A 55,784-nucleotide genomic window follows, 5' to 3' on the forward strand; every position below is an offset into this window, starting at 1 on the left:
GGCGCGGCGGTGGAGAAATACCGGCTGACGCCGCTTGCGCGCATTGTCACCATGCAGTCGGCGGGCGTGCCGCCCCGCGTGATGGGCATCGGCCCCGTTCCCGCCAGCCGCAAGGCGCTGGCTAAGGCCGGGCTGACCATCGGCGATATCGACGTGATCGAGCTGAACGAAGCCTTCGCCAGCCAGTCGCTCGCCACCCTGCGCGAGCTGGGCCTGCCCGACGACGCGGCCCATGTGAACCCCAATGGCGGCGCCATCGCCATGGGCCATCCGCTCGGCATGTCCGGCGCACGGCTGGTGATGACCGCCGCTTACGAACTTCAGAAAACCGGCAGCCGCTACGCGCTCTGCACCATGTGCGTGGGCGTGGGGCAAGGCGTCGCCACCATTCTCGAAAGGGTCTGACCATGTATGCACAGATGGTGAAATCGACCGGCCAGGGCGTGAAACCGCGTGAGGACATGAGCCCCGAAGAGCGCCATTTCCAGGACCGGGTGGATGCAAACGAGAAGATCGAGCCGAAAGACTGGATGCCCGACGGCTACCGCAAGACGCTGATCCGCCAGATCGCCCAGCACGCCCATTCCGAGGTGGTCGGCCAATTGCCCGAGGGCAACTGGATCACCCGCGCGCCAACGCTGGAACGCAAGGCGATCCTGCTGGCGAAGGTGCAGGACGAGGCGGGCCACGGGCTCTATCTCTACTGCGCCGCCGAGACGCTGGGCATCAGCCGCGACGAGCTGACCGAAAAGCTGCTTGATGGCTCGATGAAATATAGTTCAATATTCAACTATCCCACATTGACCTGGGCCGATATCGGCGCGGTGGGCTGGCTGGTGGACGGCGCCGCGATCATGAATCAGGTGCCGCTGCAGCGCACCTCCTACGGCCCCTACAGCCGCGCGATGATCCGCATCTGCAAGGAAGAGAGCTTTCACCAGCGCCAGGGCTTCGACATCATGATGAAGATGGCGCAGGGCACCGAAGCCCAGCGCCGCATGGCGCAGGATGCGCTCAACCGCTTCTGGTATCCCTCGCTGATGATGTTCGGCCCGTCCGACAAGGACAGCGTGCATTCGGCGCAGTCGATGGCGTGGAAGATCAAGATCAACACCAATGACGAGTTGCGCCAGAAATTCGTCGATCAGACCGTGCCGCAGGCCCATTACCTCGGCCTCACCGTGCCCGATGACGATCTGCGCTTCAACGACGAGACCGGGCACTGGGATTTTTCCGAGCCCGACTGGTCGGAATTCTATGAGGTGCTCAAGGGCAACGGCCCCTGCAACGAAGAGCGCATGGCCGCGCGGCGCAAGGCCTGGGACGATGGCGCCTGGGTGCGCGAAGGGCTGATGGCCCATGCCGGGAAACGCAGCCACCGCACCGCGGCCGAATAGGGAAAGAGCGAAATGTCGAAAGAATGGCCCCTGTGGGAAATCTTCATCCGTGGCCAGCACGGGATGAGCCACCGTCATGTCGGCAGCCTGCACGCGCCCGATGCCGAAATGGCGATCAGGAATGCGCGTGATGTCTATACCCGCCGCAACGAGGGGGTGAGCATCTGGGTGGTCAAGGCCGCCGATATCGCCGCCTCGTCGCCCTCCGACAAGGGCCCGCTTTACGAGCCGTCGGAAAGCAAGGTCTACCGCCACCCCACCTTCTTCGACATCCCCGACGATGTGGGGGCGATGTGATGGATCAGGCGCTGTTCGAATTCTGCCTGCGGATGGGGGATAACACCCTCGTTCTCGGCCACCGCGTTTCCGAATGGTGCGGCCATGCGCCGGTGCTGGAGGAAGACATCGCGCTGGCCAATACCGCGCTCGACCTGATCGGCCAGACCCAGCTCTGGCTCGGCCTTGCCGGCGAGGTCGAGGGTGCGGGCCGCGACGCCGATGCGCTCGCCTTCCGCCGCGATGCCTGGGATTTCCGTTCCGTCCTGCTGGTGGAGCAGCCCAACGGCGATTTCGGCCAGACGATCCTGCGGCAATACCTGTTCGATCAATATCAGGCGCTGATGCTGGCCGAACTGGTGGCGAGCAGCGATGCGCGGGTTTCGGCCATCGCCCAGAAGGCGGCAAAGGAGGTCGCCTATCATCTCGACCGCTCGCGCGACACGGTCGTCGGCCTTGGCGACGGCACCGACGAAAGCCACACGCGGATGCAGGCGGCGCTCGACCGGCTCTATCCCTTCGTCGGCGAGCTTTTCGGCGAGGACGATCTGGATCGTGAGGTGGCGGCGCGCGGCATCGCCCCCCTGCCCGCCTCTTTGCGCGCGGCTTACGATGCGGCACTGGCCGCGACGATGGACGAGGCCACCCTCGCCCTGCCCGACAGCCGCTGGAGCCAGTCCGGCGGACGCGACGGCACGCGCCATTCGGAGCATCTGGGCCATCTGCTGACCGAGATGCAATGGCTCCAGCGCGCCTATCCGGACGCGAGATGGTAGCGCAGCCCTCAACCGACGAGATCTGGGCCGTGCTCGCCCGGGTGCCCGATCCGGAGATCCCGGCGATCAGCCTCACCGATCTCGGGATCATCCGCGATATCGCCTGGGAGGGTGAGACGCTGGCCGTTACGGTCACCCCCACCTATTCCGGCTGCCCGGCCACCTCGCTGATCAATTTCGAGATCGAAACCGCGCTGCGCGAAGCGGGGATCGAGCGGATCGACCTGCGCCGCCAGCTTGCCCCGCCCTGGACGACCGACTGGCTCTCGCAGGAAGGCCGCGCCAAGCTGGAAGCCTATGGCATCGCCCCGCCGACAGCGGCTAGGGGGCCGGAGAAATGCCCGCGCTGCGGCAGCACCCATGTGGAACGGATCAGCCAGTTCGGCTCGACGCCCTGCAAAGCGCAATGGCGCTGCAAGGAGTGCCGCGAGCCCTTCGACTACTTCAAGTGCATCTGAGGGAAACCCATGCAATTCCATGAACTTACCGTCACAGACGTACAGAACACCAGCCGTGACGCCACCGTCGTCACCCTCGCGCCGAAGCCCGGCGAGGAAGCCGCCTTCCGGTTCATGCCGGGCCAGCACCTGACCTTCCGGCGCGATTTCGACGGCGAGGAGTTGCGCCGCTCCTACTCGCTCTGCGTGTCGCCCGGCGACGGCATGCTGAAGGTCGGGATCAAGCGCGTCGACGGCGGGGCGTTTTCCAACTGGGTGAACGACACGCTCAGGCCCGGCGACGTGATCGAGGCGATGCCGCCCTCGGGCGTCTTCCACCTGCCCGAAGCCCGCAGCGCGCGCAATTACCTCGGCTTCGCGGGCGGTTCCGGCATCACGCCGGTGCTCTCGATCCTCAAGACCGTGCTCGAAGAGGAGCCGGGCAGCAATTTCACGCTAGTCTATGCCAACCGCGCGGTGAACACGATCATGTTCCGCGAAGAGCTGGAAGACCTGAAGAACCGCTATATGGGCCGGCTCACCGTGATCCACGTGCTGGAAAACGACACCCAGGAGATCGACCTGTTCACCGGCCGTGTCGACGCGACGAAATGCGCCCAGTTGTTCAGCCACTGGATCGACCTCACCGCCATCGACGCCACCTATATCTGCGGCCCCGAACCGATGATGAAATCCATCGAACAGGCGCTGCTGGCACAGGATTTTCCGGCGGATGCGATCCATTACGAGCTGTTCCTCTCCGCCCAGCCCGGCCGCCTCGCCCGGAAGGTGGCGGCGGCGAAACAGGCGGGCGGCGATACCGAAGCGATCATCACCATCGACGGCGCCACCCGCAACGTGCAGATGAACCGCGATACTTCGGTGCTCGAAGCGGCGCTGGCCAACGATCTGCCCGCGCCCTATTCCTGCACCGCCGGCGTCTGCTCCACCTGCATGGCGAAGGTGACGGAGGGCGAGGTGGAGATGCGCGCCAACCATGCGCTGGAAGATCACGAGGTGGCGGCGGGCTATGTGCTCACCTGCCAGTGCTACCCGCTCTCCGACAAGGTGGTGGTGAACTACGACGTGCACGGCTGACCGCCACCCGGCACAAGACGCGAACAGGGAGACAGACATGGTGCAACAGGTGGCCAGCTTTGCGGCCGGCGAGTGGATCGCCCCGGGGTCGGGCGCCCGCCCGATCTATTCGGCGATTAGCGGAAAAGTGATAGCTGAAGCCGGTGGCGGGGCGTTGGACTTTGCCCAAATGTTGGATTTCGGTAAGTCAACCGGCGGCCCGGCCCTGCGCGCGATGGGCTTTCACGAGCGCGCGGCGATGCTGAAGGCGCTGGCGCTTTACCTGCAGGAGCGCCGCGAGGCCCTCTATGACATCTCCTACGATACCGGCGCCACCCTTGGCGACCACAAATTCGATATCGACGGCGGCATCGGCACGCTCTTCGTCTTCTCCTCGAAGGGGCGGCGCGAAATGCCCGACGGCCAGATCTACCTCGACGGCGGGCTTGAGCGCTTCGGCAGGGCGGGCAGCTTCATGGGCCAGCACGTCGCCGTGCCGCTGCAGGGCATCGCCGTGCATATCAACGCCTTCAACTTCCCGCTCTGGGGAATGCTCGAAAAGCTCGCCCCCACCCTGCTGGCAGGCGTGCCCGCCATCGTCAAACCGGCCACGGCGACCAGCTACGTGACCGAGCTTGCGGTGCGGATGATCCTCGAAAGCGGCATCCTGCCCGACGGCGCGCTGCAATTCATCGCCGGCGGCACCGGCGATCTGCTCGACCGGCTCGGCGGTCAGGATGTGGTGAGCTTCACCGGCTCGGCGGAGACCGGCAATTCCCTGCGCGCACGGCCCAACCTCCTGGAAAACGCGGTGCGCTTCGTGGCCGAGCAGGACAGCCTGAACGCCTCGATCCTCGGCCCGGATGTCGCGCCCGGCTCTCCGGCCTTCGACATCTTCATCAAGGAAGCCCACCGCGAGATGACGGTGAAGGCCGGGCAGAAATGCACCGCCATTCGCCGGATCTTCGCCCCCGAGGCGCATCTGCCCGCCGTGATCGAGGCGCTGTCGGCCCGGCTCGCCGCCACCCCGGTCGGCGATCCACGCGACAAGGCCACCCGCATGGGCGCGCTCGTCTCCGCCGGGCAGAAGGCCGATGTGCTCGCCAAAGCCGCGATCATCGGTGAAGAGGCCGAGCGGGTGTTTGGCGATCCCGACGATTTCGCGCTGGCCGGGAATGTCAGCCGCGATGCCTTCCTGCCGCCGATGCTGTTCCATTGCGCCGATCCGGACGCGGCCAGCAAGGTGCACGCCACCGAAGCCTTCGGCCCGGTCTCGACGGTGATGCCCTACCGCGATCTCGATCATGCCATCGCGCTGGCCAACCGGGGCGGGGGCAGCCTCGTGGCCTCGATCGTCACCGAGTCCGGCGAGGTGGCCCGCCATGCGGTGCTGAACGCGGGCCCCTCGCATGGGCGGCTCTACTTCAACAACCCCGCCAGCGCGCCCGAGGCCACCGGCCACGGCGCGCCGATGCCGCATATGATCCACGGCGGCCCCGGCCGCGCGGGCGGCGGCGAGGAGCTGGGCGGCGTGCGCGGCGTGCTGCACTACATGCAGCGCGTTGCGGTGCAAGGCTCGCCCGACCTGCTCACCGCCATCGGCAAGCGCTGGGTGCCCGGCGCGGCGGAAGTCACCGGCCCCGCCCATCCCTTCACCCGCCATTATGACGATCTGGCGATCGGCGAGACGCTCCACACCGCCTCGCGTGAGATCACGCTGGACGACATCGAGCATTTCGCCCGGTTCACCGGCGACACCTTCTATGCCCATATGGACGAGGCCGCCGCAGCGGCCAACCCGTTCTTTCCAGGCCGGGTGGCGCATGGCTATCTGCTGCTTTCCTTCGCCGCCGGGCTGTTCGTCCAGCCCGATCCCGGCCCGGTGCTCGCCAATACCGGGCTCGACAACCTGCGCTTCATGAAGCCGGTGGTGCCGGGCGAGCACCTGTCGGTGCGGCTCACGGTGAAGGAAAAGACCCGCCGCACCGACAGCTACGGCGAGGTGCGCTGGCATGTGACGCTCTACAACCAGGACGACGAGGTGGTGGCGGAATACGAGCTCCTCACCATGAACGCCTACCGGTGAGCACCGCGCGCGTCATATCCGCGCTCACCCGCGATGGCGAGCCGCGCACATGGTCGCTCATCGTCACGGCCTTCGGCGATCTTGCCCGCAGCGATGGCGCCGAACTGTCCGGCCCGGTGCTCAGCGCCATCACCGGGCGGATCGGCGTCAGGCCCGAAGCGATGCGGGTGGCGCTGCACCGGTTGCGCAAGGATGGCTGGATCGCCTCGCGCCGGGCCGGGCGCGTGTCCTATTACCGCCTCACCCCGGCGGGCCGCGCCGAGGCGCAGGCCGCCAGCCCGCGCATCTATGCCACCGGAGCACCCGCGCCCGAAACCTGGCATATCCTCGTGGCCGGCCCCACCGAAATGGCCGAGCGGCTGGCGCTGGAGAGCCGGCTGGCGGCGGAGGGCTACGTGGCGCTGGCGCCGGGGGCCTGGCTGGGGCCGGGAGAGGGCGCCGACCGCGAGGGGCTCCTGCGCCTCGCGGGGCCGGATCTGAGCGTGCCCGGCTGGCTGCGCGCGGCAAACATGCCGCCCGAGCTTGCCGCGGCCTATGCCAGCTTCGCCGCCCATCTGGACGAGGCCGAAACCGCGCTGGCCGAAACCGACCCGGCCGCGCTTTCCGACCTCGACCGCGCCGCGCTGCGGGTGCTGATCGTGCATGGCTGGCGCCGGCTGGTGCTGCGCCACCCCGCCCTGCCCGACGCGCTCTTTCCCGCCGACTGGCGCGGGGCGGAATTGCGCCGCCGCGTCGCCGCCCTGCTCGATGCCATCGGCCACCCGGCGCTGGACCGGATCGAACCCGCTCCGGTGCTGTCGGGCAAATAAGGCACCGCGCCCGCACGGGTCACCGGCATTGCACAACATCTTCCCAGATTCGCAGAAATGCCGCCACAAATCGGGCTCATTGCACCGGCAATGTTAACCATGAAATCGCCCTTGGGGGGGCACCCACGACAAGACCTGATCACGATAGCTGGTGGCCTGATATTATGATGAAGACAACGCTTAAATCCTTCCTGCGCAACGAGAGTGGCGCGATCTCGCTTGACTGGACCGTTCTGGTCGCCGCCCTTGTCGGTGTGAGCCTTGTGGTTGCCGCCGAAGCCTGGCGCGGGCTCGACAAGGTGACCGCCGGTTACGACGATTTCGACCAGCCGACGGGCCTGATGACGGTACTCGTGAACATAGATGCCGGCGGCGGCCCCGGCACACCCGCCGCCGCCAATCCCTCGCCCGAGACCGGCGGCACCGAGACCGGCGGATCCGAGACGGGCGAATCCGGTGACGAGGGCTCGTCGGGCGGTTCGGGCAACCCTGGCAATGACAAGGACGTGGGCAATGCCGGCGAAAACCCCAACGGCAAAGGCGGCTGGGGCAGCGGCAACCGCGGGCGCTCGCGCTGAGCGAGCCACCGCGCATCGCAGTTGTTCCCACTGTAAAGAAACAGACCGGCGGCCAGCCTGGCTGGCCGGGTCCGGTCGCACACTCAATCCCATTCTCGTCGATGGTGGAGTAAGATATCTTACGGAAACGGAGGCGGACCGTTTGAACAGAGCGCTTTTCTTCAGCCCTTTCCTGTTTGCGTGCATTGCCGCCCCGGCGCAGGCCCAGACCATTCCCCGCTACAACGCCGAAGGCTATTGCCAACAGGTTGCAGATATCAGCGGCGGGTCCGCGATGATCTTCAACGGCTGTATGGACATGGAACAACAGGCGTACAACGCACTGAAGCCCGTATGGGCGCAACTGCCCGGCAATGCGCGGAATTACTGCGATGAGGTCGCGCGGGTTAGCGGCGGATCCTACACTATCCTGCAAGGCTGCATCGAAATGGAAACCGAAGCGGCAAGCTCACCCCGATCCTTCGACTACTGATGATGGCCATGAACACAGTTCCCATAATCCTCGCCGCCGCATTCGGCGCTGTCATGTCCGCCCCCGCGCAAGCCGATTTCATCGACACAGACTGGTCGGTTGCCGGTTTCACGGGCGAGGCATGGTTCATCAACCCGCAGAGCGTGATTGGCAAATCGCAGGAGTTCTATCGCGGTTTCGCGCAAGGCGTATTCTACACCTGCGACTATGCCGGTCAGTCTTCCACCTATACCCGGTATGACAATGACGCCTTCTTCGCCAATCCCGAGTTCGAATTGTTCTTACCGCTGCGCGAGGACATGACGCAGGGCAGCGAAACCCTGTTTGTGCACCGGATCACCTGCGAGGGCGACGACGACCCCGCCAAGCGGCGCGTGATGTATCCCTTCGTCACGAACGAGGCGCGAAAATCCGCGTGGTATCTTTTCGAAGGCGGGGTGTTCTCGTTCTACACCCCGTGATCTGAAAGGGCCGGGCATGGTGTTGCCCAAGCAATCGCAGGGATGATCCCTGCAAGCGCGGCGCCGCAGATGGGGTGTCGCCTCCTTGGAGTGCCGTTGATCGCGGTGTTCAACCCGTTACCTCCTCGGCACGAGCCACCCGATCCTGCGCCTCTCGCCGGGTCGGCAAGACGTTGAACCGCCGCCTTCCATCGTGAAAAACCTCGGCATGCCGCCAGGTTTTGTGCTTTCTGATAGAGGCCATGCGGACTCGAATGCGGAAATCGGGCGTAGTGCCGTGCAACTCTATGCACTGGATTGTCACGCATGAACGCCGCTGAAACGCGAAAGACCCGTGGAAAACGAAAAAACGCGCCTCTGAGAGACGCGCTCTTTTGCATGGCTGGTGCGGTCGAGAAGACTCGAACTTCCACGGGAGTTACCCCACAGCGACCTCAACGCTGCGCGTCTACCAATTCCGCCACGACCGCACTGTCCAGGCTTGGTGGGGCGCTACATAACGTCTGCCTTGGGCGATGCCAAGAGGGAATCTGCCGTGTTTTGACAAAGCCGCGCGGCCATGCAAATTGGCGCCATGACCGATGCCGCGCTGCCCCGCCCCGAATGGCGAATTTCGCCGGGTTACACCGATTACGACGAAGCCGTGGCCACGATGGAGGCCCGGGCCGAGGCCATTGCGCGCGGCGAGGCGGGCGAGCTGATCTGGCTGGTCGAGCACCCGCCCCTCTATACCGCCGGCACGTCGGCCAAGCCCGCCGATCTGGTCGATCCCGACCGGTTCCCGGTCTATGCCAGCAAGCGCGGCGGGCAATACACCTATCACGGCCCGGGCCAGCGGGTGGTTTACACCATGCTCGATGTCGGCAAGCGCGGGCGCGATGTGCGCGCCTTCGTCAAGCAGCTTGAGGACTGGGTGATCGCCGCGCTGGCCGAGTTCAACATCAGCGGCGAGATTCGCGAGGGCCGCGTGGGTGTCTGGGTCGCCCGGCCCGAAAAGCCGGCCGGGCCGGACGGGCAGCCGCGCGAAGACAAGATCGCCGCCATCGGCATCCGGCTCCGGCGCTGGGTGAGCTTTCACGGTCTGTCGATCAACGTCGATCCCGACCTTGGCCACTTCACCGGAATCGTGCCCTGCGGCATCACCGAACACGGGGTGACCTCGCTGGTCGATCTCGGCCTGCCGGTCACGATGGACGATCTCGACCTGGCGCTCGCACGCAGTTTTGATGAGGTTTTTTGCCCGACCCCGTGATGCGAAGGGGCAAACATCATGTTACGGTGAGTCGGCGGCGTTCCGTCGCCGATGCGACAGGGTGCCCACTTGAGAATTTAGAATCATTATACCATCTACTACGGAAACGGCGGCCAATCTGGCTTGCGGCCGGAGGAGATGTGTCCCGCATCTGCCGTCCAGAAACCTGCGACCCGCAACCGTCAACCAACCCGAGAGGAACGCAATGAAAACCATCCTGACCACCGCCGCCGCCGCTTTCATCGCATTGTCGGCCCCGGCGCTTGCCGCCGACGATATCGAGCAGGGTGAGAAGGACTTCAAGAAGTGCAAGGCCTGCCACTCGATCGTGGACCCGGCCGGCGAGGTGATCGTCAAGGGCGGCAAGACCGGCCCGAACCTCTGGGGCGTGCTCGGCCGCCAGGCCGGCACCGACCCCGAATTCGCCCGCTACACCGATGAAATGGTGGCGCTTGGCGAAGGCGGCCTTGTGTGGGATGCCGAGGAAATGGGCAAATATATCCCCGACGCCAAGGGCTATATCGACGCCAAGACCTCGATGACGCCGCAGAAGCTGAAAGACGTCACCGACGTGATCGCCTATCTGGCCCAGTTCGGCCCCGCCGAATAAGGCCGGCGCAGCCGAAACCGGCGCGCCCCGGTTTCGCCCCGTCCGCGGTAATGCGGGCGGGGCTATTTTTTTGTGCATTATGTCGCTGTGACAACTTGCCTCACGCGCGCTCCCCCTTTACACACATTCAAAACCCTGCGTCCGACGAAGGTCGGATTCCGGGCGGAAAACAGAGGGAGACGTTCATGGCCGACGCAGCCACTCACGGTCAGGATCACCACGACACCCGCGGGTTCTTCACCCGCTGGTTCATGTCCACCAACCACAAGGACATCGGGATCCTTTACCTGTTCACCTCGGCCTTTGTCGGGCTGATCTCGGTGGCATTCACCGTTTACATGCGCCTCGAGCTGATGGAGCCGGGCGTGCAGTTCATGTGCCTCAACGAGGCCGGCGAGCCGGCCGCGCGGCTGCTTTCGGGCATCGGCGCCGAGGCCTGCACACCGAACGGGCATTTGTGGAACGTGATGATCACCTATCACGGCGTGCTGATGATGTTCTTCGTCGTCATCCCCGCGCTGTTTGGCGGTTTTGGCAACTATTTCATGCCGTTGCAGATCGGCGCGCCGGACATGGCGTTCCCGCGGATGAACAACCTCTCGTTCTGGCTCTACGTCGCCGGCACCTCGCTCGGCGTGGCCTCGCTGCTCGCCCCGGGCGGCAACGGGCAATCGGGTTCGGGCGTGGGCTGGGTGCTCTATCCGCCGCTCTCGACCACCGAGGCGGGCTGGTCGATGGACCTGGCGATCTTCGCCGTCCACGTCTCCGGCGCCTCGTCGATCCTTGGCGCGATCAACATGATCACCACCTTCCTGAACATGCGCGCGCCCGGTATGACGCTGTTCAAGGTGCCGCTGTTCGCCTGGTCGATCTTCGTCACCGCCTGGCTGATTCTCCTCAGCCTGCCGGTGCTGGCCGGCGCCATCACCATGCTGCTGATGGACCGCAACTTCGGCACCACCTTCTTCGACGCTTCGGGCGGCGGTGACCCGATCCTCTACCAGCACATCCTGTGGTTCTTCGGCCACCCGGAAGTGTATATCGTGATCCTGCCCGGGTTCGGGCTGGTCAGCCATGTGTTTGCGACCTTCTCGAAGAAGCCCATCTTCGGCTATCTGCCGATGGTCTGGGCGCTGATCGCCATCGGCGTGATCGGCTTCGTGGTCTGGGCGCACCACATGTACACGGTCGGCCTGTCGCTCACCCAGCAAAGCTACTTCATGCTGGCGACGATGGTCATCGCGGTGCCCACCGGCATCAAGATCTTCTCGTGGATCGCGACGATGTGGGGCGGCTCGGTCGAGTTCAAGACGCCGATGCTGTTCGCCTTCGGCTTCCTGATCCTGTTCACCATCGGCGGCGTGACCGGCGTGGTGCTCAGCCAGGCCGGCGTGGACCGTATCTACCACGACACCTACTACGTGGTGGCGCATTTCCACTACACGATGTCGATGGGCGCGGCCTTCACCATCTTCGCGGGGATCTATTACTGGATCGGCAAGATGTCGGGCCGGCAATACCCGGAATGGGCCGGCAAGCTGCATTTCTGGCTGTTCTTCATCGGGGTGAACCTCACCTTCTTCCCGCAACACTTCCTGGGCCGCCAGGGGATGCCCCGCCGCTACATCGACTATCCGGAGGCCTTCGCCTACTGGAACAAGATCTCGTCGATCGGGGCGCTCATCTCCTTCGCGTCGTTCCTGCTGTTCATCGGCATCGTGTTCTACACCCTGCGCGCCGGCAAGCGCGTGACCGAGAACAACTACTGGAACGAATACGCCGATACGCTGGAATGGACCCTGCCCTCGCCGCCGCCGGAGCATACTTTCGAGCAGCTCCCGAAACCCGAGGACTGGGACAAGTCGCACGCCCATTAAGGGCCGGCAACCGAAACGAAGCAGGCCCGGGCGGAAACGTCCGGGCCTTTTTCTTGCCAGCACGAGCGCAGACCCCGATGCCCTACCACTGGGACAAACCCCTGACCGACGCGCCTGCCGCCGACGCCCCCGGCCATGCCGAGGGTGCGCCGCCGCTCGCCAGCCTCCACGCCTGGCCCTTCCGCTCGCTGCCCAAGCGCGGCTTCGCCTTCATCATCGGCATGGCCTATATGCTGCTGCTGATCCCGGTCTCGGCCTTCGTCGGCACGCTGGCGGTCTGGTGGCTGCTGGTTCCGGGTCTCGCCGCCATCGCGGCGCTCTACTGGTTCATCGGCAAGAGCTACCGCGACGGCGAGATCCTCGAAGAGCTCGACATCTGGCCCGACCTCGTCCGCCTGACCCGGCACGGCCCGCATGGGCGCCATGCAAGCTGGGAGGCCAACCTCTACTGGGTCACCCTCCAGATCCACCCCAGGGGCGGCCCGGTGCCGAATTACGTCACGCTGAAAGGCGCCGGCCGCGAAGTCGAGATCGGCGCCTTTCTGTCAGACGACGAGCGCCCCCGGCTGCACGAAGAGCTGCGCCAGGCACTGGTTCTGGCGCAGTCGCGCCGCTAATGCGCCGTGCCCTGATCGGTCGGGCGGCGCACGAAAAACCCGGCAACGATCAGCAGAAGCGAGATCGCCGCGCCATAGGTGAAGCCTGCCCGCAGGCCCGCCGCCATCGCCTCGACCGCGCTCAGCCCCTGACCGAGCCCCGCTGCCGTCCGCAGCGACATGATCGACACGAAGAGCGCGATCCCCGCCGCACCCGCCACCTGCTGCACGGTGCCGATCACCGCGCTGCCATGCGAATAGAGATGCTTCGGCAGCGAGCCGAGGCTGGAGCTGAACAGCGGCGTGAACAGGAAGGCCAGCCCGGCGCTGATCAGAACATGGCTTGCAAGCACAATGGCAATCGGGCTGCCGGTGCCGAGCGTGCTCATGGTCCAGAGCGCCGCGCTCACCGCCACGGTGCCGGGAATCACCAGCTTGCGCGCGCCGAACCTGTCGTAGAGCCGCCCGACCAGCGGCGCGAGCAGCCCCATCAGCAACCCGCCCGGCAGCAGCATGAGGCCCGATTGCAGCGGCTCCATGCCCAGCACGTTTTGCATGTAGAGCGGCAGCAGGATGACCATGCCGAACAGCGCCATCATCGACAGCCCCATCATCACCACCGAAACGGTGAAAACCCGCACCCGGAAGGTGCGCAGATCGAGCAGCGCGCGCTCCTGCGGGCCGAGGACAAGCTGGCGCGCGATGAAGGCCACAAGCACCACCCCGCCGATGGCGAGCGGAAGCCAGGCCGGCAGCGCAGCGCCCTCGCCCTGCCCTTCGCCAATGGTCGACAGCCCGTAGACCACCCCGCCAAAGCCGATGGCGGCAAGCGGGACCGAGAGCAGATCGAGCGGCGCTTTCCGCGGCTCGGTGACGTTCTGAAGCTTGGCATAGCCCAGCGCCAGCGCGCCGAGCCCGATCGGAAGGACGAGCCAGAACAGCCAGCGCCAGTCGAGCAGGTTCAGGATCAGGCCCGAAAGCGTCGGGCCGATGGCCGGGGCGACCGAGATCACGATCGAGATATTGCCCATGGTCTTGCCCCGGATTTCCGGCGGCACGAGGGTCATGATGGTGGTCATCAGAAGCGGCAGCATGATCGCGGTGCCCGAGGCCTGCACCACCCGCCCGGCAATCAAGACCCCAAGCCCCGGCGCCAGGGCGCTGATCAGCGTACCGAAGCTGAACAGGCTGAGCGCCGTGATGAAGACCGTGCGCGTGTGATAGCGCTGGATCAGGAAGCCGGTGATCGGAATCACCACCGCCATGGTCAGCAGAAAGGCCGTGGTCAGCCATTGCGCGGCGTTCGCCGTGATCTGCAGATCGACCATCAGCCGGGGCAGCGCGACGCTCATGATCGTCTCGTTCAGGATCATCGTGAAGGTCGAGATCAGCAGCAGCATGATCACGACCCGGTCGCGTGCGGAAATCTGCGGGGGCGTAAATTCGCCGGACATGTCGGGCGACACGGGTTCAGAATGCATAACGGAACTCGGCTGGATCGAGGAAAGGGATCGGCGCAAAACCGCGCCGCGTCCCGGGGTCGCCCGGCTGCGCCCGAGAGTCAAGGCTCCCGTCGGGGCCGGTTACCCGCAGGCGGACACATAAGCGCAAACTGGCGCGGCAAGGGCACAGCGGGGCGGGCTGGCCCGCCTCAGCCCAGCTTCGCCTTCACCATCGGGCCGACCTTGCCGAAATCCATCTGGCCGGTGAACTTGCCCTTGAGCTCGCCCATCACCTTGCCCATGTCGCGGATGCTTTCGGCGCCGACGCTGGCCATCGCCGCATCGACGGCGGTGGCCACCTCCTCGTCGGTCAGCTGTCGGGGCAGGAATTCCTCGATGATCGTGACTTCCGCGAGTTCCTTTTCGGCAAGCTCCAGCCGCCCGCCTTCCTCGTAGGCGCGGGCGCTTTCCTGGCGTTGCTTCACCATCTTGCCGAGTATGGCGAGGATTTCCTCGTCCGAAACCTCGGTTTCTTCCCCCGTGCCCCGGAGCGCGATATCGCGGTCCTTGATGGCGGCGTTGATCAGCCGAAGCGTGGAGAGGCGCGCGGCCTCTTTCTCCCGCATCGCGGTCTTGAGCGCGTCGTTCAGGCGCGTGCGCATATCCATACGATAGCGTCCCCGGTGGTTGCGATAACGGCCCCCGGCTTACCCCGTCCGGCCCGGCGAGACAAGCCGCGCCTTTGCCGCGCCGCAGCGCTTGACCCCCGCCCCCGCCGCACCTAGAAACACGACAATTTGGCCACAGGGGAGTCGCCATGCCTGCCGCAGCACCCGCAACCGCACCCAAAAAGACCCACCCGACCGCCTGCCTCGCCCTGGCCGATGGCACGGTGTTCTACGGCGCAGGCTTCGGCGCGACCGGAGAGACCACCGCCGAGTTGTGCTTCAACACCGCCATGACCGGCTATCAGGAAATCATGACCGACCCGTCCTATGCGGGCCAGGTCGTCACCTTCACCTTCCCCCATATCGGCAATGTCGGCGTGAACGCCGAGGATGACGAGGCCAACGAGCCGGTGGCCGCCGGCATGGTGGTGAAATGGGATCCGACCGAGCCGTCCAACTGGCGGGCGACGGACGAGCTTCGGAGCTGGCTCGCAAGCCGGGGCCGGATCGGCATCGGCGGGGTCGATACCCGCCGCCTTACCCGCGCAATCCGCCAGCAGGGCAGCCCGCATGTGGCGCTGGCCCATGACCCGGACGGCAAGTTCGACATCGAGGCGCTGGTGGCCAGGGCACGCGCCTTTCCCGGCCTCGTCGGGCTCGACCTGGCGAAAGACGTCACCTGCCGCCAGTCCTACCACTGGGACGAGATGCGCTGGGCCTGGCCCGACGGCTACAAGCGGCAGGAAGCGCCCCGGCACAAGGTCGTCGCCATCGACTACGGCGCCAAGCGCAATATCTTGCGTTCGCTGGCCTCGGCCGGCTGCGACGTGACGGTGCTGCCCGCCACCGCCACCGCCGAAGAGGTGCGCGCGCTGAACCCCGATGGCGTGTTTCTCTCCAACGGGCCGGGCGATCCGGCGGCGACGGGCGAATATGCCGTGCCGATGATCCGCGAGCTTCTGGCCGACGAGGCTCTGCCGATCTTCGGCATCTGCCTCGGCCACCAGATGCTCGCCCTCGCGCTCGGCGCCAGGACCGTGAAGATGAACCACGGCCACCACGGCGCGAACCACCCGGTGAAGGACCATGACACCGGCAAGGTCGAGATCACCTCGATGAATCACGGCTTCACCGTCGACAGCCAGACCCTGCCCGATGGCGTGAAGGAAACCCATGTGAGCCTGTTCGACGGGTCGAATTGCGGCATCGCGCTGGAAGACCGGCCGGTATTCTCGGTGCAATACCACCCCGAAGCCAGCCCCGGCCCGATGGACAGCTACTACCTGTTCGAGCGCTTCGCCGAGGCGATGGACGCACGCAAATAATCCGCCCGGCCCCCTGCCGCCGTTAACCGCGCGTTAACATTCCCTGCGCCATGCTTGCCCCGCAGAGGGACATTTGGCGATGCAGGCACAGGACAGCACGGGCAGAGAATGGGAGAGCGTGCGCCACGGGGCGGGCGCCTGGCCGCGGGCGGTCGCCACCGCTCCAACCCGGCGCAAGCCGGTGGGGCAGATCCTCGTCGAGCGCGGCGATCTCGCATCCGGCGATCTGGCGCGCGCCGTCGCCCTGCAGCAGCGCGAGGATGCCCGCTTCGGCGATATCCTTCTCGCACAGGGCATGGTCACTTCCGAAGCGCTCCATGCCGCGCTGGCCGAGCAATACGGCACCGAGGTGGCCGCGCTTGCCGCCGAACCGCCCGATGTGCGCCTCGTCGATGCACTCGGAGCGGATTTCTGCATCCGCCACTCGGTTCTGCCGTGGAAGCGCGCGGGCGCGGCGACGGTGGTGATCTGCTCGCGGCCCGACGAATTCGCCCGCATCGCCCCGCACCTGACCGAGCGCTTCGGGCGGGTGCGCCTCGCCATCGCGCCCGAAGCCGATATCCAGTCGGCCCTGATCGCCACGCGGCACCGGGCGCTGGCGCAACGGGCCGAAACACGGGTGGCGGCGCATGAAAGCTGCCGCAGCTGGCAGACCGGCCCGGCCTGGCGCTACGTGGTGGCGATGCTGACGGCCATCGCCGCCCTCGCCCTTGCCTCGCCGGTCGCGGCCTTCGCGTTGCTCACCATCTGGGCGGTGCTCACCCTCAGCGTCAATTCCGCGCTGAAGCTCACCGCCGCCGTGCTTTACATGCGCCGCCGCTCGCGGGTGGAGCGCGCCAGCCATGAGGACATCGCCGGCGGCCCCGGCTTTCTGCGCCTGCCCACGGTGTCGATCCTCGTGCCGCTGTTTCAGGAACGCGAAATCGCGGGGCGGCTGGTTCAACGGCTCGCCGCCCTCGATTACCCGCGCGAATTGCTCGATATCTGCCTCGTCGTCGAGGCCGATGACAGGCTGACGCAAGACACGCTGGCGCGCTCCGATCTGCCGCGCTGGATGCGCCAGATCACCGTGCCCGGCGGCGCCGTGCGCACCAAGCCGCGCGCGCTCAACTTCGCCCTCGATTTCGTGCGCGGCTCGATCGTCGGGGTCTATGACGCCGAAGACGCACCCGAGCCCGGCCAGATCCACAAGGTCGTGCGCCGCTTCGCCGAACGCGGGCCATCGGTGGCCTGCCTGCAGGGGGTGCTCGATTTCTACAACCCGCGCGAAAACTGGCTCGCCCGCGCCTTCACCATCGAATACGCCACCTGGTTCCGGATCATCCTGCCCGGCTACGAGCGGATGGGGTTTGCCGTGCCGCTGGGCGGCACCACCCTGTTCTTTCGCCGCTCGGCGCTGGAAGAGCTCGGCGGCTGGGATGCCCATAACGTCACCGAAGATGCCGATCTGGGCATCCGCCTCGCCCGGCACGGCTACCGCACCGAATTCATCGAGACCGTCACCAAGGAAGAGGCCAATTGCCGCGCCCTGCCCTGGATCAAGCAGCGCTCGCGCTGGATCAAGGGCTACGCGATGACATGGGCGGTGCATATGCGCAGGCCCCGCCGCCTGCTGGCCGAAATCGGCCTGCGCAAGTTTCTTGGCGTGCAGATCCTGTTTCTCGGCACGCTCAGCCAGTTCCTGCTCGCGCCGATCCTGTGGAGCTTCTGGGCGCTGCCGCTCGGCCTGCCTCACCCGCTGGTAAACGCGATGCCGCCGGCGATGTTCTGGGTGCTGGCCGGGGTGTTCGCCTCGTCGGAGATTCTCACCATCGCCGTGGGCGTGCTGGCGGTCTCACAGGGCGAGCACCGCTTCCTGATGAAATGGGTGCCCAGCTTGCATGTCTACTGGCCGCTCGCCACCTTCGCCGCGATCAAGGGGGTGAGCGAGATCCTCACCAAACCGTTCTACTGGGACAAGACCCGCCACGGGCATCTGCACCGCGATCACGATATCTGGGCCGTCAGGCGCCCCCCGCTCCTGCGGCGGAATCGAGCCTGAGCCGGGTCTCGAAGGCGCGGCTGATATGGGCGCGCAGGGCGGTATCGGCCGCATCGCCATCGCGCGCCTCGATCGCCTGCACGATCGCATCATGCTCGGCGATCGCCTTCTCCGAACGCCCCTCCACCGCCAGCGAGGTGGTGGCCAGCAGCGCCATGGTGCGATGCACGAGATCGAGCTGCTGGACGAGATAGCGATTGTGGCTGGCCAGGTGGATCTGCTTGTGAAAGCGCCGGTTGGCCCGCGCCAAAGCCGACGGGTCGTTCACCCGCTTGCGGTCTTCCTCGACCAGTTCGCGCAGCACCCGTACCTCTTCCGGCGCCGCGTGCTGCGCCGCCAGCCGCGCCGCCAGCCCTTCCAGCTCGGCGCGCACGGCGTAAAGCTCGGCCAACTGGTTGTGATCGAGCGAGGCGACGATGAGCGAGCGCCCGTCGCGGATCAGCAGGCTCTGCGTTTCCAGCCGCTGCAGCGCCTCGCGGATCGGGGTGCGCGACACGCCGAACCGCTCGGCCAGCTCGCTTTCCACCATCCGCGCGCCGGGCCGGTAAATCCCGGCGTCGATCGCATCGAGGATCAGCGAATAGGCGTCTTTCTGCGTCGGTTTCTCGTCGGCCACATGATCCTCCCGTATACAATTGTACTGACTATGCACGCGATTGCCGGATGATCAAGCTGCGGTATACCGTGGAAGACCGTCGAGCGTGCCGCACCCCATTGCACCCCCGCCGCATCGCCCCTAGCTTGCGCTCATGCTGCACCACCGCTTCTCACATGTGACCACCTGGGTCTTCGACCTCGACAATACGCTTTATCCGCCCTCGGCGGCGCTGTTCGACCAGATCGAGATACGCATGACCCAATGGGTGATGGACGCGCTGGGGGTCGACCGCGACGAAGCCGACCGGCTGCGCGCCGAATACTGGCGCGATTACGGCACCACCCTGGCCGGGCTGATGCAGGTGCACGGGGTCGATCCCGGCCCCTATCTGACGGAGGTGCACGACATTTCCTTCGCTCCCCTCCACCCCGACCCGGAGCTTGCCGCGCGGATCGGCGATCTGCCCGGGCGGCGCATCGTGTTTACCAATGCCACCGTGCCCTATGCCGAACGGGTGATCGAGGCGCGCGGGCTGTCGGGGCTGTTCGATGCGGTCTATGGCGTCGAGGAAGCCGGGTTCCACCCCAAGCCGCATATCGAGGCTTTCGACACGGTCTTCGCCCGGGATGGGCTCGATCCGCTGGTCGCGGCGATGTTCGAGGACGATCCGCGCAACCTCGCCGTTCCTCACGCCAAGGGGATGCAGACGGTGCATGTGGCGCCCGAGCCCAGCCCCGCCGCGCATATCCACCACCACACCGACGATCTGGCCGGTTTTCTCACGCGCCTCTCCACCCGCGACTGACCGCCCGGCGGCGGCGCGGCAAAGGTGCCCCTTCACAAGCCCGTGCGCGCCGGTCTATCCTGTTGGCAAGGAACGCTTTCGCAACCCGCATGGAGGTTTGACCATGGCCGCTCTCGTCCTGGTAATGCTGGCATTCACGCTGGTCTTCTTCATCGTCATGATGATGATCTCTGTCGGCCGCTGAGCCGGTGCTGCGGGCCTGCGGCCCGCAGATGTCTACCGTTTGGCCAGCCGCATATGCGTGCGGTGCCGGACTGGCTTGCGACAAATTGGCTTATTCAAAAACCCAAATACATATCGGACAAGGAGCGTCACATCCAACGGAGGAGACGCGCCATGGAAATGTCCAGCCACCCGGACCCCACCCACGCCAAAGCCCACTCGCTGCCCGGCGAGCCGCATAACCGCGACATGTCAAATCCCGGCGAAGTCTGGGCCTTCGTGCTTGCCGTGGTGCTCCTCGCCGTGCTCGGCCTGGCCTTCGCCATTGCCGGGCTTGCCGGCGTCGGCACGGTCATGGTGGCGCTTGTGCCGGTGATCTATATCGTGCTGATCACCATCTCGGTCGGGCGCTAGGCACCTTCCCCTCAGCCGAACACCTTGTCGAGCGCGGCCTCCAGCCGGGCCACGCTCGCATCCACATCCGCCAGCTTGTCGAGGCCGAACAGGCCAAGGCGGAAGCTGCGGAAATCATCCCCCTCCCCCACCATCAGCGGCACGCCCGCGGCGATCTGCATGCCGAGGGCGGCGAATTTCCTGCCATTCTGCACCTCCGCATCGTCGGTGTAGGAGACGACGACGCCCGGCGCCTCGAATCCCTCCGCCGCGACGGACTGGATGCCGCGCGCCTTGAGCATCGCGCGCACCTTGCGGCCCTGCGCCCATTGCGCCTCGGCCAGCTTGTCGAAGCCGATCTCACGGGTTTCCAGCATCACGTCGCGGAAGGCGCGCAGCGCATCGGTGGGCATGGTGGCGTGATAGGCATGGCCGCCGTTCTCATAGGCTTCCATGATCGCGAGCCACTTGCCGAGGTCGATGGCGAACGAGGTCGAGGTGGCAGCTTTCGCGCGGTCGCGGGCGGTTTCGTTCATCATCACCAGCCCGGCGGAGGGCTGCGCCGACCAGCCCTTCTGCGGCGCCGAGATCAGCACATCCACCCCGGTGGCCTTCATGTCGACCCAAACCGTGCCGGAGGCGATGCAATCGAGCACGAACAGCCCGCCCTGCGCATGCACCGCATCGGCGACGGCGCGGAGGTAATCGTCGGGCAGGATCATGCCCGACGAGGTTTCCACATGCGGAGCAAAGACCACATCGGGCTTTTCCTCGGCGATCTTGGCCACCACCTCATCCACCGGCGCGGGCGCGAAGGGGGCGGTGGGCGCATTGCCGCTGCGGCGCGCCATCATCACCGTTTCCTCCGCCGGGATCGCTCCCATGTCGAAGATCTGGCTCCAGCGGTAGGAGAAAAAGCCGTTGCGGATCACCATCGCGCGTTTGCCGGTGGCGAACTGGCGCGCCACCGCCTCCATCGCATAGGTGCCGCCGCCCGGCACCAGCGCCACCGCATCGGCATTGTAGACCTCGCGCAGCACGCCCGAAATATCGCGCATCACCTGCTGGAATGCGGCCGACATGTGGTTGAGCGAGCGGTCGGTGAACACCACCGAGAATTCCAAAAGCCCATCGGGGTCGATATCGGTGCGCAGCGCGGTCATGGCGGTCTCCTTCGTGTTGAGCGCGACAGGGGTAGCCTGCGGGCCGGGGATTGGCAAAGAAAAACGCCCGCCGCGAGGGCGGGCGTTTTCACACGCACGGGGCGTGGCCGTTACTTCCAGCAGCTCACCAGAACGGTGATATCCGCCGCCAGCGCCGAAAGATCGTAGGGCGTGAGCGCCCCCTGGATATCCGTCGCGGCAACCGGCACGCCATTGGCGGTGAGGAAGCCCACCAGCGTTTCGGACTTGGCGGCAAAACCCACATCCGCGGGCAACAGCCGGCCATCGCCCGAGGGCGAGGCAAGCAGCATCCCCACCACCGCGCCGCCCTGATCGAGCACCGGCCCGCCGGTATCGCCATCCTGGGCGCGGATATCGAGGCGCGAGACCGTGGTTTCGCCCGCCAGCCCCTTCACATCGGCCAGCTTTCCGAAGGTGAGCGTGGGCGAGGACAGCCGCCCGCCATAGGAATAGCCGGCCACGGCCAGCTCCGATTGCAGGCGCGGCTCGAAGCTCAGAAGCTCGCCCACCGCCATCGGCGCCAGCGGCTGCACCGGCATCAGCAGCGCGATGCCGAGATCGCCGTCGAGCGCCGTCACCTTGGCCTCGTAGCTTTCATCCAGCGTGATCCGGGTGCAGCCATCCACCGCCTCGGTGGTGGTGATCACCGCACCCTCCGGCGAGATGAAGAAGCCCGAGCGCGCCTTCTCGGCCCGCCGGATTTCCAGCCCCGACACAAGGTCGATCGACTGGGTGGCGGTATCCAGTCCGGCATTGTCGTCCAGCACGGCCGGGCCGGTGGAGGCGAAACTCTCGCGCATCGCGTCGAGCACCAGAGCGCGGCGGCGGTCCACCTCGTAGGACACGGCGCCGGTTTGCGCATCGGTCACCCTGGCGCCCTGCGGCCAGATCAGCATGAAGCCCTTCACCGCGCCATCGGCCAGCGTGGCATAGGCATAGGTGACGATCTCGTCATTCGCGCCTTCGATGGCGAAATCGCTGTCGCGGCGCTGCCGCTCGCCATCGACGGGCACGACTTCCAGCGTTTGCAGAATATCGTAGAGCCCGTAGAGCGTCGCCTTGTCGCCGCGCTGGCTGATCAGCACCACGCGCACGCCCTCGTCGCCCTCGTAATGGGCAAAGGGCGCTTCGTAGCGGGTGAAGCCCACCATCGCGCCGGGCAGCGTGACCGAGATCCCGGCCTGGGCATCGGTCACCGGCGCAAGGCCCATCGACGCGAGCATGTCGGTATAGCCCTGCACCAGCGCGTTGCGCTGGCGGGTGGTCAGCACGCCGGTTTCCTCATAGCCTCTGGCGGCCTGCCAGGCGGCCATCGCGCCACGGGTGCCGGGGCCGAAATCGCCGTCGATCAGCGAGGTATAGAAGCCTTCCCATCTCAGCGCGATCTGAAGGAGCTTGCGCTGGTCACCATCCAGCAGGCGCTCGGAGGCCAGCGCCTCGGCGCGGGTTTCCTCGACCAGCACCGGCTGCGGCTCCGGCGCGGGTTCGGCCGCCGGCTCGGCCTCTGCCACCGGGGCTTCGTCGGCCACCGCTTCGGGTGCCGGCTCATCGGCCGGAACCGCCACCGGCGCATTGGCCAGCGCATTCGCCCCGACCGGCCAGAATTGCTGCCCATAGGCGTCGCTGTTGGCGATATAGGCATCGCCCGGAATCTCGGCGCGGGCGCGCAGATCAAGCAGCCGGTCGGTTGCCGCGGCCTCGGTATAGGGGCCGAGCGCCACCGCATACCAGCCGCTGGCGCCAAGGCGGAACCCGTTCACATCGGGGATGGTCTGTGCGTAGCGGCGCGCGGCGTCTTCCGCGTCGCGCAAGGTCGGGGTTGCCTGGATCTGCACCCAGAAGCTTTGCTGCGCGACAGCGGCACCGGCCACGAAAAGGCTTACAAAAATCACGATCGCGGAAAAAGCGCGTCTCATATCCCACTGTCCCTCGGGGTTTGGTCAAAACATCCGCGCCAGTAACACCGAGCCGGGCAGCAAGGTCAAGAGAACCGCCCCGCCCGATTGACCCTTTCCGGCGCAGTGCCTATTGAGAGCGCGCACATCCGCGTGAGGATCACATGGCCGAGACATCACAACCCAAAAGCTTTCAGGAGATCATCCTGCGCCTTCAGACCTACTGGGCGGGCAAAGGCTGCGCGATCCTGCAACCTTACGACATGGAAGTGGGCGCCGGCACCTTTCACCCGGCCACGACGCTGCGCTCGCTCGGCAGCCAGCCCTGGGCCGCGGCCTATGTGCAGCCCTCGCGCCGCCCGACCGACGGGCGCTATGGCGAAAACCCCAACCGTTTGCAGCACTACTACCAGTATCAGGTGCTGATCAAACCGAGCCCGCCCGATCTGCAGGCGCTCTATCTCGGCTCGCTCGAAGCCATTGGCATCGACATGTCGCTGCACGATATCCGCTTTGTCGAGGACGATTGGGAAAGCCCGACGCTCGGCGCCTGGGGGCTGGGCTGGGAAGTCTGGTGCGACGGCATGGAGGTGAGCCAGTTCACCTATTTCCAGCAGGTCGGCGGGCATGATTGCAGGCCGGTCTCGGGCGAGCTGACCTATGGGCTGGAGCGCCTGGCGATGTATGTGCTCGGCATCGACCATGTGATGGACATGCCGTTCAACGATCCGCAAACGCCGATCCCGCTCAGCTATGGCGACATTTTCCGCCAGACCGAGATGGAATATTCACGCCATAACTTCGATGCCGCCTCGACCGAAATGCTCCTGCGGCATTTCGAAGATGCCGAAGCCGAGTGCAAATCCATCCTCGATCAGCCCGAGGAAGACCCGAAGACCGGCAGGCGCATCATCATGGCCCACCCGGCCTATGACCAATGCATCAAGGCCAGCCATATCTTCAACCTGCTCGACGCGCGCGGCGTGATCTCGGTGACCGAACGGCAGGCCTATATCGGCCGGGTGCGCGCGCTCGCCAAGATGTGCGCCGATGCTTTCGTGCAGACCGAAGCGGGGGGTGCCGCGGCGTGAGCGCCTTCGCCTCAGCCCAGCCCCGGCAGCACGGTCTTCAGCCCCGTCGCGGTCATGTCGACCGCCACGGCGGCGAGGATCATGCCCATCAGCCGGATGGTGATCGTGCGCAGGGTCTGCGACATGAAATGGCCGATCTGGGCGGCGAAGAGCAGCACCAGCGCGAGCAAAGCCAGCACCGCCGCCAGCGCCGCGCCCACGGCGGTGAGCCCCGCCGCGCCGGCATGGCCGGTGAACACCACGATCGTGGTGATCGTGCCGGGGCCGACGATCATCGGAAAGGCCATCGGGTAGAAGGCGAGCGAATTGAGCTCGGCGTGATGGGCCTGTTCGCGCGCGGTGCCGTGATGGGCGGGCGAGGCGCTGCCGTTCAGCATCCCCAGCCCGATGGTGAACAGCACAATCCCGCCGGCAACACGGAAATCGTCGACGCTGATGCCGAACAGGCTCAGCACCTTGGTGCCCGTTGCCATCACGGCCGCCGCCAGCACCGCGCTGAAGCCGACCACGGCCAGCGCCAGCCGGCGCTGCTGAGCGGGCGTGAACTCCGCCGTCATGCCGAGGAAAACCGGCAAGGTCACGAACGGGTTCATGATCGCAAAGAAGGCGCCAAGGGCCTTGACGAAAATGGCGGTGTCCACCGGTATCCTCTCCCTGTTCGCCCTGTCGTAGCACGGGCGGACGCAACCGGCCAAGGAGCAGGCGCATGAACGGAAAGATCGTCGGGAGTTTCATCTTGATTACCGCCTTGATCGCGGGCGTGGCCATCTACTGGCTCCAGGTCTACGCCTATTATGACGAGATCGCCGCCGACAGAGCCGAGATGACGATGGTCAACATCGCCACCGGCCAGCCCGAGCCGGTGCTGATCGAGGGGTTCGAGGGGATCGACGGCACGTCCTCGCCAATCCGCTATCGCGCCTGCTTCACCCTGCCTTTGCGCACGGGCACGCTCACGGAAACCTACGAGCCCTATCCCGACCCCACGCCGCTCACCGCGCCGGGCTGGTTCGACTGTTTCGATGCCGTGGCGATCGGCACCGCTCTGGAGAGCGGCGAGGCGATGGCCTTCCTGTCGCAGCACGATATCCACGATGGCGTGGATCGTGTGGTCGCCGTCTTCCCCGATGGCCGGGCCTTTGCCTGGCATCAGCTCAACGAAAAATATCAGGACTGAGCCAATGGCCGACCTCCTTATCGAACTCTTCTCGGAAGAAATCCCGGCGCGGATGCAGGCGCGCGCGGGCGAAGACCTGAAAAAGCTGGTCACCGACGGTCTGGTGGAGGCCGGTCTCACCTATTCCGCCGCCGCCGCCTTCACCACGCCGCGCCGCCTCACGCTCGCCATCGAGGGCCTGCCCGCGATGAGCCCCGACACGCGCGAAGAGCGCAAGGGCCCGCGCACCGACGCGCCGGAAAAGGCGCTGGAGGGATTTCTGCGCTCGACCGGGCTCACCAAAGACCAGCTTGAGGCCCGGCCCGACAAGAAGGGCGATGTCTGGTTCGCGGTGATCGCCCATAAGGGCCGCCCCGCCGCCGGGATCGTGGCGGAGGTGCTGGAGGGCGCGGTGCGCACCTTCCCCTGGCCGAAATCCATGCGCTGGGGCGCGGGCAGCCTGCGCTGGGTGCGCCCGCTGCATTCGGTGCTCTGCATTCTCACCGACGAGCATGGCGCCTCGGTGGTGCCGCTGGAGATCGACGGGCTGAAAGCGGGCGACACCACGCAGGGCCACCGCTTCATGGCGCCGGGCGATATCAGGGTGTCGTCCTTCGAGGATTACGCCGCCAGGCTGAAGGCCGCCTATGTGGTGCTCGACCCCGCCGAGCGCGCCGAAACGATCCGCCACGATGCCGGGCAGAAAGCCTTTGCCCTCGGCTTCGAGCTGGTCGACGACAAGGGGCTGCTCGCTGAGGTGTCCGGCCTCGTCGAATGGCCGGTGGTGCTGATGGGCGATATCGCCGACGAATTCATCGAATTGCCGCCCGAAGTGCTGCAAACCTCGATGAAGGAGCACCAGAAGTTCTTCTCGGTGAAAAATCCCGGCACCGGCCGGATCGAGAAATTCGTTACCGTCGCCAACCGCGAAACCGCCGATGACGGCGCGACAATCCTTGCCGGCAACCAGAAGGTGCTCGCCGCCCGGCTCGCCGACGCCAAGTTCTTCTGGGAGAACGACCTGCGCAATGTCGAGCGCCACGGGCTGGACCCATGGCTCGGCAAGCTCGCCCATGTCACCTTCCACGCCAGGCTCGGCTCGCAGGCCCGCCGCATCGCCCGGATCGCCGGGCTCGCGGGCGAGATCGCCCCGATGGTGGAGGCCGACCGCAAGGAAGCCAAACAGGCCGCCCGCGCCGCCAAGGCCGACCTTGCCTCGGAAATGGTCTACGAATTCCCCGAATTGCAAGGGATCATGGGCCGCTATTACGCCAGGCGCGCCGGGTTCTCCGATGCCGTGGCCGATGCGGTGCGCGACCATTACGCGCCGCTTGGCCCCTCGGATGCCGTGCCCTCCGCGCCGGTCTCGGTCGCGGTGGCGCTGGCCGACAAGCTCGATACGCTTACCGGCTTCTGGCATATCGACGAAAAGCCCACCGGCTCGAAAGACCCGTTCGCGCTGCGCCGCGCCGCGCTCGGGGTGATCCGGCTGGTGCTCGAAAACGGCCTCCGCCTCCAGCTCGACCGGCTGATCGACGCGCAGATCCTGCGCCACCAGATCGAGCCGCTCGAGGACGAGGAAGAACAGGCGCTGCTCAAGACGCTGCTGGGCAATATCGCCAGCCACGGCGTCTTCGGCTCGGCCGTGCGCGCGATCATCGACGAAGCGAAGGAAAACGCCCCCGACTGGCTGGGGCGGATCGAAAACCACAAGCCCGACCTGTCGGACGACCTGCTTGCCTTCATCCATGACCGGCTGAAGGTCTATCTGCGCGACCGGGGCCTGCGCCATGACGTGATCGACGCCTGCCTTCACCTGCCGGGCAAGGACGACCTGGCGCTGGTGGTCACCCGCGCCGAGGCGCTGCAGGCGGTGCTCGATACCGATGACGGCGCCAATCTGATCCAGGGTTTCAAGCGCGCCAACAACATTCTGATCCAGGCCGAAGAGGCCGACGGGGTGGAATATTCCTACGGGCCGGATGCGAAATTCGCCGAGGACGAGACCGAAACGGCGCTGTTCGCCGCGCTCGACGCCGCCGAGGCGAAGATCGGCCCGGCGATGATCGCCGAGAATTTCGAGGCGGCGATGGCCGCGATGGCCAGCCTGCGCGGCCCGATCGACGCCTTCTTCGACAATGTGCAGGTCAACACCGACAACCAGGTCATCCGCCGCAACCGGCTGAACCTGCTCGCCCGGATCCGCGATATCTGCCTGCGGGTGGCCGACCTGACCCGGATCGAGGGCTGAGCAAACCGCGGGCACGCGCCGCCGGTTGCGCTTGCCCTTGCCAGATGCGTCCGGCGCGCTATCTTGCGCTATAGGAGGATGCTGCGGTGCAGAAAATGCAGAGCCTGTCGGATATCACCGGGTTTGCCGAGATCACGCCCACCGCGCCCATCGCGGCGGAGCGTCATGGCGGGCGGGCGAAATGCCTTCAGCGCCTGATCCGGCTCGCCATGCCGGTGCCGCCGACCGTGGCGCTCGATTTCGATGCCGTGCACGCGCTGTCGAAGGGCGATATGCCCGATCTCGACGCGATGCTCGCCTTTTTCGGCCCCGATCCGCTGCTTTCGGTGCGCCCGTCTTCGGAAGACCCCGACTGGGGCGGTCCCGGCGCGATCCTCAATATCGGCATGAACGACGCGCTGCACGCGCGGCTGACCGAGAGCCACGGCGAACCGGCGGCCAACGCGCTCTACCTGCGCTTCATCCAGTCCTACGCGGTCCACGTCGCCCGCGCCGACCCCGACGAGTTCGAGGCCGGCGGCGCCCCGACGGCTGAGGCCCTCGCCCACGCACTCGCCGCCTATGAAGACGAAACCGACGAACCCTTCCCGCAGGATGTGCGCGACCAGCTTGGCGAAGTGCTGCGCTCGATGGCGCGCGCCTGGGAAGGGACCACCGCCCGGCTGCTGCGCGAAGCCAAGGGCGCGCCGGCGGATGCCGGGCTCGGCCTTGTGGTGCAGAAGATGGCGCTCGGCGTGGGCAACGGCATTTCCGGCTCCGGCGTGATCCAGTTCGTCAGCGGCCAGAGCGGGCGGCCCGAAATCCGGGGCCGCTACATGTGCCAGGCGCAGGGCCGCGACGCGCTCACCGCCAAGGACGGCGCGGGCGATATTCTCTACCTCAAGCAAGATCCGCGCGGGCGCTCGATCGAAACCGTGCTGCCGGAGGTCTGGAGCGATCTGATGCGCTATGGCGATCTCGCCCGCAAACGGCTGCGCGAAGAAATGCAGATCGAATTTACCGTCGAGAACGAAGAGCTGTTCATCCTCGACGCGGTGCGCGTGCCCCGCAGCCCGCGCGCCAATCTGCGCATTGCCGTGGCGCTGGCGAATGACGGGATCATTTCGCAGGACGAGGCGGTGCTGCGCGTGCCGCCGCATTCGCTCTCGGAGCTGCTGCACAGCCAGGTCGACCCGGCGGGCAAGCGTGACATCGTCGGCAGCGGCATCGCCGCCTCGCCCGGCGCGGCCACGGGCAAGATCGTTTTCACCGCCCGCGCGGCGCAGGCGATGGCGGCGCAGGACGAGCCTTGCGTGCTGGTGCGCCGCGAGACCACGCCGGAAGACATTCGCGGCATGCACGCCGCCAAGGCGGTGCTGACCGAGCGTGGCGGGGTGACCAGCCATGCCGCCGTGATCGCCCGCGGCCTTGGCGTGCCCTGCGTCGTCGGGGCATCGGATCTTACGCTGGACCTGAAAGCCGGCACCCTCACCACCCCCGATGGCCGGGTGTTCCGCGAAGGCGACCGCATCACCATCGACGGATCGCATGGCAAGGTGATCGCCGGATCGGCCAGGATGCTGGCCCCGGCGCTCGGCGACAATTTCCGCACCCTGCTCGCCTGGGCCGATGCCGCGCGCGATATCGGCGTGCGCGCCAATGCCGACACGCCGGAGGATGCCCGCAAGGCGCAGATGTTCGAGGCCGAGGGCATCGGGCTGTGCCGCACCGAGCACATGTTCTTCGCCGAAGACCGGCTGCTCGCCATGCGCGAGATGATCTTTGCCGACGATGCCGTCGACCGCCGCTCGATCCTCGACCGGATCGGGCCGATGCTGCGGCGCGATTTCGTCGAGCTGTTCGGCATCATGAAGGGCCGTCCGGTGACGATCCGGCTGTTTGATCTGCCATTGCACGAGTTTCTGCCGCAGAACCGCGAGGGGCTGCGCGAGCTGGCCGAGGCACTCGATCTGCCGCTGTCGGACGTAACCCGCCGTGCCGAGGCGCTGACCGAGTTCAACCCGATGCTGGGGATGCGCGGCGTGCGGCTTGGCCTGACCGTGCCGGAAATCTACGACACTCAGGCGCGCGCGATCTTCGAAGCGGTCGTCGAGGTGGCGCGCGAGGGCGCCACGGTGGTGCCCGAAATCATGATCCCGCTGGTCTCGGCCAAGCGGGAGGTTGAAATCGTCAAAGCCCGCGTCGATGCGGTGGCCGCCGCCGTGCGCATCGAGCGCGGCGTGGATTTCGACTACCGGCTCGGCGTGATGGTCGAAACCCCGCGCGCGGCGCTCCGGGCGGGCGAGATCGCGCCGCATTCGGCCTTTCTCAGCTTCGGCACCAACGATCTGACGCAGATGACCTACGGCCTCTCGCGCGACGATGCCGGGCGGTTCATGAGCCAATATGTGGCGCAGGGCGTCTATGACGAAGACCCGTTTCATGTGCTCGACGCCGACGGCGTGGGCGAGTTGCTGATGCTCGGCGCCGAGCGCGGGCGACGGACCAATCCGGGGATCACGCTCTCGATCTGCGGCGAACATGGCGGCAATCCCGAAAGCATCGCCTTCTGCCGCGATGCGCGCTTCGATTACGTCTCCTGCTCGCCCTTCCGGGTGCCGGTGGCGCGGCTGGCCGCGGCGCATCTCGCCATCGCCGAGCGCGGCGCCGAACGCCCGCCACGGATGTACTGACCCGGCCAGTTAGCGCCAACACCGCCACAAGATCTTTGAGCGCCCACCATATTTTGTGGTTTATCCATAGATAACAGCCACTTGCACCGCAAAGCGTAGACGGCCACCCGGCTTTGCGCTATATCCCCGAGCAACGAAAAGGGGCGCAAAGCCCCGGTACCTGGGATTTTGGGGGTCGGATGAAACGGCTGATCTTGCCTGCTGTTGCGGGCCTTTCGCTCATGGCGTCGGCGGCGCTGGGGGATACGGGCGGCACGCCCGAAGGGCTGATCTCGAAACTTCTCGGCAGCGAGCGCATCGCCCGCGCCGGGCTGGGCAGCGGGCGGATCGCCCGGCTCGCCTCGGTCGCGCCGACACCGGGCGAGCTTCTGCATTCCGACCGCTGGATCGCCGCGCAGCCCGTGGCGCAGGGCGGCGCCGACTGGCAATGCCTGTCCGAAGCGCTCTATTTCGAGGCCCGGGGCGAAAGCGCCGAGGGGCTCTTTGCCGTCGCCGAAGTGATCCTCAACCGGGTCGACAGCGCCCGTTACCCCGGCTCGGTCTGCAATGTGGTCAACCAGGGCACGGGCCAGCGCTATGCCTGCCAGTTCACCTTCACCTGCGACGGCCACCCCGAAGACATCCGCGACCAGCGCGCCTGGGAGCGCGTCGGCAAGGTCGCCCGCACGATGCTCGACGGCGCGCCGCGCACGCTGACCGATGGCGCGCTGTTCTACCACACTCATGCGGTCGCGCCGCGCTGGTCGAAAACGCTCGACCGTACCGCCTCGATCGGGGTGCATCACTTCTACCGCTGAGACGGGCCCGCGATGCGGCGACGGGCTGGCATTCCGCCGGCCTTTGGCGCATTCTCCGCGCCGACAGGGAGGCCCCGCATGAGTTCCGACACCCGCATCGCTTTCGAGCATCCCATCGCCCGCGCCGAGGCATCGGGCCAGCCCAGCCGCCCGCCCGACCGGATCTCGCTGCGCGATCATGTCGTCGAGGCCGATATCGGCGCCTTCCAGTCGGAGCGCGGCAAGCGGCAACGGCTGAATTTCAACGTGGTGGTCGAGGTCATCCCGCCCGAAGGGCCGGTAGGCGACGATGTGGACAAGATCCTGTCCTATGACACGATCACCGAAGCCATCGCCTACGAGCTCGCCGAGGAACGGCTGAACCTGCTCGAAACGCTGGCCGAACGCATCGCCGACCGGGTGCTGCATGCGCCGCAGGCGCTGCGCGTCTTCGTGCGGATCGAAAAGCTCGACCGCGGGCCGGGCGCGCTCGGGGTCGAGATCGTGCGCGCGCGCGGCCAGACCCCGCCGGCGACGGAAGATGCCGCCGAGGCGCCGCATCCAAGGGTGATTTACCTCTCGAACGCGGCCATTGCCGGGCCGGGCCTGGGCGCCTTTCTCGATGCGCTGGAAGCCGGGAGCCAGCCGGTGATCCTTTGCGTCGGCGCGGGCGAGGCCCCGGCGCCGCAAACCGGCCACCGGATGACCCAGCGGCGCATCGACCTGCTCGCCATCGAACAGAACGCCTGGATGCTGGCCGCGCGCGATGACCGCTGCGTGGTGGTCGCCACCCGCACCGAGCTGGACTGGGCTATGAAGCATGGGCAGATCAGCGTCTGGGCGCCCTCGAAGATCGTGCTCGACGCGGTCGATGGCCCCGCCGCCGGCCCGCGCGACGCGGTGGCGCTTTCGGCCTGGTTCGCCGAGGTGATGCAGGCCACCGATCTGCTCGTGGTCGGCGCCGAAGCCCCCGATGCCGCCCCCCTGCCCAGCCGCAGCCTGCGGGTGGACGAACTGCCATGACAATCCGCCACCGCCCGATCCCGCGCCTTGGCGCCCCAACCGGCGGCCATGGCGGCAGCCTGCCGCTCGCCGGCAGCCGCACCGCCTGGTTCAACACCGTGGAGCGGCGCGCGGCGGACGGCACGGCCAAGGTGATCTCGCCCGCCGGGCTCAATGGTGAAGGCCGCACCCGGCTCAGCGCCCGGCGCCCCGATCTCTGCGGCCTGGCGCTCGACCGCCCGCGCGTCATGGGCATTCTCAACGTCACCCCCGACAGCTTTTCCGATGGCGGCGATTTCGCCCGGACGGAAGCGGCCGTCAGCCGCGCGACGACGATGGCGGCGGAAGGTGTGGATATCATCGACATCGGCGGCGAAAGCACCCGCCCCGGCGCCGACGCGGTGACCATCGCCGAAGAAATCGCCCGCACCGCGCCGGTGATCCGCGCCATCCGCGACGCCGGGATCGCCACGCCGATCTCGATCGACACCCGCAAGGCGCCGGTGGCCGAGGCGGCGCTGGAGGCCGGCGCGGATATCGTCAACGACGTGGCCGCCTTCACCTATGACCCGGAGCTGGCCGCGCTCTGCGCCGCCCGCGACGTGCCGGTGGTGCTGATGCATGCCAAGGGTCTGCCCGCCGACATGCAGAAAAACCCCGCCTATGGCGACGTGGTGGCCGAAGTCTACGACCACCTTGCCGAACGGATCGACTATGCCACCGGGCAGGGCATCGCGCGTGAGCGGATTATCACCGATCCGGGCATCGGCTTCGGCAAGACCGAAGCGCATAACCTTGCGCTTCTGGCAAATCTCTCCACATTCCACGATCTCGGGCTGCCGGTGCTTCTCGGCGCGTCGCGCAAGCGCTTCATCGGCGCCATCGGCCACGCCGATGTGGCGAAGGACCGGCTCGGCGGGTCGCTTGCGGTGGCCCTTCACGGGGCCGCACAGGGGGTGCAAATCCTGCGCGTGCATGATACAGCCGAGACCATTCAGGCCCTGCGTCTCTTCGAGGCGCTGAACCAACATTTAAGCGACGGATAACCGCATGAGCAGGAAAATCTTTGGCACCGATGGTGTGCGCGGGATGGCCAACACCCCGCCGATGACCGCCGAAACCGCGTTGCGCCTCGGCATGGCCGCGGGCCGGTTCTTCCGCCAGAACGGCCAGAACAACCACCGCGCCGTGATCGGCAAGGATACCCGGCTGTCGGGCTACATGCTGGAAAACGCCCTCACCGCCGGGCTGACCTCGACGGGTATGAACGTGCTGCTGCTCGGTCCGGTGCCGACCCCCGCCGTGGGCCGCCTCACCCATTCGATGCGCGCCGATCTCGGCATCATGATCTCGGCGTCGCACAATCCGTTTCACGATAACGGGATCAAGCTGTTCGGCCCAGACGGGTTCAAGCTGTCCGACGAGGACGAAGCCGCCATCGAGGTGCTGATGGACGGCGGGATCGACCTTGCCCGGCCCGAGAATATCGGCCGCGCCAAGCGGATCGACGAGGGCCGCCAGCGCTATGTGGAATTCGTGAAAACCACCTTCCCGATGGGCAAGCGCCTCGACGGGCTGAAAGTGGTGGTCGATTGCGCCAATGGCGCCGCCTACAAGGCCGCGCCGGAAGCCCTCTGGGAGCTGGGCGCCGAGGTGATCGCGATGGGCGTCGAGCCCAATGGCGTGAACATCAACGATGGCGTCGGCTCCACCGCGCCCGAGGCGGCGGCGCGGCGCGTGGTCGAGGAAGGGGCCGATCTGGGCATCTGTCTCGACGGCGACGCCGACCGGGTGATGATCATCGACGAAAAGGGCCGTGTGGCCGATGGCGATCAGGTCATGGCGCTCTTCGCCAAACACTGGGGCGAGACCGGGCGGCTCAACCACAGCACGCTGGTGGCGACGGTGATGTCCAATCTCGGGCTCGAACGCTTCCTCGCGGGCCGTGGCATGAGCCTCTTGCGCACCCCGGTGGGCGACCGCTACGTGGTCGAGGCCATGCGCGCGGGCGGCTACAATCTCGGCGGCGAGCAATCGGGCCATATCGTGATGACCGACTATGCCACCACCGGCGACGGGCTGCTCGCGGGTCTGCATTTCCTGGCCGAAATGGTTACCACCGGCCTGGCTGCCTCGGAGCTGTCGGAGGTGTTCGAGACCATCCCGCAAATGTTGAAAAACGTGCGGTACACGGGGAATATTCTGCCTCTGGACGATGAAAATGTTCGAAAAGTGATCATCGCGGGCGAGGCGCGGCTGAACGGAAAAGGCCGGTTGCTGATCCGCAAATCGGGCACCGAGCCGCTCATCCGGGTGATGGCCGAATGCGAAGACGAGGTGCTGATGGCGGATGTGGTCGAAGAGATCGTCGCCGAAGTCACCCGCGTCGCGGGCTGAGCCGGACCGCTCTTACCCGAGGCGCCGCAACAGGCGGCGCAGCGAGGGCCACTGGCTGAGGCCCATCCCCGCCAGCACCAGCCCGAGCGCCATCACGAAGCTGCCCGGCACCGGCTCGGCCAGCACCACCGCGCCTATGATCACCGAAACGACCGGCACGATGTAGTTGACCAGGCTCATGAAGGTCGAGCCCGCGCTGCGGATGATCGTCACCCGCAAGAGCGTGGCCGCTGCCGTGGGCACGAGACCAAGCACCGCAAGCGCGCTCAGCGTGGTGCTGTCGGGAACTGGCGGGATACCCTCGAAGGCAAGGGCCATCGGGATCACCACCATCGTCCCGAGCAGGAGCTGCACGGCGGCAAGCCCGATCGGATCCACCGGCGGCAGCCGCTGCATCTGAACCGACGAGACCGCATAGCAGGCGGCGGCCCCGAGGCAGGCAAGCCGCCCCGCCGTCTCGCCTTCAAGCCCGGAACTGGCAAAGGCCCCCGGCCCGATCAGGGCCGCGACACCGGCAAAGCCGATCACGAAGCCGCCGACCTTGCCCGCGCTCAGCCGCTCGCCGGGCACCAGAAAATGCGCAAGCGGCAGCACCATGATCGCCACCGTCGTCATCGAAATCCCGGCAAAGCCGGATGTGACGGTCTTTTGCCCCCAGCTCAGCAGCATGAAGGGCACGGCGGTGGAGAAAATGCCGATGAAGCCGAGCGTGGCCCAGTCCGCCAGCCGCGCCGGCCCGTGAAACAGCCGCGCCCCGCGCAGGAGCCACACCGCCACCAGCAGCGCCGCGGCAAAGCCGATCCGCGCCGCGGCCAGCCAGAACGGCGTGATGCCCCTCAGCGCGATCTCGATCACCATGAAGGTCGCGCCCCAGACGAGGCCGAGCACGAGCAGCATCGCCCAGGATTTGCCGGTGATCTGTGGATCGGTCATACATCCAGATGCCACGCAAAACCCTGCCCCGCAACGAAAAAGGGCGCCCCGGGGCGCCCTTTCCGACCTCTCCCGAGCGGGATCAGTTCTTGGATTTGTCGACCATCTTGCCGGCCGAAATCCACGGCATCATCGCACGCAGCTTCTCGCCGGTTTCTTCGATCTGGTGCTCGTCGTTGAGGCGGCGGGTGGCTTTGAAATAGGGCTGGCCCACCGCGTTTTCCTGCATGAAGTCACGCACGAACTTGCCGGTCTGGATATCGGTCAGGATCTCTTTCATCGCCTTCTTGGTCTGCTCTTTCGGCAGCACGCGCGGGCCCGACACGTATTCACCGTATTCGGCGGTGTTCGAGATCGAGTAGTTCATGTTGGCGATGCCGCCCTCATAGATCAGATCGACGATCAGCTTCACCTCGTGCAGCGTTTCGAAATAGGCCATCTCGGGCGCGTAGCCGCCTTCGACGAGGGTTTCGAAACCGGCGCGGATCAGCTCGACGAGGCCGCCGCAGAGCACCGCCTGCTCGCCGAACAGGTCGGTTTCGCATTCCTCGCGGAAGTTGGTCTCGATGATCCCGGAGCGGCCGCCACCGATGGCCGAGCAATAGCTGAGGCCAAGATCGAGCGCCTTGCCCGAGGCATCGTTATGCACCGCCACGAGGCAGGGCACGCCGCCGCCTTTGACATATTCGCCGCGCACCGTGTGGCCCGGACCTTTCGGCGCCATCATGATCACGTCGACGCCCGGCTTCGGCTCGATCAGGCCGAAATGCACGTTGAGGCCGTGGGCGAAGGCGATCGCCGCGCCTTCGCGCAGGTTGTCATGCACGTATTTCCTGTAGGTATCGGCCTGAAGTTCGTCGGGCATGGTGAACATGATCAGATCGCACCAGGCGGCAGCTTCGGCGATGCCCATCACCTTCAGCCCTTCGGCTTCGGCCTTCTTCGCCGAGGGCGAGCCCTCGCGCAGCGCGACGACCACGTTCTTCGCGCCCGAATCGCGCAGGTTCAGCGCATGGGCGTGGCCCTGCGAGCCGTAGCCGAGGATGGCCACTTTCTTGTCTTTGATCAGATTGATGTCGCAGTCGCGATCGTAGTAAACGCGCATCGGCGTGCTCCTTCCAGTTGAGTCCGGCGCAGCATAGTCGCAACAGCGCAAATTTCCGTGCAATCTTTATGGAATTTTCAAAATGAATACAAATTTCATGCTCTGAACGTTCAGATAGTGAAATTTTAATTCATCTACCCGTCAGGCCGCCCGCAGCGCAGCCGCCCTGGCGCCGGCGAGTCCCGCCCCCGGCAGGCGCACGCCATCGCGCCTGTCGAGCGGCAGGATCAGCCGGGTTTCCGCAACGCTCAGACCGGGCCGGTTCAGATGCCATGCGGCGCGGTCGATGTCGGGATAATGCGCGCGCAGATCCCGGCGTGCCGCCGCGCCCAGCGCCTGAAGCGCCATCGGTCCGGCAAACAGGCTCTCGCTCGCGATCCCTTCGGAATAGACCATTTCGTGCCCGTCGAGCAGCAGATGGAAATAGGCCACCCGCGGCTGCGCCACCCGCTGCACCGCCCGCCCGTCGACCAGCGCCTTTGCCGGCACCAGCACCTCGTTCTGGCCGAAATAGAGCTCGGCCGCCTGCGAATTCAGCAAAATCCGGTGATTGGGCGAGACCCAGAGATCGCGGGTATTGCCCAGCGCCCCCGCCACGATCCGCACCGGGGCGAGCGCACCGCCGCCGCTGGCCAGCGAATGGCCGGCCCAGCGCACCGGCTGCAACCCGCGATCGCGGGTCAGCACGCGGTCACCGGGCCGAAGCGCCTCGACCGGGCGCGGACCGGCAGCGGTTTCGATCAGCGTTCCGGCCCGGAAGCAGGGCACCTCGTCGCTGATCGGCACCGATTGCCCGGCCCCGCTATAGCTCGACACGCCCTGATAATAATGCAGCGTCGTCCCGGGCGGCGGCGACGCACCGTCGAACATCACCCCGACCACATCGGTGGTGTAGCCCTGGGTGATCGACACCCCGACCATCCGGTAGGCATTGCCGGCATCGTCATACAGCGTGACCTCCCATTCATTCTCGACATTGACGGGCGCGGGCCATTGCCAGCGCGTCGTGCTGCCGCTCGGAGAATAGGTGGTGCCGTTGATGGTGACGGGATCGGACAGGCGCTGGTCGATCACTTCGGAGCCGGAAAACGGATCGTCGGTCAGCAGCCCGTCGGAATCCTCGAAGGTGATCGCCACCGTCTCGCCCGGCAGGGTGATGGTAAGGTCGTTGGGGTTTTCCCAGCTGAAGGCATCGCCGTTCAGGGCATTGCCGATGACATCGCCCTGCGTGGTCGGGCTGCCATCCGCATGGGTAATCGTTACGCCACTTTTGGCGAAGACGAAGATCGTTCGCTCGCTCATTGCTACTGCCTGCCATCGGGTTCGGGCACGGTTTGTGAGGTGGCCCGATTTTCTGTTTAGTTCTCATCAGATTATCAGGACCGCAGTGGATTTGCATCAAATTTTCGGCATAGCGCGCAGGATGCGGCGGCATGCTGCGGAACGGGCTGAGCGGCTTGACGTATCGCGCCAACAAGGCGAATAGATCATGCGCGATATAATCAGATTCCGAAGCGATCATGCTAAGCGACACCGACAGGCGCATTCTGCGCCACCTGCAGACCGACCCGAGCCTGACCAGCGCCGAGCTTTCGGAGCGCTGCGGCTTGTCGGCCTCGGCCTGCTGGCGGCGGGTCGAGCGGATGCAGGCGCAGGGCATCCTGCGCGGCCAGCACGCGATCATCAACTGGGCGGCGCTTGGCTGGGAGGTGGAAGTGTCGCTCCGCTTCACCATCGACAAGACCAATCCGCGCGCCTTCGACGAATTTCTCGCCGCCGCGCGGGCGGTGCGGGAAGTGACCGAGATCCAGACCTTCCTCGGCCGGGTCGATGTGCGCCTGCATGTCATTGCCCGCGACATGGCGCATTACCAGCAGATCTACCGCGAGAAGATCCTGACGCTCCCGCATATCGCCGATATCGAGGCGCTGATGCAGGTGGCGGTGATCGCCGAAGATGAAAGCCTGCCGATATGATCCGCCTCGACGATACCGACCGCGACATCCTGCGCGCGCTGCAGGAGGATGCGACGCTTTCAGCGGGCGAGATCGGGCGGCGGCTCGGCCTCAGCCAGCCGGCGGCCTGGCGGCGGGTGAAGCGCCTCTATGACGACGGCGCGATCCGGGGCCAGCGGCTCGACCTCGATCACGAGGCGCTCGGCTTCGGGGTGACGGTGTTTCTCGGCGTGAAGCTCGCCACCAAGGGCCGGGTGAGCCTTGAGGATTTCGAACGCGCGGTGCGGGCGATCCCCGAAGTGCAGCTCGTTCACCACGTGCTCGGGCTTTACGATTACCGGTTGCGCGTCGTCGCCCGCGACCTGGCCGATTTCGAGCGTATCCTGCGCCGCCGGGTCATGACCCTGCCGGGTGTGGGCGAGGTGGAGGCCAATGTGCTGCTGAGCGAAGAGCGCCGGCCCGGGCCGCTGTGAGCCGGGTTCGCGCCGCCCACCGCTTGACACCGCGCGCAGGCCCGGCCAACGCTGCGGCCATGATCGACCCGCGCCCAATCGTCTACGTGATCGGCCTCGTGGTGGCCTTTCTGGGCGCGACGATGCTATTGCCGATGCTGGTGGACCTCTATTACGGCAGCGCCGACTGGGCGGTGTTCCTGTCCAGCGCGGTGATTTCGCTGGTGGTGGGCGGCTCGATGGCGCTCGCCACCGCCAATACGGCGGGCCATGGCCTGACCATCCAGCAAACCTTTCTGCTCACCACCCTGATCTGGATCGCTCTGCCGCTGTTCGGCGCCCTGCCCTTTCTGCTGGGCGAGATCGAGGCGCGGCCGGTGGATGCCTTTTTCGAGGCGATGTCGGGCGTTACCACCACCGGCTCCACCGTCTTCACCGGACTCGACGATCTGCCCGAGGGGCTGCTGCTGTGGCGCTCGATGCTGCAATGGTTCGGCGGGATCGGGATCATCGTCGTGGCCATGGTCTTCCTGCCCGAGCTGCGGGTGGGCGGGATGCAGGTGTTTCGCTCCGAAGCCTTCGACACGATGGGCAAGGTGCTGCCCCGCGCCGTCGAGATCGCAGGCCAGATCACCTGGATCTATCTCGGCCTGACGCTGGCCAACATGCTGGCCTATATCGCCGTGGGGATGACCCCGTTCGACGCGGTCAACCACGCCTTCACCACAATCTCCACCGGCGGTTTCTCGACCCACGATGCCAGCTTCGGCGCCTTTCAGGGCGCGGCGGAATACGTGGCGGCGCTGTTCATGATCCTCGGCAGCCTGCCCTTCGTGCGCTATATCCAGATCGTGCAGGGCACCGCCCGCCCGATCTTCACCGATCCGCAGGTGCGTGGTTACCTCACGGTGATCCTGTCCGTCACCATGGCGATGACGCTGTTCCGGCTGGTCTTCAACGGCGACCATTTCGAACATGGCTTCCGCGAGGGGATCTTCAACGTCACCTCGATCATCTCGGGCACCGGCTATGCCTCGGTGGATTATCAGCTCTGGGGCACCTTCCCGGTGGTCACCTTCTTCTTCCTCGGCCTTGTCGGCGGCTGCGCCGGCTCAACGGCCTGCTCGGTGAAGATCTTCCGCTATCAGCTCCTCTTCGCCTCGGTGAAGGCGCAGATCCGGGCGATCCACAGCCCGCATGGCGTGTTTACCCCCCGCTATGCCGGGCGCGCCGTGGGCGAAGACGTGCTCTCGTCGGTGATGGCGTTTTTCGTCATGTTCGTGGTCTCGCTCGGCGTGCTCTCGGTGCTGCTCAGCCTCACCGGCCTCGATACCGTCACCGCCGTGTCCGGCGCGGCCACGGCGCTGGCCAATGTCGGCCCCGGGCTGGGCGGCACGATCGGCCCCGCCGGCAATTTCGCCACGCTGAACGACACCGCCAAATGGCTGCTCGCGGCAGCCATGCTGGTGGGGCGGCTCGAAGTGCTCTCCGTCTTCGTGCTGTTCACCCGCCGTTTCTGGACCGATTGAGGACAGACCAATGACCGACCGACCGACCGCCTCCGACGCCGCCCGCCTCCTCCATCTCGGCAGCGAAACGGCACAGAAGGGCGACCCGCTCGCGCTGCCGATCACCCCGGCTTCGATGTTTCACCTGCCCGGCGATCCCGATCCGGCCCTGCCCTTCTATGGCCGCGACACCAACCCGACATGGATGGCCACCGAAGCCGCGCTCGGGCTTCTCGAAGATGCGCCCGCGCTGCTCTTTCCCTCCGGCATGGCCGCGATCACGGCGGCGCTGATGGCCGTGCTGCGCGCCGGCGACCGGCTGCTCCTGCCCTCGGACGGCTACTACACCGCCCGCGTGCTGGCGGCCAACTTCCTCGAAGGCTTCGGCGTGACGGTCGAAACCCGGCCCACCGCCGGGTTCGCCGCAGGCGGCTTCGACGGCATCCGGGCCGCGCTGATCGAAAGCCCGTCGAATCCCGGCCTCGACCTCGTCGATATCGCCGACGTCACCGCAGCGCTGCGCCGGGCCGGCGCGGTCTCCATTGTCGACAACACCACGATGACCCCGTTCGGCCAGCGCCCGCTGGACCTCGGGGCCGACATTCTCGTTGCCTCCGACACCAAGGCGCCGGGCGGGCATTCGGACCTGCTGCTGGGCCATGTGGCGAGCCGCAACCCGGAGCTTTTCGCCCGGATGCGCGATTGGCGCACCCGCTCGGGCAGCATCGCCAGCCCGTTCGACGCCTGGCTCCTGCATCGCTCGCTGCAAACGCTGGAACTGCGCTTCAGCCGGATGTGCGACAGCGCCGAGGCCATCGCCCCGCGCCTCGCCACCCATCCGGCGGTGCGCGCCATCCGCTACCCCGGTCTGCCCGAGCACCCGGGCCACACCCTCGCGGCCCGGCAGATGCGGCGCAACGGCTTCCTGATCGGGATGGAACTGGAAAGCGCCGACGCGGCCGAGCGCTTCATCGGGCGCTGCCCGCTGATCGAGGCCGCCACCTCCTTCGGCGGCGTGCATACCAGTGCCGAACGCCGCGCCCGCTGGGGCGATGCCGTAGCGCCGGGCTATGTGCGGCTCTCGGTCGGCACCGAACCGGTCGAGGCGCTTTGGGCCGCGCTTGAGGCCGCGCTTGGCTGAACGCCAACCGGGACCGTTAACGATCCGTTAGGAAATGAACGGATTTCCCGTGGGCCCACGCCGCCATCCTATTGATATAATCATATATTTCCAGGAATCCAGAACACTAGGATTCTAGACTCCTGGTGCCGTTGGGCAATGTGAAGCGCCCCCGGCCCGCCCTTGAAACTCACCGAAAACCACCCCGGGCGGCATCCGCGCCCGGTCGGGCCAGCCCCGAAACCAGCGGCTAGCCTTTATGGATCAACGTCGAGAACAGCCGAGGGTCCAGCGATTGCTGCCTGAAGGTCTCGCCTTCCGTCAGGATCGACACCGCATCGTGGCTGTGCAGGCTCTCCTGATGGCTGGCGACGATGCGGAAATCGCCGATCCGCTCGTCGCGCTTGAGCTGCTCGGTAAAGAGCCGCGCGGCATCTTCCACGAAGATCGGGTTGGCGGCGTTAAGCTCGGCAAAGGCCTGCTCGTCCTCGCGCTTGACCATCACCTGCGTCTCGGTCGGCACCGCTTCACGGGCCATCTCGATCAGGTCCTCGAACCACAGGCAGGGATGATCGCACAGCACCTCTACCGAAATTCGCGCCACCGAGCGCTGGCTGTGCGGCGTGGCGAGCTGGTTGCGGCAGATGCGGGCATGTTCGGCCAGTTCCAGCGAGCACGGGCAGGTCGAGGAATAGACATAGTCGAGATGGACGAATTTGCGCCGCACCCCGCCCTGCTCCACCAGTTCCAGCGCGATATCGTAATACTGATAGCCTTCCAGCCCCGAGCGCAGACTGGGGATTTTCATCGGGAAGGAAAACCGCATCTCGATCCGCGCATCGAGACTGTCGAGATCGGTCTTGTAATCGTCGAGCGCCGCCTCGATTACCTGAAAGCTGAACGTCTTCTCCGCATGGGCATAGAACGAGCGCATGATGCGGCTCATATTGATGCCCTTCTTCTCGGCTTCCAGGCTCACCGTGCCGGTAACGGAGGTTTCCAGCGTCAGATCGCCGTTGTCGCGGGTGTGATAGCGGATCGGCAGGCGGAAATTGGAAATGCCCACATGCTGAATAAGCTGCTTCTCGCCCTGAATGAGCGAGGCCGGGCCATTCTGCAGATCGGGCATCTCGGCCTTGTAGGCGGCGTCCGGCACGAAATCGTGCGGATAATCCCGCCTGAGATCGGGATAATTCGTCAGCGGGCGTTCGGGCAGAAGCCGCGAGATCGCCGGATCGAGCCTGGCCACCTCCACAGGATCGGCGCCACGCGCCCAGTCGCGCAGGGTTTCCAGCGCGCGTTTGGCTTCGTCCGCATCGGGCGCGACGGTCATCGTCGGGGTCAGGTGGTTCATCTGGCCAGCCTCCAGAGGTCAGTCGGACCCTGAATATAGGCCCATTGCGCCCAATCCCCAAGTGTTCCTCTCAGGAATACGCCTCACAGCCCCGCCAAAGCGGCCCGGATATCGGCCACAAGGTCGCCCGCATCCTCCAGCCCGACGGAGAAGCGCACCAGCCCCGGCGTGATCCCGAGCAATTGTTTTTGCTCATCCGGCAGGCGTTGATGCGTCGTCGTGGCCGGATGCGTGACGATGCTTTTCGCGTCGCCGAGATTGTTGGAGATCACGGGGATTTGAAGCGCATTGAGAAAGCGGAAAGCCGCGTCCTTGCCGCCCGCGAGATCGAGCGCCAGCATGGTGCCGCCGTGATCCATCTGCCGCGCGGCGACGGCATGTTGCGGGTGGTCGGGCCGGCCGGGATAGATCATCCGGCCAAGCGCCGCATGGCCCGCCAGCGCATCGGCGATCTGCGCCGCGCTCTCCGCCATCGCCCGAACCCTGAGATCGAGCGTATCCAGCCCCTTGAGATGCATCCAGGCGTTGAACGGCGACAGCGCCGCGCCGGTATGCTTGGCATAGGGCTCGAACGTGCCGCGAATGAAGTCTTCACTGCCCAGAACCACACCGCCAAGGCCACGCCCGCCGCCGTCGATATGCTTGGTGGTGGAATAGATCACCACATCCGCCCCCCGCGCCGCCGCGCTGGCGCCAACGGGGGTGGAGAAGGTGTTGTCGACCACCAGCAGCGCGCCCGCCGCATGGGCAAGGCCGGCCACCAGCGCGATGTCGATCACCTCCAGCGTGGGGTTGGAGATGGTTTCGAGAAACACCAGATCGGCGCCCCCGGTCAAAGCCGCGCGCCACTCCGCCTCGGAGGTGCCATCGACATAGACCACCTCGGCGCCGAACTTCGCCAGCCATTCAAGGATGTAAAGGCACGATCCGAACAGCGCGCGCGCGGCAACGATCCGCATCCCCGGCTGCGCCGCCGCCATCAGCGTGACGTTCACCGCCGCCATGCCGGAGGCCACCGCAAAGCCATCCCCGGTGCCCTCGATCGAGGCAAGACGCTCCTCGAACATCCGCACGGTCGGGTTGCCGTATCGGGCGTAGATGAATTCATCGGGCCCGGTCTCGATAAACCGTGCCTCGGCCTGCTCGGCGCTGTCATAGACGAAGCCCTGTGTGAGAAAGATCGCCTCGCTCACCTCGTTGTACTGCGAGCGCCGCACGCCATCGTGCACGGCCTTCGTCTTCGCCTTCCACTCACCCATCTGCGCCTCCAGCACAAAAAAGCCCCCGTGCACATAGCAGCCGGGGGCAGAACGTCCTCGACCTCTTTAGCGGCTTATTTTACGTGGCCCGCAATCCGGTGCACAAATCGCCACCCGGTCTCGCTAGCGTGACTTGCACCCTGCGTCAAGCCGCCGCAGGGTACGCGAAACATGCCGGGAGCCGCAGATGCCGATCGACCTTTACTACTGGCCCACGCCGAATGGCTGGAAAATCACCATAGCCCTCGAAGAGATGGGCCTGCCCTACGAGGTCCGCTATGTCGATATCGGCAAGGGCGAACAATTCGAGCCGGACTTCCTGAAGATCGCCCCCAACAACCGGATGCCGGCGATTATCGACCCGGACGGGCCGGACGGCCAGCCGATCAGCGTGTTCGAGTCGGGCGCGATCCTGCAATATCTCGCCCGCAAGACCGGCATGTTCTACGGCGGCAGCGAGCGTGAGCGGGTGGCGGTCGAGGAATGGCTGTTCTGGCAGGTGGGCGGTCTCGGCCCGATGGCCGGTCAGGCGCATCACTTCCTGAAATACGCCCCCGCCATGGGCCACGACCTGCCCTATGCCAAGGACCGCTACCGCGCCGAGAGCACCCGGCTCTACGGCGTGATGGACCGCCGCCTGGCCGAAAACCGCTTCCTCGCCGGCGACGACTACACCATCGCCGATATGGCCAGCTATGGCTGGGCCACGCTATGGGAAGGCCAGGAGCAGGTGCTCGACGACAAGCCCCACCTCGCGCGCTGGCTCGACGAGATCGCCGCCCGCCCGGCGGTGCAGCGCGCCATGGCAGTGGGGGCCGAGAAACGGCCCGCCAACGTCGCCGAAGACAAGGAGGCGGCGAAGGTTCTGTTCAAACGCTAGCTCCCTTTTTCTTGGTCCAAATACTCAAATCGCGGCGCGGGACACCGGCGCCGCGATGAGTATTTTTGCCAAGAAAAAGGTCAGCCTTCCTTCTCTTCTTCCGAGGTGCCGTAGCGGGAGAACAGGCCCGATTGCGCCATGAAGAAGCCGAAGATCGAGATCGGCAGGCCGAAGGTCTTGAAATTCACCCAGGCATCGGTGCTCATCGTCCGCCAGATCGCCTCGTTCGCCACCGCCAGGCCGAGGAAGAACAGCGCCAGGCGCTTGGTGAGCTTCATCCAGCCCTCGCGTTCCAGCGGCATGGCCTGATCCATCACCGCCTCAAGGTAGCTCTGGCCGCGCATCAGGCCGAAGCCGAGAATGCCGGCAAAGAGCAGATAGATGATCGTGGGCTTCATCTTGAAGAAGCGTTCGTCGTTGAACCAGATGCTCAAGCCCCCGAACACCACCACCAGCACCAGCGTGGCGATCTGCATTTTCGACAGATGCCCCGACAGCCGCCATTGCAGGAAGCTCGCCACGGCGAGGACTGGGATGAACATTGCCGTCACCGCGACGAAGCCCGAATAGTCGATGCCGGCCACGGTGAACTGCCGGTCCTTGAACAGCACGTAGCCGATGAAGAAGGCGATGATCGGCCCGTATTCCAGCGCCAGTTTCACGCCCGGTCTGATGGTCTTGTCACTCATGCGAACCCCCTAGCCTGCGGCCTCCACTATCACAGCGCCCAGCGCGATCAAAGCCATGAGCGCAATCCGGCGCGGCCCGGTCTTTTCGCCGAGCAGGAGCCAGCCGATCAGGGCGGCGAAAACGGTCGAGGTTTCGCGCAGCACCGCCGCTTCGCCGACATTGTCGAGCCGGGTTGCCAGCATGATCGCGCCGAAGGAGAAAAACGCCACCACCGCGCCGAGCGCCCCGCGCAGAGCGAGCGGGCCGAGCGCCGGGCGCACCTCCATCCGCCGCCAGCGGCGGGCGGCGAGGATGGGGAAGGATAGCCCGTCGATCATGAAGAACCAGGCGAGAAAGGTGAACGGGTCCGGCGTGGCGCGGATGCCGAAAGCGTCAACCGTGGTGTAGAGCGCCACGAAGCCGCCGGTGACCACCGCCATCGCCAGCGCGGGCTTGAGGTGTTCGCGGCCGAATTGCCAGTGCCGCAGGTTGTACAGCGCCAGCCCGTAGATCCCCGCCACCAGCAAGGCGACCCCGGCCCATTGCCCGGCGGTGAAATGCTCGCCGAAGAGCAGCCCCGCGCCGATCACCGTGAACAGCGGCCCGGTGCCGCGCACGACCGGGTAGACGACGGTGTAGGAGCCGAGCGTGTAGGTCCAGGCCTGCGACAGCTTGTAGGCGAAATGGATGATCCAGATCAGCACGAAGAGCGGCAACAGCGCCGGATCGGGCCAGGGCACGACGAACAGCGCCACCGGCGCGGCCATGATGGCGTAGGATATGTCGATCGCGCCGCGCGACAGCCACGGATCATGGCGCCCCTTCTGCAGCGCGCCGAACAGCGCGTGAAGAAACGCCGCCATCAGCGCGAGCGCCAGCGCCGCCTGGTGCCCGGCCTCGGTGCCCTCGATGGCGGTGACCCAGCCGCTCACACCCACTGGCCCTTGGGCATGCGCGGCATGCCCGCGGGTGCGCGGCCCGGCACCGCGTTCAGCCGGCGCGTGGCGCCCGGCGCGGCCGGGATGGCGATGCGCCCGATCGGCGTCGGCAGCGCCGCCTTGTCGGCCGCGCGGTTGGCCCGGCGGCGGGCGACGAAGCGGGTGATGTCCATCGGCTGGCGATAGGCATCTTCGATCCGCGGCGTCTCGGTAAGGTCATGCGCCGCATCCGCGAGCAGCCGCCAGGTGATCCGGCGCAGAAATTCGTCCGACCGGTAGGGCGGCAGCAGGCCGATCTCGACAATCCGGGTGACCGAACCGGCCCGCACCAGCGCCCCGGCGCCGACCACCTCCCAATTGGCGAACAGCACGGCCCGCGCCAGAACGTCGGCCAGCGCCGAATAGCCCGGCTGCCCGGCCTCCGGATAGGGATGCGAGATCGCCAGGCGCCGCGCCTCGGCCACGAAGGACATCGCGGTGCGCGTGCCTTTCAGCAGCATCTGCGTCTCTGTCTTGATCCGGGTCATGGCGCGGTTGGTCCGGCGTTTGTCTGCTCGTCGAGTCGGGGCCGAGTATCCCGGATCCCGGTTAACAGGACAAATATGGCATCGTCATGCCCCGGTGAGGGCACGGGCGAAGTCTTCCGGATCGAACGGCGCCAGATCGTCGATCTGCTCGCCAACGCCGATCGCATGGATCGGCAGGCCGAACTTGTCGGCCAGCGCCACCAGCACGCCGCCCTTGGCGGTGCCGTCGAGCTTGGTCATGACCAGGCCCGACACATCGGCCATCTTCTGGAAGGTCTCGACCTGGGAGAGCGCGTTCTGCCCGGTGGTCGCATCGAGCACCAGCAGGGTGTTATGCGGCGCGCTTTCGTCCTTCTTGCGGATGACGCGGACGATCTTGGCCAGCTCCTCCATCAGATCGGCGCGGTTCTGCAGCCGCCCGGCAGTGTCGATCATCAACAGATCGGCGCCGTCGGCCTCGGCCTTCGTCATCGCGTCGAAGGCGAGCGAGGCCGGGTCGGAGCCTTCGGGCGCGGTCAGCACCGGCACGCCCGCCCGCTCGCCCCAGACCTGAAGCTGTTCGACGGCGGCGGCGCGGAAGGTGTCGCCCGCCGCGATCACCACGCTCTTGCCCGCCGCGCGGAACTGGCTCGCGAGCTTGCCGATGGTGGTGGTCTTGCCCGAGCCGTTCACGCCCACCACCAGCACCACCTGCGGCTTCTTCGGGTAAAGCGGCATCGGCCTCGCCACCGGCTCCATGATCCGGGCGATCTCGCCCGACATCAGCGCCTTGATCTCGTCGACCGAGAGCTTCCTGCCCAGCCGCCCCTCGGCCAGATTGGCGGTGACGCGCATCGCGGTATCCACCCCCATATCGGAGGCGATCATCAGCTCTTCGAGGCTTTCCAGCATGTCGTCGTCCAGCACCCGGCGCACGACGCTGCGCTTTTCCTTGCGGCCGAACATGCGGCCGATAAAACCCGGCTGCTGCACAAGCTCGCCATCGGGCGCCAGCATCGTGGCCGTCCCGCCGGCCTCCATTTCCGGCGGCGGCAGGTCCGGCATCGGGTCATAGGGCTGGGGTGCCTCGTAGGGCGTCTCGTCCGGCAGTTCGGGCATGTCGCCGGGCACGATCTCGGGCGGCGTCTCTTCGGGACGCTCCGGCGCGGGTTCGGGGATTTCGGGCGCTTGCGGCTCCGGCACCGGCTCCACCTCGGGCTCGGGCAGCGGGATCGGCTCAGGCTCGGGTTCCGGTTCGGGTTCGGGTTCAACCTCGGGTTCCGGCTCCGGTTCGGGTTCGGGCTCCGGCGCGGGGACCGGCTCCGGTTCCGGCTCGGGTGCAGGCTCCGGCGCCTGCGCCGCAAGCTCTACCGTTTCCTCTTCCTCGACACCACCATCCTCGACAATCGCTTCCAGCCCCTCTTCGAGCTTCGACGAGGAGCGGGTGAGACGATCCTTGAGCTTTTTGAAAAACGACATGGCGGCCCTCCGGTGTTGCTTCTCACCTAATGCGGACGGGCGCTCAAGGGAAGGGCCGCAAGCGGCCCGGCGCGCGGGAATCTGGCCTGCGCGCCCTACAGGGTTCCCGCAAGGATCAGCGCCTGCCCGATCACGTAGAACACCCAGACACCCCAGCCCAGCGGCCCGGTCAGCGGGTTGTCGCCCCCGAGCCGGAAGAGCTGCACCGCGAGCATCGTGTCGGAGGCGATGAAGAACAGCGCCCCCAGCGTGACCGCGCCGAGCGGCAGGGTCAGCACCGCAAGCCCCATCAGCGTGATCGCCACCACATAGAGCCGCACCGGCCAGCGCAGGCGATCGACATGGGGCACCAGCCAGATCTCGGCCAGAACGCCATGCACCAGAAGCGCCACCGCCAGCACCGGCTGGAGCGAGAACGCCGCCCAGAGCGGTGCGGCCGAAAGCACGAGGAACAGCAGGATATAGGCGATATGGGCCAGCGCGAAGCTCGCCAGCCCGTAGAGAAACGCCGCCTCGCCCTTGCGTGACAGGGCGAAATCCCCGAGCGCCGAGAAGAACAGGCCCGCCACCAGCCAGGGCGCGCCGCCGGCGGCCCAGGCGGTGAACGTGAAAACGAGGAGCGGCACGGTCTTCACCGCGCTGCGCGGCCACGATGGCGCACCCGCCGTCATCGGCAGGTAGACCAGCGCCACGGCCAGACCGAACCAGAGCAGGATTATCGACATCGCGGCGCCTCCCTCGCGCCACGTTCCGCCGCCGGGGCCGCGCGGTCAAGGGCCGCCGATGCCGCTCTTTGCCGCTCCCCCTTGTGCCCGCAGCCAAGGCCCGTATCCTGTGAGACGAAACGCGCCAACGGAGATCCCGATGCACCCGGTTCGCGCCTTTGCCGCCGCCTCGCTCACCCCCGTCGCCCTGATCGCGCTCGCGGCGCTGTTCGGGGGCGGCTGGATCTGGGCGGCGCTCGTCTATATGACGCTCTTCGCCTTCGCGATGGATCAGCTCATCGCCCGGATCGACCCGCCCGCCGATCCGATGCGCGAATTGCCCGAGGCCGACTGGCTCTCGGCCACGCTGGCGCTGGCGCATTTCGTGCTGCTCGTGCTGGTGATCCGGGCGCTGGCCACCGGCGGGCTGCCGCTGGCGCGCTGGCTCGCGCTCTATGTGGCGGCGGCGCTGTTCTTCGGGCAGGTGTCGAATTCCAACGCGCATGAACTCATCCACCGCACCAGCCGGAGGCTCTTCACCCTCGGCAAATGGGTCTATATCAGCCTGCTTTTCGGCCATCACACCTCGGCCCATAACAAGGTGCATCACCGCTTCGCGGCCTCCGAGGACGATCCCAACACCGCCCGCCCCGGCGAAAGCTTCTATTCCTTCGCGCCACGCGCCTGGAAGGGCAGCTTCGTGAAGGGCTACCAGATGGAGCGGGAAGACATCCGCCGCAGGGGCACCGGCGGGGCGACACCCTATGTCACCTATGTGCTGGGCGCGCTGGGGCTGCTGGCGCTTTCGGGCCTCGCCTTCGGCTGGGCCGGGATCGCGGTGCATCTGCTGCTGGCCGCCTATGCCCAGATTCAGCTGCTGCTGTCGGATTACGTGCAGCATTACGGGCTGCAACGCGCCCGGCGCGACGATGGCAGGCTGGAGCCGATCGGCCCCGCGCATAGCTGGAACAGCCGCCACTGGTTCACCTCGCACATGATGCTGAACGCGCCGCGCCATTCCGACCATCACGCCCATCCCGCGCGGCCCTATCCGCAGCTCGAACTGCACGACAGAACAGAAGCGCCGATCCTGCCCTCGACCCTGCCCGCGATGGGTATGCTCGCGCTCCTGCCCCGGCAATGGCGGCGGGTGATGGACCGCGCGCTCGCCCGCTGGCAGGCCCGGCAAGGAGCCGCCACATGAAATACGCCGCCGCCCTCGCGCTCTTCCTCGCCAGCCCTGCCCTGGCGCAAGAGCCGATGACCGGGGCCGAGTTCGAAGCCTATACCACCGGCAAGACGCTGCTCTACGGCATTGGCGGGCAGGTCTATGGCGGCGAGGATTACCTGCCGGGGCGCAAGGTGCGCTGGTCGTTTCTCGACGGAAAATGCCTCGACGGCACATGGTACGAGGCGGCGGGGCAGATCTGCTTTGCCTATGTCGACGATCCCACCCCGGTGTGCTGGGTCTTCTTCGAAACCGGCGACGGGCTTGTCGCGCATCTGAACGGCGACGAGACGCAATCGCTCTACGAGACGGGCGAAGCCGACGAGCCGCTCTTCTGCCTCGGGCCGGAGGTGGGCGCCTGACGCCCGGTCGCGGGGATCTGCGGCAGGAGGACAGTGCGCCTCAGAACAGCGAGCCCTGCTCCGGCGTCGGCGGCTTCGGCTTTGACGTCTTCGGCGCAGCCTTTGCCGCGCCCTCGCCCAGCGCGAGGCGGCCATCGGCGAACTCGATCTCCAGCGCCTCGGCCCGTCCGGCCGCGGCCTTGCTGGTGACCACATCGCCATCGCCCCGGACAACGGCATAGCCCCGCTTCAGCGTCTCGGTATAGCCGAGCGTCTGCCGGGTGCGATCGAGTGCTGCGAGGCGATCCTGCCAGCCCCTGATCTGGGCGCCGGCGGCACGGGTGAACCGGGCGGTGAGCGCGTCGAGGTCGCGCGCCTTGCGCGCTTGCGCCTCGCCCAGACGCGCCACATCAAGACGCCGCGCCACCGCATTGAAAGCGCGCCGTTTTTCTCCCGCCGGACGGGCCAGCGCCGTGTCGAGCCGCGCGGCGCGGGCGGCAAGGCGTTCGCGCTGATGTTCGATCCGCCCCGCAAGCAGGCTGGGCCGGAGCCCCCCGGCGGCGCGGGTCAGGCGGACATGGCCCGCCTGCGTCAGCCGGGTGAGCGCGGCGGGCAATTTGTCGGACGCCCGGTCAAGCCGCTGGCGCGGGCCGTCGAGCAGCGTATCCGGGCGCGGCAGCGCGCGGGAGAGATCGGTGAGCCGCTGGCCGCGCCGGGTGATCCCCTGGGTCAGCGCCGCCGTCAGCCGCGCCTCCTGCTCCGCCGTCCAGGCCATGAGGTCGCGCCGCACCGGCACCGCCATTTCGGCGGCGGCCGTGGGGGTGGGCGCACGCCGGTCGGCCACGTAGTCGATCAGCGTTGTATCCGTCTCATGCCCGACGGCGGAGATCAGCGGAATCGCGGAGGCGGCGGCGGCGCGGGCGACGATCTCTTCGTTGAAGCCCCACAGGTCTTCGATCGAGCCACCGCCCCGCGCGACGATCAGCAGATCGGGGCGCGGCAGCGCACCGCCCGGCGTGAGCGCGTTGAAGCCTGCGATGGCGCGGGCCACTTCCGGCGCGCATTTCTCGCCCTGCACGGCAACCGGCCAGATCAGCACCTTGCGCGGGAACCGGTCACGCAGCCGGTGCAGGATATCGCGGATCACCGCGCCGGAGGGCGAGGTCACCACCCCGATCACCTCGGGCAGATAGGGGATCGGCTTCTTGCGCTCAGGCGCAAACAGCCCCTCGGCCTGCAACTGGGCCTTGCGCTTTTCCAGCATCGCCATCAGCGCGCCAACGCCGGCAGGGGCGATCTCTTCGATCACGATCTGGTATTTCGACTGGCCGGGGAAGGTGGTGAGCCGCCCGGTGGCGACCACTTCCATCCCCTCCTCCGGCTGGGTCATCAGCCGCGCGGCAACGCCCTTCCAGATCACCCCCGCAAGCACCGCGCGGTCATCCTTCAGATCGAGGTAGACATGCCCCGACCGGGGCCGCGACACGCGCCCCACCTCGCCGCGCACGCGGACATGGGAAAACTCGCCCTCGATGCTCCGTTTGACCGCGCCCGACAGTTCGGACACGGTGAATTCGGGCGCGTTGCCTGCCGGGGTGGGGTCGTCGATCAGATCCATGGGCGCGAGATTAGCGCGGCCGCGCCGGGCGGGCCAGCCCTCAGACGTGGAGCGGCGCGCAAGCCGGTGTCATCGGGCGGAACGGCAGCGTGGCCAGCGCATCGGGCGCGGGCCAGACCTCCGCCGGCGGCTCGGCGCCGAATTCCTGCAGATAGGCGGCCACGGTCTCGGCATAGGCCCGCGCCGGCGCCTCGACGGTGGGCGCGAAGGTGAGCCGGCGCCCGATGATCCAGTCGCAGAATTCCTTGCCGTAGCCCTCATGCTCGGCATGGTAGCTCCAGGCCACGCGCACCAGCCCGGGCGGCACGCGCGGGGCGCTGGTGAGCGCGGCCAGATAAAGGAAGCGGCGGTATTCGAGTTCAAGCCGCAGCGCCGCAGCCGGGCTCAGCCCGGTGATCTCGGCGAGATGTTCGGCAAAGCTGCGGCCATCGCGCTCCACCGGCAGATGCGCGCCGCGGATGCGATACCACAAAGATGGCCGGGTCGGGCTGCAATGTTCGGGATGAATCATCATGGCGCGGCACCTCCTGGCGCCATCATCGCAGCGCATTGCGGCGAATCCGGGGCGCCTGCGCGCAGCTCAGCGCCCGCCCGATTCGTTGAGGAAATAGGACAGATCTTCCGACAGATCGGCCCCGAAGCCGCGCCGGGCACGCCCAAGATGCGCGCCGTACAGGTCAAGCCCGTAGATCGCCAGGCTCATCGCCAGGCCAAGCGCGAGAATCAGCGGCTCGCCCCGCTCCCAGGCGACCATGCCGGTAAAGCCGAACACCGCCGCATGGGCGGTCAGCCAGCGCGGCAGCCGCGGGGTGACGGCGGCCTGCCAGATCGTGCGCGGCGGCGGCGTGCCGAATTCGCGCAGGTAGGCCTGCAGGGTGCGCCGGTAGGCCCCGTTCGCGCCGAACTTGCGCGCGCCATCGTCAAGCGGCAGCGGGCGGGCGAGAACTTCGGCGCAAAACTCATTGTAATCAGCGCTTTGGTTGTGAATCACCCAGGCCTTGCGCACCGGTTCGGGGGGGATCCGCAGCGCGTCGGTCGCGGCGGCGAGGTACAGCCAGCGGCGGTATTCCTCCTCCACCTCGCGCGCTTCGAGCAGCGGCAGGTCGCTCACATGGGCGAGCGCCTGGGCAAACTCGTGCTGCGCCTTCGACGCGGGCAAGGCGGCCAGGCGAATCCGGTCCCAAAGCCGCGGATCGCTGAGGTTGCCTTTCAGGATTGGGTCTCTGTTCGGGTCCAACATCGGCTTGGTACTTGTTTCACTGGTCTCTTCGACCTAGACCCTGCCCGGCGAATGCGACGAAAGAAGGGCGGCAAGATGAATATTCTGATCCTCGGCGGCGGCGGGCGGGAACATGCCCTCGCCTGGGCGGTCAAACAGAACCCCAAATGCGACCGGCTGATCGTCGCCCCGGGCAATGCCGGGATTGCCGAGATCGCCGAATGCGCCCGGCTCGACATCGAGAATGGCGAGGCGGTGGTGCAATTCGCCGAGGAAAACGCGGTAAACTTCGTGATCGTCGGCCCCGAAGCGCCGCTGGCCGCCGGGGTGGCCGACCGGCTGGAAGAGGCGGGCATTCTCGCCTTCGGCCCCTCCGCTGCCGCCGCGCGGCTCGAAGCCTCGAAGAGCTTCACCAAGGAAATCTGCGACGCCGCCGGCGCCCCCACCGCGGCCTATGCCCGCTTCACCATGGCCGAACCCGCGAAGGATTATATCCGCGACCGGGGCGCGCCGATCGTGGTGAAGGCAGACGGGCTGGCCGCCGGCAAGGGCGTGATCGTGGCGATGGACGAGGAAACCGCGCTGGCCGCCATCGACGACATGTTCGGCGGCGAGTTCGGCGCTGCCGGGGCTGAGGTGGTGATCGAGGACTTCATGACCGGCGAGGAGGCGAGCTTTTTCATCCTCTCCGATGGCGAGACGCTGCTGCCCATCGGCACGGCGCAGGATCACAAGCGCGTCGGCGAGGGCGATACCGGGCTCAATACCGGCGGCATGGGCGCCTATTCGCCCGCCCCGGTGCTGACCGACGAGATCGCCGCGAAGGCGATGGACGAGATCATCGCCCCCACCATGCGGGTGATGGCCGAGCGCGGGATGCCCTACAAGGGCGTGCTCTATGCCGGGCTGATGATCGAGAACGGCCAGCCCCGGCTGGTGGAATACAACGTCCGCTTCGGCGACCCGGAATGCCAGGTGCTGATGATGCGGCTTGGGGCGCAGGCGCTCGACCTCATGCTTGCCGCCGCCGAGGGGCGGCTGAGCGAGATGCAGGTGAACTGGGCCGACGACCACGCGATGACGGTGGTGATGGCCGCGAAGGGCTATCCCGGCGCCTATGACAAGGGCTCTGTGATCGGCGGGCTCGACGCGCTGCCGGAGGATTCAAAGCACATGGTCTTCCACGCCGGCACGAGGGAGGTGGACGGCAAGGTCACCGCCAGCGGCGGGCGGGTGCTGAACGTGACGGCCCGGGGCGGCACATTGGCCGAAGCGCGGCAGGCCGCCTATGCGATGGTCGACGGTATCGACTGGCCCGATGGATTCTGCCGGCGCGATATCGGCTGGCGCGCCCTGTCATGACCGAACCGCGCCGCTACAGGTTCAAACCGGCGGCGCTGAAACAGCCGGCGAGCTACGCGCTCGACGCGGACCGTCTGCAGGCGGATGACGGCTGGGAGCTGCGGCTTGCCGAGGTCGACGCCGCCGCCTTCGTGAACCATGTGATGCAGGGCGCGCGGATGATGCGGCTCGATCTGTGGGTTGCCGGCGAGCGCCGCAGTCTGAGCTATACCGGCGCGGCAAATGCCTGGCAGAGCGATCCCGACGCGGCAACATTCCTGCGCCTCGCCCGCGATACGCTGCGCGCCCTGGACGGGGCAACGACCGGCCTGCGGATCGCGCTTGGCGAAACCGGCCGCGCGCGATGGGGGATGTTCATCATCGGCCTCGTCTCGGCGCTTGGCGGGATCGCGATCTTCGTGGCGGCGCTGGCCTCGGGCATTTCACAGGACCGGCTGGCCGCCGCCGCCGTGCCGATGCTGGTCCTCGCCGCGATGGGCGGCATTCTCACCGTCCGCTACGGCCCCTGGCGGAAACCGCCCATGGCCACGCCCGCCGCGCTCGCCGGTGTGATCGACGGCATCGTCGGGACGCTGCCGGAGCGGCGATGAAA

The 55,784-nt window shown here is 66.7% G+C and carries 56 protein-coding genes, 1 tRNA gene and 1 riboswitch (2 of these 58 running past the window's edge); of the genes, 37 read left to right on the forward strand and 20 right to left on the reverse strand.

Annotated features, from left to right (window positions below):
- The 11 genes from pcaF to QMG28_RS05475 form a co-directional block, all read left to right on the forward strand.
- Positions 1-405, forward strand: the 3' portion of a protein-coding gene (gene pcaF / locus QMG28_RS05425; RefSeq protein WP_281841196.1) for a 3-oxoadipyl-CoA thiolase. Its footprint begins 801 nt before the window's first position; only the last 405 of its 1,206 coding nucleotides appear in the window; the start codon falls outside the window, past its left edge; its stop codon occupies positions 403-405.
- A gap of 2 nt (positions 406-407) precedes the next feature.
- Positions 408-1,397 carry a 1,2-phenylacetyl-CoA epoxidase subunit PaaA gene (paaA, locus tag QMG28_RS05430; protein ID WP_281841197.1) on the forward strand — a complete coding sequence of 330 codons (990 nt, stop codon included), beginning with the start codon at positions 408-410 and terminating at the stop codon, positions 1,395-1,397.
- 12 nt (positions 1,398-1,409) lie between these two features.
- Positions 1,410-1,694 (forward strand): 1,2-phenylacetyl-CoA epoxidase subunit PaaB, encoded by a 285-nt coding sequence (gene paaB, locus QMG28_RS05435; protein ID WP_281841198.1) that lies wholly within the window; start codon positions 1,410-1,412, stop codon positions 1,692-1,694.
- Complete coding sequence (gene paaC / locus QMG28_RS05440; RefSeq protein ID WP_281841199.1) at positions 1,694-2,449, forward strand: 1,2-phenylacetyl-CoA epoxidase subunit PaaC; 756 nt, start codon at positions 1,694-1,696, stop codon at positions 2,447-2,449. Before paaB ends, paaC begins: the two co-directional genes overlap by 1 nt.
- Complete coding sequence (gene paaD, locus QMG28_RS05445; protein WP_281841200.1) at positions 2,443-2,907, forward strand: 1,2-phenylacetyl-CoA epoxidase subunit PaaD; 465 nt, start codon at positions 2,443-2,445, stop codon at positions 2,905-2,907. The genes paaC and paaD overlap by 7 nt, the downstream gene beginning before the upstream one ends.
- Positions 2,908-2,916: 9 nt before the next feature.
- Positions 2,917-3,984, forward strand: coding sequence for a ferredoxin--NADP reductase (locus tag QMG28_RS05450; protein WP_281841201.1), 1,068 nt, complete (start codon positions 2,917-2,919; stop codon positions 3,982-3,984).
- 37 nt (positions 3,985-4,021) lie between these two features.
- The gene (paaZ, locus tag QMG28_RS05455) at positions 4,022-6,049 is read left to right on the forward strand and encodes a phenylacetic acid degradation bifunctional protein PaaZ (protein ID WP_281841202.1); all 2,028 of its coding nucleotides are present in this window, start codon (positions 4,022-4,024) and stop codon (positions 6,047-6,049) included.
- Positions 6,046-6,858, forward strand: a complete 813-nt coding sequence (locus QMG28_RS05460) for a PaaX family transcriptional regulator C-terminal domain-containing protein (protein ID WP_281841203.1) — start codon at positions 6,046-6,048, stop codon at positions 6,856-6,858. Before paaZ ends, QMG28_RS05460 begins: the two co-directional genes overlap by 4 nt.
- A gap of 167 nt (positions 6,859-7,025) precedes the next feature.
- The gene (locus tag QMG28_RS05465) at positions 7,026-7,436 is read left to right on the forward strand and encodes a Flp family type IVb pilin (RefSeq protein WP_281841204.1); all 411 of its coding nucleotides are present in this window, start codon (positions 7,026-7,028) and stop codon (positions 7,434-7,436) included.
- 142 nt (positions 7,437-7,578) lie between these two features.
- Positions 7,579-7,908 carry a hypothetical protein gene (locus tag QMG28_RS05470; RefSeq protein ID WP_281841205.1) on the forward strand — a complete coding sequence of 110 codons (330 nt, stop codon included), beginning with the start codon at positions 7,579-7,581 and terminating at the stop codon, positions 7,906-7,908.
- Between the two features lie 53 nt (positions 7,909-7,961).
- The gene (locus tag QMG28_RS05475) at positions 7,962-8,369 is read left to right on the forward strand and encodes a hypothetical protein (RefSeq protein WP_281841206.1); all 408 of its coding nucleotides are present in this window, start codon (positions 7,962-7,964) and stop codon (positions 8,367-8,369) included.
- Positions 8,370-8,752: 383 nt separating this feature from the next.
- On the opposite strand, the gene QMG28_RS05480 is transcribed toward QMG28_RS05475, so the two are convergent.
- Positions 8,753-8,839: transfer RNA gene (locus tag QMG28_RS05480), tRNA-Leu, on the reverse strand.
- 89 nt (positions 8,840-8,928) lie between these two features.
- Between QMG28_RS05480 and lipB the strand changes: the two genes are divergently transcribed.
- From lipB to QMG28_RS05500, 4 genes are all read left to right on the forward strand, one after another.
- The gene (gene lipB, locus QMG28_RS05485; RefSeq protein ID WP_281841207.1) at positions 8,929-9,621 is read left to right on the forward strand and encodes a lipoyl(octanoyl) transferase LipB; all 693 of its coding nucleotides are present in this window, start codon (positions 8,929-8,931) and stop codon (positions 9,619-9,621) included.
- 205 nt (positions 9,622-9,826) lie between these two features.
- The gene (locus tag QMG28_RS05490; RefSeq protein WP_281841208.1) at positions 9,827-10,231 is read left to right on the forward strand and encodes a c-type cytochrome; all 405 of its coding nucleotides are present in this window, start codon (positions 9,827-9,829) and stop codon (positions 10,229-10,231) included.
- A gap of 185 nt (positions 10,232-10,416) precedes the next feature.
- Positions 10,417-12,108, forward strand: a complete 1,692-nt coding sequence (gene ctaD, locus QMG28_RS05495; RefSeq protein ID WP_281841209.1) for a cytochrome c oxidase subunit I — start codon at positions 10,417-10,419, stop codon at positions 12,106-12,108.
- Positions 12,109-12,185: 77 nt separating this feature from the next.
- On the forward strand, positions 12,186-12,725 hold the full coding sequence (locus tag QMG28_RS05500) for a DUF2244 domain-containing protein (protein ID WP_281841210.1): 540 nt from the start codon (positions 12,186-12,188) through the stop codon (positions 12,723-12,725).
- Here the strand turns inward: QMG28_RS05500 and QMG28_RS05505 are convergent.
- On the reverse strand, positions 12,722-14,185 hold the full coding sequence (locus tag QMG28_RS05505; RefSeq protein ID WP_281841211.1) for an MDR family MFS transporter: 1,464 nt from the start codon (positions 14,183-14,185) through the stop codon (positions 12,722-12,724). The genes QMG28_RS05500 and QMG28_RS05505 overlap by 4 nt on opposite strands.
- 170 nt (positions 14,186-14,355) lie before the next feature.
- Positions 14,356-14,814, reverse strand: coding sequence for a GatB/YqeY domain-containing protein (locus QMG28_RS05510; protein ID WP_281841212.1), 459 nt, complete (start codon positions 14,812-14,814; stop codon positions 14,356-14,358).
- A 149-nt stretch (positions 14,815-14,963) separates the two neighbouring features.
- Here QMG28_RS05510 and carA point away from each other — a divergent pair, with 149 nt between their 5' ends.
- On the forward strand, positions 14,964-16,139 hold the full coding sequence (gene carA / locus QMG28_RS05515) for a glutamine-hydrolyzing carbamoyl-phosphate synthase small subunit (RefSeq protein ID WP_281841213.1): 1,176 nt from the start codon (positions 14,964-14,966) through the stop codon (positions 16,137-16,139).
- Positions 16,140-16,218: 79 nt separating this feature from the next.
- Complete coding sequence (locus QMG28_RS05520) at positions 16,219-18,180, forward strand: glycosyltransferase family 2 protein (RefSeq protein ID WP_281841214.1); 1,962 nt, start codon at positions 16,219-16,221, stop codon at positions 18,178-18,180.
- On the opposite strand, the gene QMG28_RS05525 is transcribed toward QMG28_RS05520, so the two are convergent.
- Positions 18,143-18,796: a GntR family transcriptional regulator gene (locus QMG28_RS05525; protein ID WP_281841215.1), complete on the reverse strand. Its 654-nt coding sequence runs from the start codon at positions 18,794-18,796 to the stop codon at positions 18,143-18,145. The two genes, QMG28_RS05520 and QMG28_RS05525, sit on opposite strands and share 38 nt — an antisense overlap.
- A 133-nt stretch (positions 18,797-18,929) precedes the next feature.
- Here QMG28_RS05525 and QMG28_RS05530 point away from each other — a divergent pair, with 133 nt between their 5' ends.
- Positions 18,930-19,583: a pyrimidine 5'-nucleotidase gene (locus tag QMG28_RS05530; RefSeq protein WP_281841216.1), complete on the forward strand. Its 654-nt coding sequence runs from the start codon at positions 18,930-18,932 to the stop codon at positions 19,581-19,583.
- A 336-nt stretch (positions 19,584-19,919) separates the two neighbouring features.
- Positions 19,920-20,159 (forward strand): hypothetical protein, encoded by a 240-nt coding sequence (locus tag QMG28_RS05535; RefSeq protein ID WP_281841217.1) that lies wholly within the window; start codon positions 19,920-19,922, stop codon positions 20,157-20,159.
- An 11-nt stretch (positions 20,160-20,170) separates the two neighbouring features.
- Here QMG28_RS05535 and QMG28_RS05540 read toward each other — a convergent pair whose 3' ends face one another.
- Positions 20,171-21,301, reverse strand: coding sequence for an aminotransferase class V-fold PLP-dependent enzyme (locus QMG28_RS05540; protein WP_281841218.1), 1,131 nt, complete (start codon positions 21,299-21,301; stop codon positions 20,171-20,173).
- A gap of 110 nt (positions 21,302-21,411) precedes the next feature.
- Positions 21,412-23,238, reverse strand: a complete 1,827-nt coding sequence (locus QMG28_RS05545) for a trypsin-like peptidase domain-containing protein (protein WP_281841219.1) — start codon at positions 23,236-23,238, stop codon at positions 21,412-21,414.
- A gap of 143 nt (positions 23,239-23,381) precedes the next feature.
- Between QMG28_RS05545 and QMG28_RS05550 the strand changes: the two genes are divergently transcribed.
- Positions 23,382-24,308: a glycine--tRNA ligase subunit alpha gene (locus tag QMG28_RS05550; protein ID WP_281841220.1), complete on the forward strand. Its 927-nt coding sequence runs from the start codon at positions 23,382-23,384 to the stop codon at positions 24,306-24,308.
- An 11-nt stretch (positions 24,309-24,319) separates the two neighbouring features.
- On the opposite strand, the gene QMG28_RS05555 is transcribed toward QMG28_RS05550, so the two are convergent.
- Positions 24,320-24,949, reverse strand: coding sequence for a MarC family protein (locus QMG28_RS05555; protein ID WP_281841221.1), 630 nt, complete (start codon positions 24,947-24,949; stop codon positions 24,320-24,322).
- 65 nt (positions 24,950-25,014) lie between these two features.
- Here QMG28_RS05555 and QMG28_RS05560 point away from each other — a divergent pair, with 65 nt between their 5' ends.
- The 7 genes from QMG28_RS05560 to glmM all read left to right on the forward strand — a co-directional run bounded on the left by QMG28_RS05560 (position 25,015) and on the right by glmM (position 34,562).
- The gene (locus tag QMG28_RS05560) at positions 25,015-25,485 is read left to right on the forward strand and encodes a DUF6446 family protein (protein WP_281841222.1); all 471 of its coding nucleotides are present in this window, start codon (positions 25,015-25,017) and stop codon (positions 25,483-25,485) included.
- A 4-nt stretch (positions 25,486-25,489) separates the two neighbouring features.
- Complete coding sequence (gene glyS, locus QMG28_RS05565) at positions 25,490-27,715, forward strand: glycine--tRNA ligase subunit beta (protein ID WP_281841223.1); 2,226 nt, start codon at positions 25,490-25,492, stop codon at positions 27,713-27,715.
- Between the two features lie 95 nt (positions 27,716-27,810).
- Entirely contained in the window at positions 27,811-30,387 is a 2,577-nt protein-coding gene (locus QMG28_RS05570) for a putative PEP-binding protein (protein ID WP_281841446.1), read from the forward strand.
- 179 nt (positions 30,388-30,566) lie between these two features.
- On the forward strand, positions 30,567-31,184 hold the full coding sequence (locus QMG28_RS05575) for a cell wall hydrolase (protein WP_281841224.1): 618 nt from the start codon (positions 30,567-30,569) through the stop codon (positions 31,182-31,184).
- Positions 31,185-31,262: 78 nt separating this feature from the next.
- The gene (locus QMG28_RS05580; protein ID WP_281841225.1) at positions 31,263-32,186 is read left to right on the forward strand and encodes a dihydroneopterin aldolase; all 924 of its coding nucleotides are present in this window, start codon (positions 31,263-31,265) and stop codon (positions 32,184-32,186) included.
- A complete protein-coding gene (gene folP / locus QMG28_RS05585; RefSeq protein WP_281841226.1) occupies positions 32,183-33,211 on the forward strand; it encodes a dihydropteroate synthase in 1,029 nt (342 codons plus the stop codon). The genes QMG28_RS05580 and folP overlap by 4 nt, the downstream gene beginning before the upstream one ends.
- A gap of 4 nt (positions 33,212-33,215) precedes the next feature.
- A complete protein-coding gene (glmM, locus tag QMG28_RS05590) occupies positions 33,216-34,562 on the forward strand; it encodes a phosphoglucosamine mutase (RefSeq protein ID WP_281841227.1) in 1,347 nt (448 codons plus the stop codon).
- 12 nt (positions 34,563-34,574) lie between these two features.
- On the opposite strand, the gene QMG28_RS05595 is transcribed toward glmM, so the two are convergent.
- From QMG28_RS05595 to QMG28_RS05605, 3 genes are all read right to left on the reverse strand, one after another.
- Positions 34,575-35,495 (reverse strand): DMT family transporter, encoded by a 921-nt coding sequence (locus tag QMG28_RS05595; protein WP_281841228.1) that lies wholly within the window; start codon positions 35,493-35,495, stop codon positions 34,575-34,577.
- Positions 35,496-35,577: 82 nt separating this feature from the next.
- Positions 35,578-36,600: a ketol-acid reductoisomerase gene (ilvC, locus tag QMG28_RS05600; RefSeq protein ID WP_281841229.1), complete on the reverse strand. Its 1,023-nt coding sequence runs from the start codon at positions 36,598-36,600 to the stop codon at positions 35,578-35,580.
- A gap of 141 nt (positions 36,601-36,741) precedes the next feature.
- A complete protein-coding gene (locus QMG28_RS05605) occupies positions 36,742-37,902 on the reverse strand; it encodes a Hint domain-containing protein (protein ID WP_281841230.1) in 1,161 nt (386 codons plus the stop codon).
- Between the two features lie 218 nt (positions 37,903-38,120).
- Here QMG28_RS05605 and QMG28_RS05610 point away from each other — a divergent pair, with 218 nt between their 5' ends.
- The 4 genes from QMG28_RS05610 to QMG28_RS05625 are packed head-to-tail and all read left to right on the forward strand — an operon-like array spanning position 38,121 to position 41,656.
- Positions 38,121-38,576: an Lrp/AsnC family transcriptional regulator gene (locus QMG28_RS05610; protein ID WP_281841231.1), complete on the forward strand. Its 456-nt coding sequence runs from the start codon at positions 38,121-38,123 to the stop codon at positions 38,574-38,576.
- The gene (locus QMG28_RS05615) at positions 38,573-39,028 is read left to right on the forward strand and encodes an Lrp/AsnC family transcriptional regulator (protein WP_281841232.1); all 456 of its coding nucleotides are present in this window, start codon (positions 38,573-38,575) and stop codon (positions 39,026-39,028) included. The genes QMG28_RS05610 and QMG28_RS05615 overlap by 4 nt, the downstream gene beginning before the upstream one ends.
- Positions 39,029-39,087: 59 nt before the next feature.
- Positions 39,088-40,536, forward strand: a complete 1,449-nt coding sequence (locus QMG28_RS05620) for a TrkH family potassium uptake protein (RefSeq protein WP_281841233.1) — start codon at positions 39,088-39,090, stop codon at positions 40,534-40,536.
- A gap of 10 nt (positions 40,537-40,546) precedes the next feature.
- On the forward strand, positions 40,547-41,656 hold the full coding sequence (locus QMG28_RS05625) for a cystathionine gamma-lyase (RefSeq protein ID WP_281841234.1): 1,110 nt from the start codon (positions 40,547-40,549) through the stop codon (positions 41,654-41,656).
- 229 nt (positions 41,657-41,885) lie between these two features.
- Here QMG28_RS05625 and folE2 read toward each other — a convergent pair whose 3' ends face one another.
- Both folE2 and QMG28_RS05635 read right to left on the reverse strand, forming a co-directional pair.
- The gene (folE2, locus tag QMG28_RS05630; protein WP_281841235.1) at positions 41,886-42,989 is read right to left on the reverse strand and encodes a GTP cyclohydrolase FolE2; all 1,104 of its coding nucleotides are present in this window, start codon (positions 42,987-42,989) and stop codon (positions 41,886-41,888) included.
- Between the two features lie 83 nt (positions 42,990-43,072).
- Positions 43,073-44,248 (reverse strand): PLP-dependent transferase, encoded by a 1,176-nt coding sequence (locus QMG28_RS05635; RefSeq protein WP_281841236.1) that lies wholly within the window; start codon positions 44,246-44,248, stop codon positions 43,073-43,075.
- Positions 44,249-44,293: 45 nt separating this feature from the next.
- A riboswitch (SAM riboswitch) is annotated at positions 44,294-44,372 on the reverse strand.
- 63 nt (positions 44,373-44,435) lie between these two features.
- Here QMG28_RS05635 and QMG28_RS05640 point away from each other — a divergent pair.
- On the forward strand, positions 44,436-45,128 hold the full coding sequence (locus tag QMG28_RS05640; protein WP_281841237.1) for a glutathione S-transferase N-terminal domain-containing protein: 693 nt from the start codon (positions 44,436-44,438) through the stop codon (positions 45,126-45,128).
- Positions 45,129-45,208: 80 nt separating this feature from the next.
- Here QMG28_RS05640 and QMG28_RS05645 read toward each other — a convergent pair whose 3' ends face one another.
- The 5 genes from QMG28_RS05645 to QMG28_RS05665 all read right to left on the reverse strand — a co-directional run bounded on the left by QMG28_RS05645 (position 45,209) and on the right by QMG28_RS05665 (position 49,445).
- Complete coding sequence (locus tag QMG28_RS05645; RefSeq protein WP_281841238.1) at positions 45,209-45,817, reverse strand: inner membrane-spanning protein YciB; 609 nt, start codon at positions 45,815-45,817, stop codon at positions 45,209-45,211.
- Between the two features lie 9 nt (positions 45,818-45,826).
- Positions 45,827-46,729, reverse strand: coding sequence for an EamA family transporter (locus tag QMG28_RS05650; protein WP_281841239.1), 903 nt, complete (start codon positions 46,727-46,729; stop codon positions 45,827-45,829).
- Entirely contained in the window at positions 46,726-47,262 is a 537-nt protein-coding gene (locus tag QMG28_RS05655) for a hypothetical protein (RefSeq protein ID WP_281841240.1), read from the reverse strand. The genes QMG28_RS05650 and QMG28_RS05655 overlap by 4 nt, the downstream gene beginning before the upstream one ends.
- 84 nt (positions 47,263-47,346) lie before the next feature.
- Entirely contained in the window at positions 47,347-48,720 is a 1,374-nt protein-coding gene (ftsY, locus tag QMG28_RS05660) for a signal recognition particle-docking protein FtsY (RefSeq protein WP_281841241.1), read from the reverse strand.
- Positions 48,721-48,815: 95 nt separating this feature from the next.
- On the reverse strand, positions 48,816-49,445 hold the full coding sequence (locus QMG28_RS05665) for a lysoplasmalogenase family protein (RefSeq protein ID WP_281841242.1): 630 nt from the start codon (positions 49,443-49,445) through the stop codon (positions 48,816-48,818).
- Between the two features lie 139 nt (positions 49,446-49,584).
- Between QMG28_RS05665 and QMG28_RS05670 the strand changes: the two genes are divergently transcribed.
- Both QMG28_RS05670 and QMG28_RS05675 read left to right on the forward strand, forming a co-directional pair.
- Entirely contained in the window at positions 49,585-50,628 is a 1,044-nt protein-coding gene (locus QMG28_RS05670) for an alkane 1-monooxygenase (RefSeq protein ID WP_281841243.1), read from the forward strand.
- Positions 50,625-51,014, forward strand: a complete 390-nt coding sequence (locus QMG28_RS05675) for a hypothetical protein (RefSeq protein ID WP_281841244.1) — start codon at positions 50,625-50,627, stop codon at positions 51,012-51,014. The genes QMG28_RS05670 and QMG28_RS05675 overlap by 4 nt, the downstream gene beginning before the upstream one ends.
- A gap of 40 nt (positions 51,015-51,054) precedes the next feature.
- Here QMG28_RS05675 and xseA read toward each other — a convergent pair whose 3' ends face one another.
- The 3 genes from xseA to QMG28_RS05690 form a co-directional block, all read right to left on the reverse strand.
- Positions 51,055-52,611 (reverse strand): exodeoxyribonuclease VII large subunit, encoded by a 1,557-nt coding sequence (gene xseA / locus QMG28_RS05680; RefSeq protein ID WP_281841245.1) that lies wholly within the window; start codon positions 52,609-52,611, stop codon positions 51,055-51,057.
- Between the two features lie 40 nt (positions 52,612-52,651).
- Entirely contained in the window at positions 52,652-53,125 is a 474-nt protein-coding gene (locus QMG28_RS05685) for a glycine-rich domain-containing protein (protein WP_281841246.1), read from the reverse strand.
- A 66-nt stretch (positions 53,126-53,191) separates the two neighbouring features.
- Positions 53,192-53,851: a hypothetical protein gene (locus QMG28_RS05690; protein ID WP_281841247.1), complete on the reverse strand. Its 660-nt coding sequence runs from the start codon at positions 53,849-53,851 to the stop codon at positions 53,192-53,194.
- Between the two features lie 75 nt (positions 53,852-53,926).
- Between QMG28_RS05690 and purD the strand changes: the two genes are divergently transcribed.
- The 3 genes in view from purD to QMG28_RS05705 are tightly spaced (each overlapping or abutting the next) and all read left to right on the forward strand, a layout consistent with a single transcriptional unit that may run on beyond the window.
- Positions 53,927-55,192 carry a phosphoribosylamine--glycine ligase gene (gene purD / locus QMG28_RS05695; RefSeq protein ID WP_281841248.1) on the forward strand — a complete coding sequence of 422 codons (1,266 nt, stop codon included), beginning with the start codon at positions 53,927-53,929 and terminating at the stop codon, positions 55,190-55,192.
- Positions 55,189-55,782, forward strand: a complete 594-nt coding sequence (locus tag QMG28_RS05700) for a hypothetical protein (protein ID WP_281841249.1) — start codon at positions 55,189-55,191, stop codon at positions 55,780-55,782. Before purD ends, QMG28_RS05700 begins: the two co-directional genes overlap by 4 nt.
- On the forward strand, positions 55,779-55,784 hold the beginning of the coding sequence (locus QMG28_RS05705) for a DUF6962 family protein (protein ID WP_281841250.1). The gene runs 594 nt beyond the window's last position; only the first 6 of its 600 coding nucleotides appear in the window; the start codon lies at positions 55,779-55,781; its stop codon lies off the right edge, out of view. The genes QMG28_RS05700 and QMG28_RS05705 overlap by 4 nt, the downstream gene beginning before the upstream one ends.

The sequence above is a fragment of the Sinisalibacter aestuarii genome (genome assembly GCF_027923545.1).
GTDB lineage: Bacteria > Pseudomonadota > Alphaproteobacteria > Rhodobacterales > Rhodobacteraceae > Sinisalibacter > Sinisalibacter aestuarii.

Coding starts and splice junctions, on each gene's coding strand:
- QMG28_RS05530 (WP_281841216.1), top strand. CDS start 18,930: ATGCTGCACCACCGCTTCTCACATGTGACCACCTGGGTCTTCGACCTC.
- folE2 (WP_281841235.1), bottom strand. CDS start 42,989: ATGAACCACCTGACCCCGACGATGACCGTCGCGCCCGATGCGGACGAA.
- QMG28_RS05625 (WP_281841234.1), top strand. CDS start 40,547: ATGACCGACCGACCGACCGCCTCCGACGCCGCCCGCCTCCTCCATCTC.
- QMG28_RS05655 (WP_281841240.1), bottom strand. CDS start 47,262: ATGACCCGGATCAAGACAGAGACGCAGATGCTGCTGAAAGGCACGCGC.
- ilvC (WP_281841229.1), bottom strand. CDS start 36,600: ATGCGCGTTTACTACGATCGCGACTGCGACATCAATCTGATCAAAGAC.
- glmM (WP_281841227.1), top strand. CDS start 33,216: ATGAGCAGGAAAATCTTTGGCACCGATGGTGTGCGCGGGATGGCCAAC.
- QMG28_RS05615 (WP_281841232.1), top strand. CDS start 38,573: ATGATCCGCCTCGACGATACCGACCGCGACATCCTGCGCGCGCTGCAG.
- lipB (WP_281841207.1), top strand. CDS start 8,929: ATGCAAATTGGCGCCATGACCGATGCCGCGCTGCCCCGCCCCGAATGG.
- QMG28_RS05640 (WP_281841237.1), top strand. CDS start 44,436: ATGCCGATCGACCTTTACTACTGGCCCACGCCGAATGGCTGGAAAATC.
- QMG28_RS05475 (WP_281841206.1), top strand. CDS start 7,962: ATGTCCGCCCCCGCGCAAGCCGATTTCATCGACACAGACTGGTCGGTT.
- QMG28_RS05635 (WP_281841236.1), bottom strand. CDS start 44,248: ATGGGTGAGTGGAAGGCGAAGACGAAGGCCGTGCACGATGGCGTGCGG.
- glyS (WP_281841223.1), top strand. CDS start 25,490: ATGGCCGACCTCCTTATCGAACTCTTCTCGGAAGAAATCCCGGCGCGG.
- QMG28_RS05675 (WP_281841244.1), top strand. CDS start 50,625: ATGAAATACGCCGCCGCCCTCGCGCTCTTCCTCGCCAGCCCTGCCCTG.
- carA (WP_281841213.1), top strand. CDS start 14,964: ATGCCTGCCGCAGCACCCGCAACCGCACCCAAAAAGACCCACCCGACC.
- paaB (WP_281841198.1), top strand. CDS start 1,410: ATGTCGAAAGAATGGCCCCTGTGGGAAATCTTCATCCGTGGCCAGCAC.
- QMG28_RS05690 (WP_281841247.1), bottom strand. CDS start 53,851: ATGTTGGACCCGAACAGAGACCCAATCCTGAAAGGCAACCTCAGCGAT.
- QMG28_RS05550 (WP_281841220.1), top strand. CDS start 23,382: ATGGCCGAGACATCACAACCCAAAAGCTTTCAGGAGATCATCCTGCGC.
- xseA (WP_281841245.1), bottom strand. CDS start 52,611: ATGGATCTGATCGACGACCCCACCCCGGCAGGCAACGCGCCCGAATTC.
- QMG28_RS05665 (WP_281841242.1), bottom strand. CDS start 49,445: ATGTCGATAATCCTGCTCTGGTTCGGTCTGGCCGTGGCGCTGGTCTAC.
- QMG28_RS05580 (WP_281841225.1), top strand. CDS start 31,263: ATGAGTTCCGACACCCGCATCGCTTTCGAGCATCCCATCGCCCGCGCC.
- QMG28_RS05490 (WP_281841208.1), top strand. CDS start 9,827: ATGAAAACCATCCTGACCACCGCCGCCGCCGCTTTCATCGCATTGTCG.
- QMG28_RS05685 (WP_281841246.1), bottom strand. CDS start 53,125: ATGATGATTCATCCCGAACATTGCAGCCCGACCCGGCCATCTTTGTGG.
- QMG28_RS05570 (WP_281841446.1), top strand. CDS start 27,811: ATGCAGAGCCTGTCGGATATCACCGGGTTTGCCGAGATCACGCCCACC.
- purD (WP_281841248.1), top strand. CDS start 53,927: ATGAATATTCTGATCCTCGGCGGCGGCGGGCGGGAACATGCCCTCGCC.
- QMG28_RS05465 (WP_281841204.1), top strand. CDS start 7,026: ATGAAGACAACGCTTAAATCCTTCCTGCGCAACGAGAGTGGCGCGATC.
- paaZ (WP_281841202.1), top strand. CDS start 4,022: ATGGTGCAACAGGTGGCCAGCTTTGCGGCCGGCGAGTGGATCGCCCCG.
- QMG28_RS05560 (WP_281841222.1), top strand. CDS start 25,015: ATGAACGGAAAGATCGTCGGGAGTTTCATCTTGATTACCGCCTTGATC.
- paaC (WP_281841199.1), top strand. CDS start 1,694: ATGGATCAGGCGCTGTTCGAATTCTGCCTGCGGATGGGGGATAACACC.
- QMG28_RS05450 (WP_281841201.1), top strand. CDS start 2,917: ATGCAATTCCATGAACTTACCGTCACAGACGTACAGAACACCAGCCGT.
- QMG28_RS05500 (WP_281841210.1), top strand. CDS start 12,186: ATGCCCTACCACTGGGACAAACCCCTGACCGACGCGCCTGCCGCCGAC.
- QMG28_RS05575 (WP_281841224.1), top strand. CDS start 30,567: ATGAAACGGCTGATCTTGCCTGCTGTTGCGGGCCTTTCGCTCATGGCG.
- QMG28_RS05510 (WP_281841212.1), bottom strand. CDS start 14,814: ATGGATATGCGCACGCGCCTGAACGACGCGCTCAAGACCGCGATGCGG.
- QMG28_RS05505 (WP_281841211.1), bottom strand. CDS start 14,185: ATGCATTCTGAACCCGTGTCGCCCGACATGTCCGGCGAATTTACGCCC.
- QMG28_RS05645 (WP_281841238.1), bottom strand. CDS start 45,817: ATGAGTGACAAGACCATCAGACCGGGCGTGAAACTGGCGCTGGAATAC.
- paaA (WP_281841197.1), top strand. CDS start 408: ATGTATGCACAGATGGTGAAATCGACCGGCCAGGGCGTGAAACCGCGT.
- QMG28_RS05520 (WP_281841214.1), top strand. CDS start 16,219: ATGCAGGCACAGGACAGCACGGGCAGAGAATGGGAGAGCGTGCGCCAC.
- QMG28_RS05605 (WP_281841230.1), bottom strand. CDS start 37,902: ATGAGCGAGCGAACGATCTTCGTCTTCGCCAAAAGTGGCGTAACGATT.
- QMG28_RS05535 (WP_281841217.1), top strand. CDS start 19,920: ATGGAAATGTCCAGCCACCCGGACCCCACCCACGCCAAAGCCCACTCG.
- QMG28_RS05540 (WP_281841218.1), bottom strand. CDS start 21,301: ATGACCGCGCTGCGCACCGATATCGACCCCGATGGGCTTTTGGAATTC.
- QMG28_RS05700 (WP_281841249.1), top strand. CDS start 55,189: ATGACCGAACCGCGCCGCTACAGGTTCAAACCGGCGGCGCTGAAACAG.
- QMG28_RS05620 (WP_281841233.1), top strand. CDS start 39,088: ATGATCGACCCGCGCCCAATCGTCTACGTGATCGGCCTCGTGGTGGCC.
- paaD (WP_281841200.1), top strand. CDS start 2,443: ATGGTAGCGCAGCCCTCAACCGACGAGATCTGGGCCGTGCTCGCCCGG.
- QMG28_RS05670 (WP_281841243.1), top strand. CDS start 49,585: ATGCACCCGGTTCGCGCCTTTGCCGCCGCCTCGCTCACCCCCGTCGCC.
- folP (WP_281841226.1), top strand. CDS start 32,183: ATGACAATCCGCCACCGCCCGATCCCGCGCCTTGGCGCCCCAACCGGC.
- QMG28_RS05595 (WP_281841228.1), bottom strand. CDS start 35,495: ATGACCGATCCACAGATCACCGGCAAATCCTGGGCGATGCTGCTCGTG.
- QMG28_RS05545 (WP_281841219.1), bottom strand. CDS start 23,238: ATGAGACGCGCTTTTTCCGCGATCGTGATTTTTGTAAGCCTTTTCGTG.
- ftsY (WP_281841241.1), bottom strand. CDS start 48,720: ATGTCGTTTTTCAAAAAGCTCAAGGATCGTCTCACCCGCTCCTCGTCG.
- QMG28_RS05610 (WP_281841231.1), top strand. CDS start 38,121: ATGCTAAGCGACACCGACAGGCGCATTCTGCGCCACCTGCAGACCGAC.
- ctaD (WP_281841209.1), top strand. CDS start 10,417: ATGGCCGACGCAGCCACTCACGGTCAGGATCACCACGACACCCGCGGG.